The organism is Endozoicomonas sp. ALB091, from assembly GCF_049310265.1.
GTDB lineage: Bacteria > Pseudomonadota > Gammaproteobacteria > Pseudomonadales > Endozoicomonadaceae > Endozoicomonas.
Genome location: NZ_JBLYNQ010000007.1, coordinates 461,369 through 519,039 on the forward strand (window position 1 = coordinate 461,369; position 57,671 = coordinate 519,039).

Annotated in this window: 25 protein-coding genes and 2 pseudogenes (1 of these 27 cut by a window edge); 18 read left to right on the forward strand and 9 right to left on the reverse strand. The window is 52.1% G+C overall.

The window, feature by feature from the left end:
* The 5 genes from ACO6UX_RS14150 to ACO6UX_RS14170 form a co-directional block, all read left to right on the forward strand.
* On the forward strand, positions 1–1,755 hold the 3' portion of the coding sequence (locus ACO6UX_RS14150; protein WP_422448594.1) for a MutS-related protein. The gene continues 195 nt to the left of window position 1, outside the view; the window shows 1,755 of its 1,950 coding nt (coding positions 196–1,950); its start codon lies off the left edge, out of view; the stop codon is at positions 1,753–1,755.
* 363 nt (positions 1,756–2,118) lie between these two features.
* Positions 2,119–3,333: a tryptophan--tRNA ligase gene (locus ACO6UX_RS14155; protein ID WP_422448596.1), complete on the forward strand. Its 1,215-nt coding sequence runs from the start codon at positions 2,119–2,121 to the stop codon at positions 3,331–3,333.
* A gap of 286 nt (positions 3,334–3,619) precedes the next feature.
* Positions 3,620–4,513 (forward strand): segregation and condensation protein A, encoded by an 894-nt coding sequence (locus ACO6UX_RS14160; protein ID WP_422448598.1) that lies wholly within the window; start codon positions 3,620–3,622, stop codon positions 4,511–4,513.
* On the forward strand, positions 4,497–5,381 hold the full coding sequence (gene scpB, locus ACO6UX_RS14165; protein ID WP_422448600.1) for an SMC-Scp complex subunit ScpB: 885 nt from the start codon (positions 4,497–4,499) through the stop codon (positions 5,379–5,381). The genes ACO6UX_RS14160 and scpB overlap by 17 nt, the downstream gene beginning before the upstream one ends.
* Before the next feature lie 319 nt (positions 5,382–5,700).
* On the forward strand, positions 5,701–8,007 hold the full coding sequence (locus ACO6UX_RS14170) for a hypothetical protein (protein WP_422448602.1): 2,307 nt from the start codon (positions 5,701–5,703) through the stop codon (positions 8,005–8,007).
* A gap of 157 nt (positions 8,008–8,164) precedes the next feature.
* On the opposite strand, the gene ACO6UX_RS14175 is transcribed toward ACO6UX_RS14170, so the two are convergent.
* Together ACO6UX_RS14175 and ACO6UX_RS14180 are read right to left on the reverse strand one after the other, a co-directional pair.
* Entirely contained in the window at positions 8,165–9,289 is a 1,125-nt protein-coding gene (locus tag ACO6UX_RS14175) for a hypothetical protein (RefSeq protein WP_422448604.1), read from the reverse strand.
* 106 nt (positions 9,290–9,395) lie between these two features.
* Positions 9,396–9,908, reverse strand: coding sequence for a hypothetical protein (locus ACO6UX_RS14180; protein ID WP_422448605.1), 513 nt, complete (start codon positions 9,906–9,908; stop codon positions 9,396–9,398).
* A gap of 36 nt (positions 9,909–9,944) precedes the next feature.
* Here ACO6UX_RS14180 and ACO6UX_RS14185 point away from each other — a divergent pair, with 36 nt between their 5' ends.
* The 5 genes and pseudogenes from ACO6UX_RS14185 (at position 9,945) to ACO6UX_RS14205 (ending at position 15,142) form a co-directional block, all read left to right on the forward strand.
* Positions 9,945–10,073 carry a hypothetical protein gene (locus ACO6UX_RS14185; protein ID WP_422448607.1) on the forward strand — a complete coding sequence of 43 codons (129 nt, stop codon included), beginning with the start codon at positions 9,945–9,947 and terminating at the stop codon, positions 10,071–10,073.
* 634 nt (positions 10,074–10,707) lie between these two features.
* Positions 10,708–12,924 carry a M16 family metallopeptidase gene (locus ACO6UX_RS14190; RefSeq protein WP_422448609.1) on the forward strand — a complete coding sequence of 739 codons (2,217 nt, stop codon included), beginning with the start codon at positions 10,708–10,710 and terminating at the stop codon, positions 12,922–12,924.
* Positions 12,925–12,960: 36 nt separating this feature from the next.
* On the forward strand, positions 12,961–13,326 hold the full coding sequence (locus ACO6UX_RS14195; protein ID WP_422448611.1) for a hypothetical protein: 366 nt from the start codon (positions 12,961–12,963) through the stop codon (positions 13,324–13,326).
* A 142-nt stretch (positions 13,327–13,468) separates the two neighbouring features.
* Positions 13,469–14,345, forward strand: a pseudogene (locus ACO6UX_RS14200) (SbmA/BacA-like family transporter).
* Positions 14,346–14,404: 59 nt separating this feature from the next.
* Positions 14,405–15,142, forward strand: a complete 738-nt coding sequence (locus ACO6UX_RS14205) for a TonB family protein (protein ID WP_422448613.1) — start codon at positions 14,405–14,407, stop codon at positions 15,140–15,142.
* A 62-nt stretch (positions 15,143–15,204) separates the two neighbouring features.
* Here ACO6UX_RS14205 and ACO6UX_RS14210 read toward each other — a convergent pair whose 3' ends face one another.
* On the reverse strand, positions 15,205–18,519 hold the full coding sequence (locus ACO6UX_RS14210; protein WP_422448615.1) for a hypothetical protein: 3,315 nt from the start codon (positions 18,517–18,519) through the stop codon (positions 15,205–15,207).
* Positions 18,520–18,850: 331 nt separating this feature from the next.
* On the opposite strand from ACO6UX_RS14210, the gene rluB reads away from it, so the two are divergent.
* The 3 genes from rluB to ACO6UX_RS14225 all read left to right on the forward strand — a co-directional run bounded on the left by rluB (position 18,851) and on the right by ACO6UX_RS14225 (position 23,379).
* The gene (gene rluB, locus ACO6UX_RS14215) at positions 18,851–19,732 is read left to right on the forward strand and encodes a 23S rRNA pseudouridine(2605) synthase RluB (protein WP_422448617.1); all 882 of its coding nucleotides are present in this window, start codon (positions 18,851–18,853) and stop codon (positions 19,730–19,732) included.
* A 590-nt stretch (positions 19,733–20,322) separates the two neighbouring features.
* Positions 20,323–22,344, forward strand: coding sequence for an NEL-type E3 ubiquitin ligase domain-containing protein (locus tag ACO6UX_RS14220; protein WP_422448619.1), 2,022 nt, complete (start codon positions 20,323–20,325; stop codon positions 22,342–22,344).
* Between the two features lie 138 nt (positions 22,345–22,482).
* Positions 22,483–23,379: a hypothetical protein gene (locus tag ACO6UX_RS14225; protein WP_422448621.1), complete on the forward strand. Its 897-nt coding sequence runs from the start codon at positions 22,483–22,485 to the stop codon at positions 23,377–23,379.
* 66 nt (positions 23,380–23,445) lie between these two features.
* Here ACO6UX_RS14225 and ACO6UX_RS14230 read toward each other — a convergent pair whose 3' ends face one another.
* The 5 genes and pseudogenes from ACO6UX_RS14230 to ACO6UX_RS14250 form a co-directional block, all read right to left on the reverse strand.
* Positions 23,446–25,407, reverse strand: a complete 1,962-nt coding sequence (locus ACO6UX_RS14230; RefSeq protein WP_422448623.1) for a bifunctional 2',3'-cyclic-nucleotide 2'-phosphodiesterase/3'-nucleotidase — start codon at positions 25,405–25,407, stop codon at positions 23,446–23,448.
* 335 nt (positions 25,408–25,742) lie between these two features.
* Entirely contained in the window at positions 25,743–29,582 is a 3,840-nt protein-coding gene (locus ACO6UX_RS14235) for a hypothetical protein (RefSeq protein WP_422448625.1), read from the reverse strand.
* Between the two features lie 578 nt (positions 29,583–30,160).
* Positions 30,161–30,403, reverse strand: a pseudogene (locus ACO6UX_RS14240) (IS1 family transposase); the annotation flags it as partial.
* A gap of 73 nt (positions 30,404–30,476) precedes the next feature.
* A complete protein-coding gene (locus ACO6UX_RS14245; protein ID WP_422448627.1) occupies positions 30,477–30,710 on the reverse strand; it encodes an IS1-like element transposase in 234 nt (77 codons plus the stop codon).
* Complete coding sequence (locus ACO6UX_RS14250; protein ID WP_422448629.1) at positions 30,691–41,160, reverse strand: hypothetical protein; 10,470 nt, start codon at positions 41,158–41,160, stop codon at positions 30,691–30,693. The genes ACO6UX_RS14245 and ACO6UX_RS14250 overlap by 20 nt, the downstream gene beginning before the upstream one ends.
* On the opposite strand from ACO6UX_RS14250, the gene ACO6UX_RS14255 reads away from it, so the two are divergent.
* On the forward strand, positions 41,144–41,653 hold the full coding sequence (locus tag ACO6UX_RS14255) for a hypothetical protein (RefSeq protein WP_422448631.1): 510 nt from the start codon (positions 41,144–41,146) through the stop codon (positions 41,651–41,653). The two genes, ACO6UX_RS14250 and ACO6UX_RS14255, sit on opposite strands and share 17 nt — an antisense overlap.
* Positions 41,654–42,234: 581 nt before the next feature.
* Positions 42,235–42,444, forward strand: a complete 210-nt coding sequence (locus ACO6UX_RS14260) for a hypothetical protein (RefSeq protein WP_422448633.1) — start codon at positions 42,235–42,237, stop codon at positions 42,442–42,444.
* A gap of 59 nt (positions 42,445–42,503) precedes the next feature.
* On the opposite strand, the gene ACO6UX_RS14265 is transcribed toward ACO6UX_RS14260, so the two are convergent.
* A complete protein-coding gene (locus tag ACO6UX_RS14265) occupies positions 42,504–52,904 on the reverse strand; it encodes a hypothetical protein (protein WP_422448635.1) in 10,401 nt (3,466 codons plus the stop codon).
* 52 nt (positions 52,905–52,956) lie between these two features.
* Here ACO6UX_RS14265 and ACO6UX_RS14270 point away from each other — a divergent pair, with 52 nt between their 5' ends.
* The 3 genes from ACO6UX_RS14270 to ACO6UX_RS14280 all read left to right on the forward strand — a co-directional run bounded on the left by ACO6UX_RS14270 (position 52,957) and on the right by ACO6UX_RS14280 (position 57,537).
* Complete coding sequence (locus ACO6UX_RS14270; RefSeq protein ID WP_422448637.1) at positions 52,957–53,193, forward strand: hypothetical protein; 237 nt, start codon at positions 52,957–52,959, stop codon at positions 53,191–53,193.
* A gap of 9 nt (positions 53,194–53,202) precedes the next feature.
* Positions 53,203–53,505, forward strand: a complete 303-nt coding sequence (locus ACO6UX_RS14275) for a hypothetical protein (protein ID WP_422448639.1) — start codon at positions 53,203–53,205, stop codon at positions 53,503–53,505.
* 921 nt (positions 53,506–54,426) lie between these two features.
* A complete protein-coding gene (locus ACO6UX_RS14280; RefSeq protein WP_422448641.1) occupies positions 54,427–57,537 on the forward strand; it encodes a hypothetical protein in 3,111 nt (1,036 codons plus the stop codon).
* The last annotated feature ends 134 nt before the right edge of the window (positions 57,538–57,671 follow it).

Genomic DNA, 57,671 nt, shown 5'->3' on the forward strand with positions numbered 1-57,671 from the left:
AAAGGTGAACTTCCTGATATTATTCTTACACCCGGAGAAAAAAGAAAAATCGTATTAAAATCACTCACCCAACAAACCATCGACCAGGCCAGTTCCACGAACAAAATTCTGACACATTACGCCGTTAAAGACCTGGATTTATTAAATGGACCAACGCAGTCACCCGACCACAGCATTCTGAAAAGCCTTGGAACCACGATTACCATATCCGGAGAAATCATGTTAGCCAATATGCTGATTACTCCGACAACCGATATCAACGTACTGAAAAAAAGACAATCCACCATTCAATACCTGATCGATAATCCAATAATCATGGCCAGGCTGGAGAATCATTTACAACGGTTCTCCGCCAATGAGGATGGCATCATATCTCTGCTTGACCCCTCCGATACTGTCTATAAAGGACTTTTCCAGAGCCTGGATGCTACCACTCAGTTTGGTATGAACCCGAAAACCAGCAATGAAAAAGAAGCCTCCCGTCGTTTTATTGAAAGCCTGAATTTGCTGAGCCTCGGGTTTATGCCAACCTACCTTTATTACAATTCTTCACATCCATTGCATCTGGTCAGCGGCTTGACACTTTATGGCCTGACACTTTATCTGACACAACGAAGTGCCAAAAGAGAGAGGAAATATTACACCTACGTAATGGAACGCAGCAGACGCCCGGGCCTTGCCTTATTTGAAGCCAGAAAACTCTGGATGACCCTTGAGAACCATCCACCGTTTCATGAAGTGCTGTTATCCTACCCGGAGCTTGCAAGGCTGGATTACTCGAAAGAGTTCCGGGAAATGCTCGCGCTATTGAAAGAGCCCCCTGAAAGCCCTGTCCGTTCTAACTGGCACTACTACACCTCTCACATGGGGTGCTACCACATGGCATTAGAACTGATGCAGAAGCACAAAAGTTCTCTGTTATACATCCTCAAGGCCGTGGGTGAAGTGGATGCCTGGCTGACCATTGCCAGACTGGTAAGCCAGGGTCAGCAAAGAGAAAGCAACCCAATTGCCTTTGCAAAATACATTCCGGAACACGCTTCACCCTACCTGAGACTTGACCGATTCTGGAATCCACATTTATCACCAGCAGTCGCCGTGCCAAACAGTATTGAAATAGGCGCGCAATTACCGTTGAACACCATCATTACAGGCCCTAATGCCGCCGGAAAATCGACCAATATGGAAGGCATTGCCATTGCCGTCCTGCTGGCACAGACCTTTGGAATTGCACCAGCGCACGATATTGAAATAACCCCGTTTTCCCTGATCCATACTCACATGGATATCAGCTCAGAGGTGGCAGCAGGGCTGTCAACCTTCAAGGCAGAATCGGTAAGAGCTATTGAACTGATGGACCATATTGAAAACATGGTAGAGTACCAGTTCAGCCTGACACTGATGGATGAGATTTTCAGCAGCACCAATCCGATAGAAGGTGAGGCTGGCACTTATGGCTACCTGAAAATCATTTCCAACAACCGGAACTGCATTAATATCTGCACAACCCACTACCCCAGACCCACACTGCTGGCTGATGAATACCCCGGAATATTCCAGAACATGCATGTTCACGCCGACATCACCAGTGACGGCAGACTGGTCTATGACTACCTTTTAAAATCCGGTTTTTCTGAACAGCATATTGCCATCAAGATTCTTGAAGATGAGGGCATTCAATCAGAATTTCTTGATATCGCCACGGACATCATCAAATATCCGGAACGATACCCTCTTCAAAACCGCAGACACTAGGAGCCTGGTTTCAAAGAGTTTGACGTGTACAATCTCCGTTCACCCTGAGCGGAGTCGAAGGGTGCTTGGCACGATCTATCAGAGTCCGGAGTTTCCGACCTTCGACAGGCTCAGGACGAACGGAGTGCGGAGGCTCAACAACCCGTCAAACTCACTGAAACCATGTACTATGAGACCGGGAAAAACGCTTTATCAATGCCTTGTTCAGGGGAACATCCAGTCTTTTGATACTGACCACAAGACCCATCCTATTATCGGCCACTAAAGCCGGTAATGCGCGGCAGGGAATACTGTCTCGCCCCTCTTTCCCCTGGATTAAAACTGTCGTACCCTGTCCTCTCAGGACTAATTTGGGAGAGCCCTTTGAGCGCTGTAGACCCTCAGTCGCGTGTTTTATCTGGCATGCGACCCACTGGCCGATTGCATCTTGGCCATTATCACGGTGTTTTAAAAAACTGGCTGGCACTGCAACACGAATACGACTGTTTTTTCTTTGTGGCAGACTGGCATGCATTGACCACTCACTATGAAGATACCCAGCACCTTCAGCAACACATGCTGGATATGGTCACTGACTGGCTCGCCGTTGGTGTGAACCCTGGCTCTTCCACCATTTTTATTCAGTCCCGGGTACCGGAGCATGCCGAACTTCACCTGCTGCTTTCCATGATGACACCGCTGTCATGGCTGGAACGGGTTCCAACGTACAAAGACCAGCAGGAAAAACTCAGAGAGAAAGACCTTTCTACCTATGGCTTTCTGGGGTATCCCCTCCTGCAAAGTGCTGACATTCTGGCCTATCGGGCAGGCAGCGTGCCTGTGGGTGCGGATCAGGAAGCCCATGTGGAGATTACCCGGGAAATTGCCCGCCGTTTTAACCATCTCTATGGCCGTGAACCCGGTTTTGAACAAAATGCCGAAATGGCCATCCGGAAAATGGGCAGAAAGCAGGGTGAAATATACCGGAAGCTTCGCAAAACCTATCTGGAAAAAGGCGATGAACAAGCCCTGGAAACAGCCAGGGCCCTGCTGAAAGAACAGAACAATATTACCCTGGGTGACCAGGAACGCCTCTTCGGTTATCTGGAAGGCACCGGCAAGGTTATTCTGCCAGAGCCTCAGGCATTGCTGACACCGCAAGCCAGAACGCCGGGGCTGGATGGACAGAAAATGTCCAAGTCCTACAACAACACCATCAGTCTCAGAGAAAGTGCGGACGAGGTGGACACCAAGATCCGGAAAATGCCCACGGACCCGGCCCGTATTCGCCGGAATGATCCGGGTGATCCCATAAAATGCCCAGTATGGCAATTTCACCGGCTCTATTCTGACCAGCAACGTCAGGACTGGGTACACAGTGGCTGTACCAGTGCCAGCATCGGTTGCCTCGACTGCAAAAAGCCGGTCATAGAAGCGATCCAGGCCGAGCTGGAACCGATACGGATTGAAGCCCTGGAACTGGAAAATAACCAGGATGTGGTCAAGAGCATTATTACCGAAGGGTGCGAGAAAGCCCGCGATGAAGCCCAGGACACCCTGAAGGAAGTCCGGGATGCCATGGGACTGCACTATCGCTAAGAGCCTGACCGAGAATTGGTATAGTTCCTCTCTGGACAGACACCACCTCTGGCAGGCATGATGGAACTGATCAGCAAATAAGCCATCTAACCTCCCAGGAGCCTGTCGGACTTAAGCGTCCGTAGCGAGGATTGCGAGAAATTGAGGATAAAAATTTCTGCTTCTGAGGAGAATAGCGGGGCTATTTGACGAAGAAGCAGGAATTTTTAGACCAATTTATCGCAACCGCAGTAGGACAGTCTTAAGTCCGACAGGCTCCCCCGGCCCAGCAAGAGGTGAACTGCCCATGACCACGACGGAAGCCGTGGCCGAACAACCAGCACAGACGTCAGCCCCATCGGAAGCAGAATCCGTTGCACCCGAAGCTCCTCATATAAGAGCGGAAAAATCGCTGGCGCTGGTTAAGGGTCAACCATTCACCAAGCTGCCTGACGATCTCTACATTCCACCGGATGCCCTGGAAGTCTTTCTGGAAGCCTTTGAAGGCCCGCTGGATCTTCTGCTCTACCTGATCAAACGGAACAACATGGATATCCTCGATATCCAGGTGGCCCAGATCACCCATCAGTACATGGAATACGTCAAGCTGATGGAAAGTTCCCAGTTTGAGCTGGCGGCAGAATATCTGGTGATGGCCGCAACACTGGCGGAAATCAAATCCCGAATGCTGTTGCCACGAACCGCAGAGGCTGAAGAGGAAGAAGACGACCCCCGTGCTGAGCTGGTCAGGCGACTGCAGGAGTATGAGCGCTTTAAGAAAGCGGCCGAAGACCTGGATGACCTGCCCAGAATGGGCCGGAATAACTGGCCAGCCAAAGTTCAGCCTCCTGAGTTTGAGCGGGTTCAGATACATCCGGATGTTGATCTTCAGGATATTCTGGTCGCCCTGAGCGAAGTCATGCGTCGGGCTGATATGTTTGAGCACCACCATGTAGCGGAAGAAGCACTGTCCGTTCGAGAGCGGATGAGCGAGGTGCTTGCCATGCTCTCCCCTGAACGCTTCACCCCCTTTGTGGCACTCTATCGGGTCAGCGAAGGCCGACTGGGCGTGGTGGTCACCTTTATGGCCATTATGGAACTGATCAAGGAATCCCTGATCGAGCTGGTACAAAGCGAACCCTTTGGACCAATTCATGTGAAGGCCCGTAACATGGAAAATATCAATGAGCGAAAAGCCTGATCTCTCACTGATTCTGGAAGCAGCGATCATGGCCAGCAGTCGTCCACTGACGATTGAACAACTGGCGGCCCTCTTTCCGGAAGACAATCGCCCTGATGGCAATGAAATCCGTGAAGCCCTGGTCAAAGTATCTGACGCCTGCGAGGGCCGGGCCTTTGAACTGAAGCAAGTAGCGTCCGGCTTCCGCTTCCAGGTTCGTCAGGGCATGGCTCCCTGGATTGGCGGCCTGTGGGACGAAAAACCTCAGCGCTATACCCGTGCCCTGCTGGAAACCCTGGCCCTGATCGCCTATCGCCAGCCCATTACCCGGGGAGAAATTGAAGATATTCGTGGCGTCAGTGTCAGCAGTAATATCATACGCACCCTGCAGGAGCGGGAGTGGGTTCGCGTTGTCGGCCACCGGGATGTGCCCGGCAGACCCGCCATGTTTGCCACCACCCGGCAATTCCTGGATTACTTCAACCTGCAGAACCTGAATGAACTGCCGCCGCTGTCGGAAATCCGGGACCTGGAAGAAATCGCCAAGGCTCTGGAAATCCCGGAAGAGATTGCCGAGGCACTGGCGGCTGCAGGCGGTACGTTAGAACAGCCGGAGCTGGCAGACCAGGAAGTCATCAAAGAGCGTTCGGCCCAGGAGCTGTTCGATGAACTGGACGCCATGGAAGCCGAATTACCCACTGGCTTTAATGACTTGATCAAAAAGCAGAAAATACCGGCCCTGCAACTGGAAGAGGAAAAAGAGCAACACAGTGCTGAACCAACTGAAGATGAATTAGCCACCTCTTCAGAAAGCCAGACTGCTAATGAGCAGTCATCTGAAGAATCACTTTCTTCCCAGTCTGAAGAGCCAGATGAAACCTTTTATTAATCAAATATTAATCAAAGGCACTCTGAAAGTATTCTTACAGGGTGTCTTCTGGAACAGAGCCCCCTGCCCAGCCCCAAATACCAGTAAAAATAAGCATCCAAGCATAAAAAAAAGCGTATGTGATTCAAACTATTCTTACTAATGCCATACAACTGGCTACCATTAGCCCTCACCATTAACGCGTTTACAAATATAGGAAAAAATAGAAATTGCGTTTCAGAATAGTTAAATACCACATAACCATTTTCCCTTTTAATATTGGCCATATAAGACAATGGATTGATATCAACATAATCAACTTTGTTATGAGGTATTGATTTTGATACGGCAACCAGACTCAAACCCGGCAGGCATTTTCATCGACCCACAACCTGTAACAACCCAGCCTACAGAACCGCAGGGGCAATGGAGAGGGTTGGAGGTAATTCGATTGCAAGCCCGTGAGTTAATTCGGTCATTTAATCCCTTCTATGATCCACCCAATTCCCAACCGCCACCGGATGTTGCAGACTCTGCTGCTGCTATTGACTTTCAGGGCCGTGATGGCAAGACCAGTCACTGCCTGCAGTTCACCGCACTGGCAGGACGGGCGATAGCGGCCTATGCCAACATGCCCCCGGAAATCAATAATGCGCTGAGCTATCTTGCCACCCTCGCGGTTGCAGGACGGCTTGCCAATGATCAGCTTAACGCGTTCACTGCCCACGCCGATTTGGTACCCGAGCCTGGCACACACAGGGAAACACCGGACGAGACTCCGGCAAATGCTAAAAATAAAACCGGAAAAACTTCACTGAACCCACAACAACAGCCTGATAACTCCGCCACCTCAACGCTGCGTGCCAGCCAGTTGCCAAACACCTCCGTGGCACTGGGAGCTCTGGTCGGCCTTTCCGCTGTCGGCGCGTCATCAGCATCCACCCCTGACAATACCCCCTGGGTTGAAGTGGCGGACGCCGAGACACTGGGCAAGATTTGCCAGGATGCAGAATCATGCAGCAATAAATATCGGCTGACAAAGGATATCGACGGTAGCCAATTGCCTAGGCCCATTGGCAATGAAACCCTTCCATTTACTGGCAAGGTGGTCGGTGACTGTCGTACCATCTTCAAACTTCCGCACTGCCTGATAGGACACTTGTCCGGTGACGGCCTTATTGATGACCTGCGCTTTCGTAATGCCAATATTACATCAACAACTACGGCCGGGGTTGCGGCTTGTAAAATGTCAGGCGGTGCCACAATCAGTAATATCCGGGCTGAGCATGCTTACCTTGCTACCCTTGCTACCAATGAAGTTGTAGGCGCAGCTATTGGCGTGGGTAAGGTTAATGGAGGCAATGTTATCAACACAACAGCAATAAACTGCACGGTGGAAGCCTCCATTGGTGATGATATATCAGCAGCATTTGCCGGTATTGCCGTGGGCTGGTTAGACTCGGGAATTGTTACCAACACAAATGTGATGAACTGCACAGTGAAAACTTCCGATTATTCATTCGCCGGTATCGGTGCGGGATATCTGGAACAAGGCGCTGTTACCAACACGACAGCGGTGAACTGCAATTTGGCAACCTCTGGTAGTGAAGCTAACTCCGGTATTGGGGCGGGAGAGAATAAAGGAAGTGTTACCAACACGAAAGCGGTGAACTGTCATATTGAAACAAAGAATCGTTTTGCATATGCCGGAATCGGGGCGGGACTTAGTTATGGATCTGTTACCGACACGACTGCAGTAAACTGCACGGTGACAACCTCGGGCGGACAGGCAGATGCCGGTATTGGGGCGGGAAATAATGTAGGAGCTGTTACCGGCACGACAGCGCTGAACTGCAAAGTGACAACCTCGGGCGGACAGGCAGATGCCGGTATTGGGGCGGGAATTAGTTATGGAGCTGTTACCGACACGGCTGCAGTAAACTGCAATGTGACAACCTCTGGCGCACAGGCAGATGCCGGTATTGGGGCGGGAATTATTAACAAAGGAACTGTTACCGACACCAAGGCGTTTGACAGCATCATTAATAGTGATGGTAAAGCAAATATCACGGGAGGGGATAACCCGGTTATTTGTAATGTCAGAATTAATGGTAATAAACAAACAGACAGTTCCCGAGACTGTCGTTATGGTTTGGATAATGATTTCTGTGCAAATACAGACCCCAGCCTGGTAACACCGGATTGCCAGCCCGTTAAGTATGTTATTGATACATCATACTGTGCTAATGCCACACTGACGCCCCTAATCACAGAGACGCCGGTAACGGTACCGAGTACCAACATTTCCCTTCCCGGCCCGGCTTCTGCCACACTTACCACTTTAACTCCGACAGTGGCATCACTGGGTACAGGCGCTATCACCGGTATCGCCCTGGGTGCCGCGGTGTTTTTTGTGGCGGCCGGTGCTGTTGGTTTCTGCGCCTACCGTTACCGCCAAAGATCATCATCAGCTGATATTGGCCGTAACGAACCCATGCCAATGCACTCCAACAGCCAGCCACGGACTGGTAGACCGTTGGCTGCTCCTCCTCAGCTCAATTACGAGAACGATTTCGAACGGTTGTTGCCTGCCTGCCAGACAGGAGAACACAGCGATGAGGAGCAGCTACTCGAAGATAAACTGTAGAAAAGAACCTGAATGAACTGCCGCCGCTGTCGGAAATCCGGGACCTGGAAGAAGAGGAAGAACCGGGTACTGAACCTTCAGCAAGCCAGACTACTGATGAGCAATCCTCTGAAGAAGTACTTTCTTCCCAGTCTGAAGAGCCCGATAAAACCTTCCATTAATCAACGACACTCTGGAAGTATTCTTCCAGAGTGCCTGCTGGCCCCCCCCCCCCAACCTCACCCAGCTCCTGAAATACCGGTTGAAAATAAGCATCCAACTCATGGGCAAGGTGGTTCCAGTCTTTATTTTTATCGCCATCAAGAAGGTAAGTGAAATCTGGTAATTCTTCGCCATCAAAAAACTCATCTGGAAATTGTGAGTCTAATATATTTTCCTGGTAAAATGAGAAGGAAAGTATTGGCTGATGGACGTCTTTGCTCATATCTGTGCAAAGACGATGACTGTGGCGTAGCATCGTTACATCACACCCTCTCAGATAACTGTCAATTTTATCAAGCCCTTTGCCAAGATCAGACATAACACCTGTATTAATAATACCGTTGATTAGATCATCGAACTTTATTGGAACCATTCCCCGGGTAGTGAGATCGGGTATGTAAGTGTCGAAGGAGTTAACTTTACATTTTTCAAGTAATCTGCAATTCGTTTTCTGCCACGACTCGAGTCTACAGGCAATGGTATGCAATTCTTCCAGTCTGGCTGTTGTGAAATAGTCAGCGATCGTTTCACCAAGTTCTTTCCTGACACTTTCAACGGCCTTATCGCTAGCGCCCTTCCCCGCAGAAGATATTGACGCCAGTTCATTCAAGCTGGATGTCAGAGACTCCTCCAGAATCAGCTCACCGCCACGATAAGCGCAGCCCCCTGCAGCACCTTCAGTGGAATCCGCGTCCTTTACCAGAAGAAGGCTCTTTAACATTTGCTCCAACTCCATGAAGCAATCGGGTTCTGAACCAGGACCTGAACTGAGGGAGGATAAGGGTGAAGCATCATCATCAGAACTCTCATCATCTGAGCCAACCGTAAATTTCACAACCGATGGATTATCAGTTCCACCCAATGCTGGATTCATATAATTATGGGCAGGCAAAACAGCACTTGCAGCCCGAGCACCAACGGCCGTACTGTGCTGAAGATCTTCAGTGGCACGACTCCGAAAAATACCGCCCGCATGTTGAGCATTCGCTGGCAAGGCAGAATCATTCTGGTCATAGCTGTTGCTTTGTGATCCGTTTACAAAGTTTGCCAATCCGGCATTTAGACTTGGCGGAATCATCATTAAACCTTCTAACGATAGATATTTATTCCCCATAGACAACTTGCGTTCTCAATAGGTTCAGTCATTGGAATAATATTTTGATGAGTCAAATCAGGACCTGTGACCATTACAGTGTGTAACTCAGCCCAACCCAATAAGCGCGTCCCATCTGATAACGCTTGCCTGCTGTGGTGTCCGTGTGCGGCAGTTTATTAAACAGGTTAGTAACACGCAGATCCAGCGTCGCCTTGGAATCAGGCGCGTCCCAGAACAAATATTTGGTATTCAGGTCAATTTCATAGTGAACGCTTTTGCCATCATCACCAATGATTTTATCGCTGCGGGAGAATTGATCCCGATTTTTTCTCAGTACGGTTTTCAATCGAACATTACCATCCATGGGAGTTGGAATAGTCAATGCGGCAGTCAACTCATCACTGAACGGTGTATCCAGATCAGACTCCCGATAATCTGTCGGCGAAGTAATGCGATAAACCTCCCAGTCCCCCAGCTCGCCAGTAGCCGTATTGTAGTTACGGCGATAAATCGTGCGATCAGGCTCTTGTGACTTGATAGCGTAACCCACCATGCTTTTAGCGTAATATCGGTTAGCACCTAACGTCAGGAATGTGTCGTCCATAAACTCCCACGCAGCCGTGAGTCTTGGGGCGAGATTATGATTATCAAGAAAATCATCGTGGGAGTAGCGAAGGCCAGCCCTGATATTCCAGGCACCAAGCGCCTGAGAGTACTCACTCCACAGCGCCTGACTATTGATCCGCCCCGGGCATCATGGGCGGCATAGTTTATGTATTGTCTCGCAGCGTTGTCGGCTTTACAGGATGGGTCACCAGCGGGGCAATTCCAGTCCACGCCATTGACAGGACTTTTTTGCAAACCGAAGGAGTTGTAATCGGCAGAGCGGTTTTTTTGAGCCTCGATTGTTTTTAATTCAGCTCCATAATTAACATCGCCAGAAAATAACGGAGAGCTTGCCTTAAAATTCCAGGTGTAATCCGTTTGTGTCTGTTCAAGGTCACCAACGCCGCCTTCATAACAGTTCGTTGCATCACACCAGTCAACCGTAGAACCGGACCAGCGATACTGATAATTGGGCGAGTTTCTGCTGGCATCACTATGCTGCACCGAAATCTTTGACTCCCAACGGGTTTCACCACTGAACCCGTTTACGGACAGGTAACTCTGCAAGCCGGAAGAATCATTATCATTTGCAACTAACCCGGAACCATAATCCTTCTAACACTGGTGCAGTTGCTAACATGCGGAATTTTTGGTGTTTTATTCGAAGAAAAATACATACAACAATAATTGTTTGTGTTGCTTCAGCCTTCATAACTTCATTCGCCCAGGCGACTGAAACACCAAAGTGGGATGACCAGCTAATCGTACAAACGCTGAACAACGGCTTTCGATATGTTGTGCACGACAGTAATCAGGAAAGCGCCCCCTTCAACCTCCGCCTGATTGTCAATGTGGGCTCGGTTGACGATGAACTAAAAGGTATGGCCCACATTATTGAGCATATGGTTTTTCGCACAAATTCCGGCCTTGGGAGTTCCGTTCATCAATACCTTGATAAAACAGGCTGGTTTACCGGCCGCCAGATTAATGCCGTAACCCGTCAAACTGAAACGCAGTATATGTTGCGTACGCGCCCGAATGACGCGCTTAACCTGACTGAGTCTGTAGCGCTCCTTCATCATATTGCCTTTAATGCCGCCATGCAGGAACAGGATTGGGCTGTTGAAAAAAAAGTCATTATCGAGGAGATGAGGCTGGGTACCGGTGTGGCTGAGCGCATTAATAACGAAAAAAAAGCCATCGTTCGCAATAACTCCCGATACGTACAACGACCCACCATTGGTTTGGCAGAAGATGTGCAAAAAGTAGCGGTGCAGGATATCAAAGATTTTTACACCAGGTTTTACGTTCCTGCCAACATGACCCTGGTCGTCTCTGGCAATATTGATGAAAAAACACTCCAAAAAGCCATAGCCGATACCTTTGGGAAACAACCGTTCAAAGCCAAGCCTGAGAGGGATTATCTGGAACTGCCCCTGCAAAAGCAGCGCTTTATCGGCAAAGTTCAGGATCCTCAGGGTGTGACCTCAATGGTGTCCATGGGTTTTCGTAGCCCGCTGCAACCCTATGACAGAATGGCCGGGCTATACCAGCGCTTACAAAATTACTTTCTCAGAAAGCTGGCGGTCAGTCAGGTGCGTTCGCAATTGGATGCCCACGCTGATCAGGGTATCGAGTCGCTTTCAATGACGTTCAAAGAGTCGACCAATGAACGGCTGGTAGTTGCCCTGGCAGCTCGTACCGCTAACCACGATCAAGGGATGGTTGCGGTGCTGACTGAAATTGAACGACTGAAGCAGAACGGACTACGCCGGACTGAACTGGAGAAACTGAAAGAGAAAGCGAAAAAGACGATTGCAAACAATGTTGAGGCTGCTTCCCTACGCAACTTTCAGCAATGGGAAGACAAAATAACAACGGCCATTATGCAAGACGGTATGTTGGAAGATTATAACGTCCGGGCTAAACGTAACCTGCAGTGGATTGACGCCATGACGCTGGATGAATTAAACGCACGCTTGCGCACTCTGCTCAGTGCTGATGACCAGTTTGTCTATTATCAAGTTCCGGGAGCCATGGCGCGCAACCTGCCATCTCAACAACACATTGATCAATTACAAAGTAGCATTGCCAGTAAGCCATTGTCTTATGAAGTTTACAGTTCAAGTCGAATTGTCAGTGCGCCAGCCATAAAAGAAAAGACAACAATACACTGGCCAGAAGATAAACAGCACCACGGGACAGCAATCAAGCCTGAGGCCTGGGATAAAACGTCAGTTAAACGATGGACGCTGGACAATGGTGACTCGGTTGTCTGGCTGAACCGACCAACCGCTGATGGGAACCTGTATATAAAAATGCTTTCCAGTGCGGGCTATGAAAACCAGCAGTCGCCTGCCTGGTTAAGTCGGGTTGCGGCCCAGGTCTGGGAACAGGCTGATTTTTCTTTTGCTACCGCAACCCAGGTTTCTGCCTGGAAAGCCGAACAGGGAGTACAGTGGCAATGGTCACAAAAACAACAGCAGCTTGATCTGAGTGCACTCATTCAGCCGGAAAAACTGCCATCATTGATGGCGCTGTATGCGGCGCATCATAAACACTGGCGCATAACTGAGCGTGAGTTTAAGCAGTTGAACCGCCAAATTCTGGCAGAATCGGGCTCAATGGCAACGACAGCAGGTGCATCACTTGTGAATGTTGACGCATCAGGTTCCCTGCAACCCCATTCACTGACACAACCAATGCTGGAACAAAAGATTCAGGCATTGAGTGAGCAGCCTGTTACGTTATTTATTGTCGGTGAACTTGCCCAAGGTTCCATTACCGAATCCGTGATCCCCTATTTGGCAGGGCTGCCCCGGCAGAAGGCAACGGCTATAAGCAACGAGCGCCAGCCCGGTGGCCACCAAAAAATAGATCGCAAGATCCACAATGACAACAAGGCGACAGTGACAGTAAAAGGCATCAGCACAATGCCATGGAGTCCGGAAGCCAGTTTTCTGGTGTCAACGCTTAACCCGATTATCCAGAAGGCTCTGAAAAATGAATTATGACATAAGCTCGGTGGTGTCTACCGGCTGCAGTTTGAGATGCTGCTGGACCAGGGGGGCCTGGTAACCACTCGCCTGCACTTTGTCACTGCACCGGAAAGGGTTGATGAGCTGCTTAACGCCGCTAACCGGGTTCTGGCTAATCTGAACACACCATTAGACAACGAGAACTTTGCCCGAATTCGTGAGGACATCGCCTTTGCCGAAAGTCTTCGACTAAAAGACAACAACACCTGGCTAAGGAGGCTGGCACTCAGTTTTGCCCGGTACGATTCACCAGAGTATCTCGAAAGCATGTCTGAGCTGCACCAGCAGGTGAACCATACGGCCATGAAGTCTCTGACAAAACAGATTTTTCCACAAAGCAACCAGATCGTGACAGTGGATTTACCCAGGCAATCCTGATTCAACAATGCAGCCGGTTTTTTAGCAGTTGTTATAAATATTTCACAGAAGTAGATGGACTATGTTTAAAAGTTTTTTTCTTGATGCCCGTTGGCGCCTCTGGTCCTGGGCGGGCACCCTGTTGATCTTCGCCGCCTCCTGGATGAAGGCAGAGATTGATGTGGATATCAACAGCTGGTTCGGTGACTTTTATAACGCGATTCAGAGTGCTCTCTCCAATCCGGGATCAGTTACTGAAAAGGAGTTGCTCAGCCATCTCTTGACCTTTGGCAAGATATCCGTGGTTTTTATCGCTATTGCTGTCTTTCTTGAGTTTTTCTTAAGGCATTATGTTTTTCGCTGGCGCATCGCAGCGAGTACAGGAAGACACCATGCGCTTTGCAAAAATTGTTGAAGGGCTTGGTGTTTCTCTGCTGCGTTCAATTTTTACCCTTGCCATGTTCCAACCGCTGTTGTGGGAGTTGAGCAAGAAGGTTAATCAGGTGCCGTTTATTGGCCAGGTAGACCATGTTCTCATTTACGTAGCTATTTTGACGTCCATCGTTGGCACCGTGCTTCTGGCTGTCGTTGGGGTTAAGCTGCCAGGTCTTGAGTTTAACAACCAGAAAGCCGAAGCCGCTCTGCGCAAAGAGCTGGTTTTGGGTGAAGATGACGAAACCCGGGCTCAGCCCAAGTCCGTCAAAGAGTTATTTCTCCACGTCCGGGCAAACTATGTTGCGATCTATCAGCACTACCTGTACTTCGACCTGACCAAGTGGTCGTATTTACAATTGTCGTCCATTGTCCCCTATGTGGTCATGGTGCCAACCATTGTTGGCGGGGTCATCACTCTCGGCGTGATGCAACAGATTCTGCGGGCATTTAACCGCGTTGAAGGCTCTTTGCACTTTTTGATTAACAGCTGGTCCACCATCGTTGAGCTGATGTCGGTGTATAAACGACTAAAGTCGTTTGAAGATCAGATTAACGAAGCTTGCGCAACCAGCAATGTCGGTAAGCTCTCGACTAACACTATTTAATGGGAGCTTTGCGGCAGATGGGTGCAGATTGGTCATCAAGGTTTCCGATATATCTTGGGATGTCTTTATTCATTCATTTTGGCATGGCTTTGGCGATGCCAGAAGATAGTGCCGAGATCCCGGTGGCCAGGCCATCGAACAGCAACGTTATCAGCATTGGCATTCAGACAGCAATGGCAGGCACGTTTAATTCACAGCCAGTGAGTGAGTCGTTACCCAAGTTGAACTCCGAAACGGTAAAGGTCGAAGAGGTTGCACCGGAGCAGGTAAAACAACAGCCGCCCCAAACCACTGGAAAACCAATATTACAGCCACAGAAGAAGCCTGACATAAAGCAACAGCCTGAAAAAAAACCTGAGGCTTTGCCAAAGCCTCCTGAACTCGAACAACAGCCGACGCCTCAACAAGCCCGGCCTGCAATGAAGGCGGGTCATCAAGGTGTCAGTGGTTCCAGTGAAGCGCCATTAAAGCAGACAGAAACCAGGCAGAAAACCACAGAAGGCGGTGCTCGTGAAGCTGCGTTCGATAGCTATGTACTGGAACACTTGCTCGCCAGAAAGAAAAATCCCAGGCTGTTAAAGCGTCGACGCCTCAAGGCAGACGTGATGGTGGAGTTTGTAATCGATCGCCACGGGGCGCTGTTGCAGAGCAGCATTACCAAACCGTCGCGCATAAGAGAGTTTGATCGCGCCGCTATAAAATTGATAAAAACTGCCAGTCCTTTTCCACGGGCTCCTGAATATGTCGGGTGGGACCAACGCCGCTATGAAATCGTGCTCAACTATGAGGTTCGTTAGGGTCACAGGTTGCTGTCGCTCAATACACCGATGCAACCAGAGTTCATCGAGTTGGGTTTTCCTTATTCAGGGTGCATCAGCGCAAGCAGTGTTTTGACAAATTCCTTTTTCTTGCATTGGTAATCATTAACTGGCTGAAAGGCCGATAGCCAGCCATTCACTCTGTGCTCAAAACCCTTACGCCACAGATGGCTGAGCAATTTCATGTGAAGATTCTGAGTCAATGCATAAAGGCGTCGGCGCTCTTGCCCCTGGTTTGTCCGGTCGTCCGGGTTTCCGGGGTCTCCTTGAGCGTGCAGTGCAATAAACTGCCGGGCTTTATTCAGGGTAAGCAAAGAGCGTATCAGCAAACCATAAATACGGTCACTGGTGTTTTGGGGGGTGTTAAAAAGAATGGTTCGGGGCAAGGCAAATGCCGCTCCTTTTTGCAACTGCTCAGTGAGCGGATCGAGGTTATCGGTGAGAAATTTCAGCGTATCGTTCAACAACCTGGTTTCTTCAGCAAACGACAAACACCACACCAACTTCTCTACGCCGGGAACTTGAACGGCCAGTCGTGCCGCGTTTTGATGACCTACTCTGTCGTCCACGCTGACCTGCAGCCCCATTGCCCTGGCACCCAGATCACCGTCTGTCAGATTGATATTGAAAGCTTTTGGCAGTTTAATCGCCGGACATCCCGGGACTGGCCCGATGATGACACTTTGGGGGATTTCTGAATCCCTGTCGACATTCAATGTCCGCAGCTCTCCAAACAGGACTCTGGCAGGCTCTTCTGCCGTGCAAATAAGGTCTATGTCGTTGTATGATGAGCAGCGGTTTTGTAAGTAACGGGCATAGGAACCGGTAATCAGGATGGGGGGACAGGGATAAGCGTCATTGATTACCTGAATAATCTCCAGTGTTCTGAGCGTTAGCGAATTTAACTGCGGAACCTGATGATCCAAAAAAACCGCTCTGCCTGTAGTGAACGTATTTTCTTCTGTTTCACACCAGTACTCACGGGGCGGGTAAGGGAATGGATGTTCCCTGCCGAAATTGGCCACGGATGCTTCAACCGCTCTTTCTCTTCGACCAGGGTATTCTAAAACCGGGATCGCGACAGGCAGTTGGCCTCTATAGCCATATCCGGCGTTATTGACACCGTTGGCGGAATATCTGTTTTCATGACCAAAGCCAGACCGGAAGTTATCTGTGGTCTGTCTATACGATTCAGGTCTGTACGATACCGGGCACTCTCTACGAACGGCAACAGCAGCGACATGCTGACTGGCAGAGGCTGCGTATCTGTACCGACTATCACTGGCGACAGCATTTTCCGGATTAAACAGAAACTTATCCCCTGTGCCTGTTTCGTAGAGGCACTGTTCAAGGTCGCGCCCTAAAGCATGGCGCAGTTTACTTCCTTCAGGAAAACCCTTAAGGCATTCCAACACCTGATGCCTTTGGATTCTTCGTCCATAAACAGGCTGTCCAGTGATATAACAGTGTTTCAGGAAAAAGAAATAGATGCGCGAATTCTGAAATGAGGGCCTCAGTGTCTGGATGGAATGCAATACCTGTTCTGCGGACAATCTCTGGTGATCAATGGTCAATCCATTCTGCATAGCCATGAAGATCAATCTACATCGCAATCGTTGTTGCTTATCTTTGATCAATATGCTGTCCAGAAGTTGCCAGGCCTTTTGGATGGCATCCTGAGCATCATTGCTTTCATCGTATCGCTGAGGTTGTTGCAACCTGTGCATCAGGTATTCAATCTGCCTTGCGGCATGATTTCCGGGGGCTTCATTATACGCTTCCAGTACTTTCAGGTTATCCAGATAGCTGCCATTCAATTCTCTGGCATTCAATGCCAACCGGGAATAAAAAATCGCTCTTTCGAGCAACCACCCCCCCCGTTCATAATCCTTAACCACGGCATCCGGTGTGACCTGTCGGCCATTCAAATGCAGCCCCCTCAGGCAACATTCTGCTTTGAAGCGCCCTAGCTCCAGAGTTGCCCTGGCTGCCTTATAATCCCTGACCACGGTATCCGGTGTGACCTGCTGGCCCTTAACCATCAGGTTCCTCAGGCAACATTCCGCTTTGAAACGTGCCAGCTCAAGCATTGCATTGGCTGACTGATAACCCTCAATCACCTCATCAGGGGTCACCTGTCGGCCATTCAACACCGTGCCCTTCAGGCAACACAGTTCCTTAAAGCGCGCTCTTCCCAGCTTGCCACCGGTATCATTATCCGGGAAACTCTTTAACACAGCATCCGGTCTGACCGGCTGGCCATTTAACGCCAGCCCCTTCAGCCAACACTCTTCCATAAAGTGTGCCAGCCCCAGTACTGATTTATTGGCCCGGTAACCGTTAACCACCGTATCCGGTGAAACCTGCTGGCCATTCAACGGCAGCCCTCTCAGGCAACATTCCTCTTTGAAGTGCGCCACTCCCCGTTTGCCTTCCGGACTACCCGGGTAATCCTCCACCACCTCTTCCGGCGTGACCCGTCGGCCATGCAACAGCAGGTCCCTGAGGCAACATTCGGCTTTGAAGCGCGCCAGTTCCAATCTTGCCCCGACTGCCTGATAGCCCATAACCACTTCCTCCGATGTGATCTGTCGGCCATTCAATGGCAGGCGTTTCAGGCAACATTCCGCTTTGAAGCGCGCGATCCCCAGCCGACCTTTCGGATTATCCGGGAAATCCTTCACCACCGCATCCGGTGAGACCGGCTCGCCATTCAACGCCATCCCTCTCATGCAACACTCCTCTTTGAAGCGCGCTATACCCAGTTTGCCTTCCGGGCTATCCGGGAACTCCTTCACTACCGCATCCGGTCTGACCGGGCGACCATTTAACATCAGGCCCTTCAGGCAGCATTCCGACTTAAAGCGCGCTATCCCCAGTTTGCCTTGCGGACTATCCGGAAAATCGTTAACCACCTCAGCCGTTGTGACCGGCTGGCCAGCCAACAGCAGTCCCTTCAGGCAGCATTCCGACTTAAAGCGTGCCAGCTCCAGTGTTGCTTTAAGGTCCTGATAACCCTTAACTACCTCATCTGGTGTGACCGGCTGGCCATTTAACGCCAGGCCATTCAGGCAGCATTCCGACTTAAAGCGCGCTATCGCTAATAGGTACTTATTGTTTTGATCTGGTTTCCGGTTGAATTCCTGAATCACCTGTTCCGGAGTCACTCTTTTATTGTCATAAAGAATGTTCTGCAGGCAAAGTTTGAGCAGGAAGAAGCCACTTCTAAGAGACGATCTATCAGTTCCGTAGGCTGCAAGCACACTGGCCGGGGTGATTCGATGTCCATATAATGTTTTTCTCCCCCAGAAGTCATCCTCAGTAAACTTGCCGTAATCCGGGGGGGCAGCGGCCATTCTATAAGGCTGATAGTTTGCGACCCTTTTACCGTTAAATGTATGTCCGGGGTGTTCTGGCATCCCGCTGAAACCGGCTCTCTGGTCAACCCAGAGAGCAGACTGTGCATGGTAGTAGGCTGGTAAAATTGTTTTCAGAATAAAACCCTGCTAGCTGAGGCTATAAACACCGCCGTTTGACCACAAAATGATTATCAGGTTCCATTCCTCTTCTTTATTTCACCTGTTTACTCTATTTCACTGCGGCTCAACCGGATTGTTTGTACCCGAACCTCCCGTTATACTGCGTTCCCTCTTGTTAAATTCCGGGCGGAGACCCCGCCGATATCCCATGACCACAGAAACTACACTCCCTCCGCAGGGCGAAAAACTGCAAAAGATCCTGGCGGGCGCTGGCCTTGGCTCACGCCGTGAGATGGAGCGCTGGATCACTGAAGGACGCATCAGCGTCAACGGTGTCAAAGCCAGCCTTGGCGACCGTGCAGCCCTGGCCGACGTTATTGCCGTGGACGGCCGGGTTATTAAGCTGGACGCTTACGCCTCTGGTATTCGCCGTGTCATCGCTTATAACAAACCGGAAGGCGAAATCTGCAGCCGTTCTGACAAAGAAGGCCGTCCAACGGTCTTTGATAAACTCCCTAAACTGAAGGGCGAGCGCTGGATCTCCATCGGCCGTCTGGACCTCAATACCTCCGGTCTGCTGCTGTTTACCAACGATGGCGAACTGGCCAGCCGCCTGATGCACCCCTCTCATTCCATTGAGCGGGAGTACGCCGTGCGGGTCATGGGTGATATTACCCAGCAGAAAGTGAAAAACCTGTTTGAAGGTGTCGAGCTGGAAGACGGCATGGCTCGTTTTACCGATATTGTGGACTCCGGCGGTACTGGCATTAACCACTGGTTTCACGTCTGTATTCTTGAAGGGCGTAACCGTGAAGTCCGCCGTCTCTGGGAATCCCAGGATCTGAAAGTCAGCCGTTTGAAGCGGGTCCGTTTTGGCAGCATGATCATTCCTGATCACCTGCGTCAGGGGCAGTTCCAGGAGTTGGAAAAACAGGATATCGACGCGCTTGCCGCACTGGTGGACCTGTCACCCGCACCCGCCTTCCATAAAAAGCCGCAGGATCGGCTGAAAAAGAACGAAGTGCAGGCCAGGAAAGTCAAAGGCAGTACCAAACGTTTCAGTCCTCATCCGAAAAAGCGCTCCCGCTAGGAGGCTGTCCGAGAATAGCGCCCGTAGCGAGGATGGCAGAAAATTGAGGATAAAAAGTCGGAAATTTTTAGTGAATAGTGGTTCTATTTGCTAAAAATTTCCGACTTTTTAGACCAATTTGCTGCCACCGCAGTAGGGTAGTCTATTCTCGGACAGGCTCCTAGGGAAATCTTCATAATGGCAACATCCACCCGGCCCTCTCCCTGCGCTTGATGAGGGGGCTGGCGGTTGGCTTCTCATACCCACCTGGCACCGCCTGTCCGTATCATTTTTGCAGTAAGGGTGAATCCTACTGGTATGCCCGTGCTTCAACCAGCAAATGCCCCTGAAAGCCATACAAGTGCTTTTTCCTGGCAGCGCAGTAACCATAGTCTGCTTCTCCATTGAAGACTCTACTCTTGGGAGCCCTTGTACGAACAACTACGTCGATGGTGATAACTTCACTATCTGAGAGCCTGGCATAATATTTTGCTAAAAGGACAACGGCCGGTAGACAAAAGTTTTCAAGTCCTTGGGCAGCGGCAAGAAAAAGTGAACTTCATCAATCAGTTGTGATCCTTATACATTACTCACAGCCATAAAATGATGATATGAACGTAACATCACCGGGCAATCTCCCTGCACACAATATTGGTACGAGTGTAAATGAAACGACGCAATGTCCGGGTACTGACGCTAACGGCCCAGTGCCAGAAAATCTTATACGCCGCGATTCATTGTCCATTGATGCACTGTTCCCACATAACGTTAAACTTTTATCGAAATTCTCAGTCATTAAAGTCCGGGAGACCGACCCGGCCGAAATGATCCGGTTGATGAAGAAGGGTAATGTTTCCGATAACCTCTGCTATAAAATTAATGGCGACCTGTTTCCCACTCTCAGCCGGTCCCAGCGCAGCAGGATTCAGGCTGTTCCGAAACACCTGTACGTGCTCTTCAGTGTTGATTTTGAGGATTTCAGCCAACTGCCTGAGTTACCGCAAAACTTCTTCGTGGGGCGGACCCTCTTCCTTAAGGCTTGCTCCAGCCTCAGGGCTCTGCCTGAAAACCTTACCGTAGGACTGAGTGCTGAGCTTAACGAATGCCATAGCCTGGAAACTTTACCGACAAATTTCTTTGTGGGGGAGAACCTTCTGCTCAACGGTTGCACCGGACTTAAATATTTGCCCGATGACCTGATTGTCAGGCGCAGCCTGTTTCTTAACGATTGTTACAATCTGCAAAAACTGCCGGAAAATCTCTCGGTACTGGCGACCCTTAGCCTTATTAACTGCACCAGTCTCCGGGAACTGCCCAATGGTATGAACATACCGGAAAATCTATACCTTAAGGGTTGTACCAATCTGGAGTGGCTGCCACAAACCCTCAAGGTAGGCCGAAACCTTATCCTTGAAGGTTGCACTGAACTGAGAATAGCGTCAGATACTCGACTGGAAATAGGTGGCGACCTCATCCTGAAAGATTGCACCAACCTGAGTGAACTGCCTGCCAGGATCAAGCTCGGTGGCGATCTTGATCTCTCTGGCTGCGTTAGCCTGACCGCCCTGCCTCACTGGATTACAGAACTGGGCTGGAGGACGGACGGTCAGGAATTGCGTCTACGCAAGGTTTATCTGGAAAATACCGGGTTGTCGGCAGCGCAAATCGCCCGCCTTCAACATGAACAACCAGAAGGCATGCAATTTTATGTATCTGACCCGGAGGGGGTGCCAGAGCACACATTTGATACGTTTGAAGAGGCTTTTATATTTTGGGAGAATCTTGCACAGTCTGGCACATCCCCCCCAACACTGGATTTGCGGCCTGATCAGATGCAAAGCCTGATTTATTATCTGCAACGCCTGACCGGTACTGCGGATTACCAGAACCTCATAACACGACCAATTCTGGCCCAGCGGGTGTTAGGGGTCATATCGCTGCTCAGCAGTAATCAAGAGATTCAGGAAAACGCCCTGATGCGCATACACCATGCCACCAGCACTTGTGACGACCGGGTTATTCTGGCTCTGGATGACCTGGAAACACTGGAGCTGACCAGATCAGCAGAAACCATGGCTATGCAGCAGCACAGCGACCCCGAAGAATTGCGCGCCCTGGGTCGGCAAATGATGATTCTGGATGCGGTGAAAGAGATTGCCAGACGTCATATAAACACCATGAATTTCGTCAGTCCGATTGAAGTAGAGCTGGCTTATCAGATTGGTTTGCGCAAGCGCTTTAACCTGCCAGGCGCAACTCAGGACATGCTGTTCAGAGCCTGTAGCCGGGTTTCCCAGTGGCATATTAACCAGGCCGCCATGGAAATCGAACAGCACTGTTCTGAAGATGCCCTGGAGGACTTCCTGAGAACATGGGGACCCTGGCAAAAATACCTGCGCAGCCTGTCCGTTCCAGCCTTCGAGCAGCTCCAGCCCAGAGTTGTTGCGCGGATCAGGGAATGTCCGTTCTGCCTGGACAAAACAGACCAAATGGTTGTCTTTGATGACGATCACTATGATTACCACAGCCTGCGCCGGGCGTTTCTGGAAAACAGCAAGGATCCATTTTTCAAAAAGCCGCTGGACTGGTCAATTGTCTACCGGCTGACGGAAAAATCACGGGATGCCAGTTAGAACCACGTTCCTGAATATCTGATCAGCCTTTGATAACAGGTTTCACTGAAATATTGAATGTTTTGTGTTAGGAAGGAACTTTTATAAGAAAGAGTAGTCTTAAGCTGTAATTCAACAATTCAACAATCCAGTAATTCAATGGATTTCTTTAGTAGCTTACCTTTATCCGATCTTGCTTTTGACGAACTTTGTTCCGACTCATTAGATTTAATAGAACAAACATATCGATTTGATGCCAGCGAACAATCCCCGACATATCAAGGAATGTCTGTACAGACGCTGGATACTTCTTTTCCTGTTTACCATAACCATTCAGATATAGCCAAAAATAACGCTGATCCTGTTAATTCATTGATTAAACATAACATTAAACCTCTAACACTTTTAGAGACAGCAGACTGTTTTTGCACTGGTATTCCTGAAATACCACAATCAGTTCTTGATGAATATGTACCCTGGAAACCTGATAAACCCGATGAACCATCATCAAGACCAAAAATTCCTCTTATTCAGCAGATATGCTTATCAGGGAGTGATCCTGAAATTAGGGAGCCAACACCAGCGAGCCATTCGAATCCAGATTATCCATTAACTAATCTTCCTGACTTACTCTCTAAACCACAATATTTACGATCATATACTGTAGTTAGCCCGCTAAACCTGAACCAAACTACAAGTGATAACCAAACGACCCAGGCAACAGAAATTGTTGATGATCACTCTTCAATGATTGAGCGCCAAAGGCAGAGCAAAAGGGAGCGCCATAGGGAGAGCATGAGAAAGCTTCGCAAAGATCCCGCTTACGCCGAGCGCGAAAGGGAGCGCAACAGGGAGCACCAAAGGAAGCGCTACCAGAATGATCCTGATTTCGCCGAGCGCAAAAGGACAAGCCAAAGGGCGCGCCAAAAAGAGCGCTACCAGAATGATCCCGATTTCGCCAGGCCCGTCAGGAAACGCAGCGCTGAGTACAATGAGTACAAAAGGAAGCTTGGCAAAGATACAGCTGTTCAAAATGGCTGCGAAGTTCATGTTTAGAAGGTGGAATTGCTATTACGTTATTGAGCGAAAACACGCCCGGCAGGGCCGGGAGTGCGGGGAGTGTCAGTTGCTCAGATCAATCTGGTACACCGCAAAACCTGTTTCATCCTGCCCCTGCTTTTGCAAGGGATAAGCTGCCCGTTTTGCAATGAAACTTTCTGCGCTTTTGGAGTTACCGGTTTCAAAGGTAATGTTCAGTTTTTTGTCTGACCTGATGGGTGCCAGACGCCAGTTGTTGTCAGCACCTGGTATCACCTGACCGTTCTTTTTGGTCTGAGCCGTAATATACGCAGAAAGAACCGTACGGTTTTCATCAGGAGAAGCAAACGCGACAAACTTATCCCCCGTTCCGGCAAAGTTACCACCGCCATAAGCGCGATAGTTATTGGTAGCAATAATAAATGCCTGGTCCGCTTTCACCGGCTTACCCTGGTAAGTCAGGTTGATGATACGGTGAGAGTCGTTTACCTGAATACCGTTTGCATCAAAACGGGCGGGCTGGGTCACATCAATCTGATAATCAACCCCATCCATCACGTCAAAGTTGTAGGTCTGGAAACCATCCCAGTTCAGCAGCGGTTGTGGCTCGGTACTTTCAGGATTGATCTGATTGAACTGACCTGCGGAGCGCTCCAGCCAGTTTTTCACCTCTTTTCCGGTGACTTTCAGAGCAACCAGTGTATTGGGATAGAGGTACAGGTCGGCAGCATTACGGAAGGTCAGGGTGCCTGCTTCCACCTCGGTGTAGCCAGCCGGATCATTTTTACGACCACCGGCTTTGAAAGGGGCAGCAGCGGAGATAACAGGAATACCTTCCAGATCAGGATCGCCCTGGATAAAGCGCTCAACGTAATCTATCTGCGCATTGTTCACGATCTGCACGGTGGGGTCGTCCTGCACCAGTGCCAGATAGCTGTACATCTGATCAGAAGCCTTGCCAATAGGCTGGTTAACAAATTCCAGGGTGCCCAGGTGCTCTTTTTTGATGATGTTAACTATGTCCCTGTAAGACTTAGCCTTGGAGGTATTGGTCCTGGTATTAAAAATAGCGCGTGTGGTTGCCCTGGCATCAACCACTTCCCATTTGCCACTGCGGTTGTCCAGTTTCAAATCAACCAGCCCCAGATGGCTGCCCCAGCGACCTGGCATAACCGCGGGTACGCCGTTGATCGTCCCTTTTTCCACATCTACGCCGGGGATCTCAGCATAAGCCTCTGCCGGAAAAACGGCGTGGGAGTGGCCAAACATGAGGGCATCAATGCCTTCTACCTGAGAAAGGTAGTAGGTGGAGTTTTCCGCCATGGCTTTGTAGGGCTCGCTGCTCATGCCGGAGTGTGGAATGGCAATGATAATATCAGCACCTTCGGCTTTCATTTGTGGAACGAACTTTTTTGCAGACTCAACAATGTCGAAAGCGACCACTTTTCCTTCGAGATGTTTACGGTCCCACTGCATGATCTGTGGTGGTACAAAACCGATGTAGCCAACCTTAACGGTCTGCAGCTTGCCATCGGAATCCTTAAACTGCTGGCTCTTGATGAGATAAGGCTGGTAGAGGTTTTTGCCGGTTTTGGCATCCACCACGTTAGCGCTTATATAGGGGAAGCGGGCATCATTAATGGCTTCATTCAGAAAGTCCAGACCGTAATTGAACTCGTGGTTACCAATATTGCCTACGTCATAGTCGAGCAGGTTCATGGCTTTGTAGACCGGGTGCATATCCCCTTGCTCAAGGCCTTTGTCGGCCATGTAATCGCCCATTGGCGAGCCCTGCAACAGATCGCCATTGTCTACCAGAACACTGTTTTCAACTTCGGCACGGGCCTGTTTGACCAGTGTTGCGACACGGGCAAGTCCAAACTGTTCGGTGGGCTTGCCCTTGTAATAATCAAAATCCATGACATTGGCGTGAAGGTCGGTTGTTTCAACAACCCGGAGGTCAATCGTAGCAGCGGAGGTCAGACCACTGACAGAAACCAGGGCAGCAAAGACAGTCATGGAAACAGGGGAACGTCGAAAGTACATGCAAAACCTTTCATTCAATGATTGCTGAGTAAGACGGTGAACTGTCGTATCACCAAATTACAAAAAACGTATAGTACAGCAGCTTTACTTTGAGTATCTATCAGGATTTGCAGGTTTTTCCCGATCAGAGGATGTTGCAGAAAGAGCCCTGGAATCAAACATTTCATCCAGCTTAAACCAGTTAGTAATTTGTACTTAGGAACTGTCATTTAATAACTTCGACATTTCAGTAAGCGCTGCCCGCTTCCCGCTGCCCGAAAAAGGCAGGCCCCTTGTACTTTTGCAGCCAGCAGCCAGCAGCCAACGAGCTTAACAACCCTTCATTAAACCGCAGTCTAAACAAACTCCTCCACTTCGGTTTGCAGCCGCGCCGCTATTTCCGCCTGTCGTTGCCAGTCAGGTACTGCCTTGCCATTCAGTGACCCCAAACTGCCCAGCGCCACCTGGGTAATGATCTCTTCTTGCAGGTCACTATCCAGATTCTGGTTGATAAAATACTGTGGCAACTGCTCGGCGACTTCCGCCTTAATGGTTTTATAAGCACTGAGCATATCGGTTATTGTGCCCTGGTCGTACTGGTGCTGCTGGAACACTGGCGGCTGTGCGCACTCTGCTGCCTCCTGGCAGGATCGCTGACTGGCATTGTCCCGGGTTGGCAGCAGATCAACAATTTGTGCCACCAGTTGTTGCGCCTCGTCGTATTGCCTGGTCACCTCGCCAGCACTGACCATCGACATCAGCTTCAAGCGGTTCATGGCCTCTTCCTGAACCCCCATCTTGCTGTCGTACAGGATGGTGAAGCGCTGCCAGGCACTCTGACTGTCTCTGGGAGCCGGATCATCCCACCGGGGTTCCAGTCCAAAACAGTCCGGCATCCTTGTCAGTGACTGGATGGCCTGTTGCTGCTGCTGGTCCGACAGCGCGAAGAAGGATGCCCGGGCCGAGCCATAATCACCCGCTTCCAGCTGGCTGAGGCAGGTATTACTCGCCTGAACAGCCCCCGGGCTTGTAACCGGGGTCAGCCGTTGTTCCAGTCGCTGGAACAGCTGATCGCGGCGGCTGCTGTAGTTGCCACTGCTGGTGCCCAGCCAGTCTGGCAGCTGGCTGAACAATCCCCTCGAATGCTGGGCAAACACAGCCCCTCTTTGCAGTTCCTGAAACTGGCTGGCCCGGTCAACAATGGCATCGCGCAGTGCGCCACTGAGTAACGGGCCGGAGTCAGCCGACGCAGGTGCCGTGGTCATTTGTTCCAGTTGACGGTCTGCCATGGCGTTCAGCATGCACTGGCCAAGATCTCTGGCCGGGCCTGACTGGCACGGCCGGGTTTGCTCCCCGCCAAAGAAGATGGCACCGCCACCGGTGCCCCGAACCCGTCCGCCGCTGTCGAAAATATTGGCGGCGCGCTCATGTTCAACCCCCAGTCTGGGCGAGAACAACACTTCGAGCAGAAACTCCTCGGTGCAGCTGGTCGGTTGCGCCTCATTGCTTACCAAAGCGATGGCCATATTCAGCAGATCATCGGCCTGCCAGCCAACATCCGGTTGTATTTTCTGCTGGTTGAGCTGCTGCAGAAAAGCCGACACTTCGCTACGCAGTTGCCGGGCAACCCGCATGCTGCCTATGAGCAGCTGCATGCCCGGTAAGCAGTCAAAGGGCTGTGCCTCCGTATCAGTCAGGGGCATCTCACCATGAGCCAGTGTCGTATGGACAGGTCCGATGGGACGATCCGCTGCCCGGGATACCAACAGCCCGGCCAGAGCCAAGCTGTCGTCAACGCTGTGCGCCACCGGCCTGACTCTGCTGGCCACCTTGCCATCGGCACCATTGGCCGACTCCTGCCGATGATGGCTTAGCCCGGTAGTGACCTCCGGTGCTCCCTGCGGTTGGTTAGCCGTGGCTCTGGTGCTACCGGTCAGCCAGGACAGGCCACCACGCAGCGCCGACAACAGCCCCCCGTGGCGGGCGGCTCCGGCAGTGGCCGGGGCACGGTGGTCATTGTCAATAGCTGGCTCATCCCGGGGAGGTGCCGACTTGCCGACAGGCTTGCCGGAGAGATGGCTGTCCAGCTGGCGACGTTTGCGCGAGTCACCATGGCACTGCGGGATCTCCCCTTCCAGGAAAACCTCCGCATAGGCATCGGGCTCTTCGAATATATCGACAAAATCAGTGGGGAAACGCTCCCGGTTTTCCAGTCCCCCCAGATTGGCCAGGTAGTCGGCTTTCTCAATCTGGACGAGCTGGTTGACAGCGTTCATATCGCCATTAGCCACCACTGCGGGCGGCAAGGTGAACTCATCATCGGCGACGGTGGTATTGCCGATGATCTGCAACAGGTGACGATCAACCTGTGGCGGGCGCAGATCATTATCGTCGTCATGGTTATCCAGATAGTTCGCCAGCCCCTGGAGAACGTCCCGGAACGTTGTGGACAACCCGAACGTGGCACTGAACAAACCATTGACCGTGGCAACCATGCCCTGGGCGTTAAATCCCTGGAAAACCGGCGACTCTGCCGCCTCCTCCAGGGGGAACCCGGTGGCTTTGATCATATTGAAACGGGCTGCACCGTACTGTGAATACATGTTCAGGAACTGGTTGACCAGATCATCGATCATGGCCTCCCGGGTGGGATTCTCGCCGCTCGTATTTGGCCCCATGGTCAGGCTATGAGAGGCATCATACCGAATACACCGATCGACCCGGATGAGGAGCCTCTCGAACGTGCTCATGAGTGCCCGTTCTATAGTCTGCAGGCCCTGAGCACAGCACACCAGTCGTTCCAGCGACCATTGCTGGTATATCCAGCCATTGTGGATGAGGGTGTTATCACTCTCCTCGATGTCCTGCACTGCCCGGGTATTGGCCCTCTCGATATTGCTGATGCGCTGGCTAAAGGCATGGTAGGCCTGCGTGGCACGGTCGGCATACAGTTTCAGCAGTTTTTTCCCTGCTACAGTGATTCGGGGGGCCTGGTTTGCAGCCCGCTCCAGCAGTTCGCTCAGCGCCGAAGTGTCGGCCAGCCCCTGCTCGCTGGTCGGGCAGGGAAGCTGCTCGCCATACAATTGATTTTGCACATCAGTCGTATTGTCAAACACGTCTCTGAACATCGCGAAACGCTCATCCCTGAGTGGTCGCGTGTTACAGAAGTAGGCATCGCGCTCGGCCAGGATGATTTTATCGATCACCGCCACATCCCTGGGGTTCAGCATGGGTAGCGACAAGTTAAACTGATCGTTCCCTACCCGAACATTTCCCACTATCCTCTGCAATGCCGTATCAGGCTGCGGGGGGCGCATATCGTTGGCACCATCCCGGTGCCAGTGACCATCATGAGTCAGAGTGCTCTCAAGCGTCAGCAGCACCTTCCGGATGGGGTTTGACATCATCCTTCCCGATCTCCACGCCGATCTCACCAGCAACCCGGCAAGGGCCTCGACAATGGCCCCGGCATTGTACCCCCGGAAGCGATCATCCGCTGCCGCCTCGCCCCCGAATCCGGTGGCATTGACCATGTCATAACGGGCAGCGCTGTAGAGCCCATACAGGTTCCGGAACTGGTTGGCCAGATTATTGATGATTGGCGCTTCGGGCAAGAGCCTGATCGGTCCCGTATGGTTGGGTGACTCCTTCTTGTAGCTGAGGTACTGCTCCGCAGTACTGCTCATGTTAAGGAAGCTGTCCCGGAACTGCCTTTCCAGTGTCTCCAGCAAGTTGACGCAGCACACTTGTCGTTTTTGCGGCCAGGTAATTGAGTCTGAATCCACCGCTGGTATGGCTGCCATAATCTGCCGATTCTGCTGCTTTATGTCACCGGCCTGACGGTCATAACTGTCATAGATTGCCTTGGTCTGGTCGGAATACCCCTTCAGCAGTTTCCGCTGGGTCGGGGTGAAGTGCGGCGTATGAGAACCGGAAGGCAGCGGCGGCTGTCCAAGGTCCGCATACCGTTTCAACCGCTTTCTGTCCTGTGGACCAACCTGTTCCTGGAGGCTTTCAGTGCCTGGGGAGGAGGAGGTCGCAACCGGCTCGGCAGGCGTACTGGATACGGCCATATGCCGGGAGGTGTCGGTTTCAGCACCGTCGGTGGCAGACGGTGATGGGAGTGTTGCGGTGGAAGTGGTTTGTGCGGTAGACGACGAAGCTATTTTTAGCGATGTTGACGGTTCTTTCGTCATCTCTGATAAGCCTGCTGATGCCTCGGTGGTCTTAATCGACGAACTAATTTCCAGTGAGATCCGAGCCAAAGTGCTGGATGACGATGCCTGAGTGTCTGCCATTATTGCAGCTGTGCTTGAATGAATTGACTTTGTCCGACTAAACAAGTCTGAAGATCTGGCAGGCTGAATCAAATGGCTGGTTTGATCCTGGCTACTCAGTTTATTAAGGGTCGTCGTCCCTGTCTTTTTATTATTAGTCACCTGCCGTGAGTGAAACGCACTGGTTTTATCAGCACGATCAGGAACATCTATATCAGGAAAACCTGAATGGTGATTGGTTAGCTCAGTTGGTTTAATCGAAACTTGAACATGCATGGCTTAATTAACCCGTCAGTTGACTTATATTCTTTCAGATTTAGTGGAAAAATATCTAACTTTATGTAGTTTGCAAATATTTGAGAGAAAAAAAGTATACAGTCCAAGGGTGACAAATAAGGATTGTTGATTATTGTCGTTTTTAGTATTTGAGCGGCTGATTAATATTCAACCCCATCTTGAGACACAACGAGATACATCTTTTCTGTTATTTCTGTTATTTAATTTGAACGGGTGGTTTGACAATTTCGATGCCACTGATCACGCCTTGCTCCATGTCGATGCAATATCAGGAAAACCTTAGTATCAAACAGTTTATCCAGCTTAAACTGGTTTAAAATTCGTACGACGATATCATGCATTCTCTCTAATTTTGAAAAACATATTGTCTTTCTGGCTAAACGCTTGATCCAGGTTATGAAATTCAAAATTTTACGCTCTATTTTTTGAGCATTTTTCTTTCCAACTAAATGCGATGCGTATTTTCATCGAGATGACGCTCACAGGCTTCCCAATCATCCGTATAAAATGCCAGGATTAACTTGGAATAAGCCTTTTTCTTTTTTTAAATGTATTTATTACTGTTTTTTTATTGATTCCCAAAACCCTGCTTGTATCTCTAATACCACTTCCATTAATTGCCATTTCGGCAACCTGTTTTTTAATACCAGGCTCGTAAGCTTTATAGCGATATTCAGGTATAAAGGCTTTGGTTCCACATTCATCATTACAACAACGTGGAATACCTTCGTTAAACCGCAGTCTGAACAAACTCCTCCACTTCGGTTTGCAGCCGCGCCGCTATTTCCGCCTCTCGTTGCCCGGCAGGTACTGCCTTGCCATTCAGTGACCCCAAACTGCCCAGCGCCACCTGGGTAATGATCTCTTCTTGCAGGTCACTATCCAGTGTGTGGTTGATAAAATACTGTGGCAACTGCTCGGCGACTTCCGCCTTTATGGTTTTATAAGCACTGAGCATATCGGTTATTGTGCCCTGGTCGTACTGGTGCTGCTGGAACACTGGCGGCTGTGCGCACTCTTCTGGCTGTGTGCACTCTGCTGCCTCCTGGCAGGATCGCTGGCTGGCATTGTCCCGGGTTGGCAGCAGGTCAACAATGTGTGCCACCAGTTGTTGTGCCTCGTCGTATTGCCTGGTCACCTTGCCAGCACTGACCATCGACATCAGCTTCAGGCGGTTCATGGCCTCTTCCTGGACCCCCATCTTGCTGTCGTACAGGGCGGTGAAGCGTTGCCAGGCACTCTGGCTGTCTCTGGGAGCCGGATCATCCCACCGGGGTTCCAGTCCAAAACAGTCGGGCATCGTCGTCAGTGACTGGATGGCCTGTTGCTGTTGCTGGTCCGACAGCGCGAAGAAGGATGCCCGGGCCGAACCATAATCACCGGCTTCCAGCTGGCTGAGGCAGGTATCACCCGCCCTGACTACCCCTGAGCTGGTGACCGGGGTCAGCCGTTGTTCCAGTCGTTGCAACAGCTGCTCGCGACGGCTACTGTCGTTGCCACTGCTGGCGCTCAGCCAGTTTGGCAGCTGGCTGAACACGCCCCTCGAATGCTGGGCAGACATACCCTTTCTTTGCAGTTCCTGAAACTGGCTGGCCCGGTCAACAATGGCATCGCGCAGTGCGGCACTGAGTAACGGGCCGGAGTTAGCCGACTGAGGTGCCGTGGTCAATTGTTCCAGTTGACGGTCTGCCATGGCGCTCAGCATGCACTGGCCAAGATCTCTGGCCGGGCCTGACTGGCTCGGTTTGGTTTGCTCGGTGCCAAAGAAGATGGCACCACCATCGGTGCCCCGGACCCGTCCGTCGCTGTCGAAAATATTGGCGGCGCGTTCATGTTCAATCCCCAGTCTGGGCGAGAACAACACTTCGTGCAGAAACTCTTCGGTACAGTTGGTCGGTTGCGATTCATTGCTTACCACAGCGATGGCCATATTCAGCAGGTCATCGGCCTGCCAGCCAGCATCCGGTTGTATTTTCTGCTGGTTGAGCTGCTGCAGAAAAGCCGACACTTCGCTGCGCAGTTGCCGGGCAACCCGCATGCTGCCTGTGAGCAACTGCATGCCCGGTAAGCAGTCAAAGGGCTGTGCCGCCGTATCAGTCCGGGGCATCTCACCATGAGCCAGTGTCGTCTGGTCAGGTCTGATGGGACGATCCGTTGCCCGGGACACCAGCAGCCCGGCCAGAGCCAGACTGTCGTTGACGCTGTGCGCCACCGGCCTGACTCTGCTGGCCACCCTGTCATCGGCACCATTGGCCGACTCCTGTCGGTGATGGCTTTGCCCGGCAGTGACCTCCGGTGCTGCTTCCTCCGGTTGGTTAGCCGTGGCTCTGCCGGTCAGCCAGGACAGGCCACCACGCAGCGCCGACAACAGCCCCCCGTGGCGGGCTGCTCCGGCAGTGGCCGGGTGGTCATTGGCAATAGCTGGCTCATCCCGGGGAGGCGCGACAGGCTTGCCAGAGCGATGGCTGTCCAGCTGGCGTCGTTTACGCGAGTCACCATGGCACTGCGGGACCTCCCCTTTCAGGAAAACCTCTGCATAGGCATCGGGCTGTTCGAATATATCGATAAAATCAGTGGGGAAATGCTCCCGGTCTTCCAGTTCCCCCAGTCTGGCCAGGTAGTCGACTTTCTCAGCCTGGACGAGCTGTTTGATAGCGTCTATATCGCCACGAACCATAATTACTGGCGGCAAGATGAACTCATCATCGACGACGGTGGTATCGTTGATGATCTGCAACAGGTGACGATCAGTCTGTGGCGGGCGCAGATCATTATTGCCGTCATGGTGATCCCCGGTGATCCGGTTATCCAGATAGTTCGCCACCCCCCGGAGAACGTCCCGGAGCGGTGCGGACAATCCGGACGTGGTACGCAACAGATCATTGATCGTGGTCGCCATGCCCCGGGCGCTAAATCCCCGGAAAACCGGTGATTCTGCCGCCTCCTCCAGGGAGAACCCGGTGGCTTTGATCATATTGAAACGGGCTTCACCGTACTGTGAATACATGTTCAGGAACTGGTTGACCAGATCATCAATCATGGCCTCCCGGGTGGGATTCTCGCCGCTCGCATCTGGCCCTATGGTCAGACCACGGGAGGCATCATAACGAATACACCGATCGGCCCGGATGAGGTCCCACTGGAACGTGTTCATGATTGCCCGGTCCATAGTCTGCAGGCCCTGGGCACAGCACACCAGTCGTGCCAGTGACCATTGCTGGTATTCCAGGCCATTGTGGCTGAGGGTGTTATCATTCTCCTTGATGTCCTGCACTGCCCGGGTATTGGCACTCTGGATATTGCTGATGCGCTGGCTATAGGCTCTGTAAGACTGCGTGGCACCGTCGGCATACAGTTTCAGCAGTTTTTTTCCTTCTGCAGTGATTCGGGGAGCCTGGTCTGCGGCCCGCTCCAGCAGTTCGCTCAGCGCCGAGGTGTCGGCCAGCCCCTGCTCGCTGGTCGGGCAGGGAAGCTGCTCGCCAGACAATTGATTTTGCAAATCAGCCGTATTGTCGAACACGTCGCCGAACATCACAAAACGCTCATCCCTGAGTGGTCGCGTGTTTAAGAAGTAGTCTTTGCGCTCGGCCCGGATTATCCGATTGATCACCTTCACATCCCTGGCGTCCAGCATGGGTGGCGATAAGTTAAACTCATCGTCCGCTACCCGGACATTTTCCACCGTCCGCTGCAGTGCTGTATCAGGCTGCGGGGGACGCCTATCGTTGGCACTATACCGGTGATCGTCATGGGCCAGAGCGTTCTCAAGCGTTCGCAGCACCTTCCGGATGGGGGCTGACATCCTTGCTGATCGCGCCAGCAACCCGGTAACGGCCCCGGCAACGGCCGCGGCATTGTAGCCCCGGAAGCGATCATCCGCTGCCGCCTCGCCCCCGAATCCGGTGGCCTTGACCATGTCATAGCGGGCAGCGCTGTAAAGCCCATACAGGTTCAGGAACTGGTTGGCCAGATTCTTGATAATCGACACTTCGGTCGAGCGATGGTCCGCTGTATCGTTGGGTGACTGCTCCTCGTAGCGGAGGTACTGCCCCGCGGTACTGGTCATGTTCAGGAAGCTGTCCCGGAACTGCCTCTCCAGGGTCTCCAGCAAGTTGACGCAGCACACCTGTCGTTTTTCCGGCCAGGTTATGGAGTCTGACTCCTCGGCGGGTATGGCTGCCATAATTTCCCGGTTCTGATGCTTTATGGCCTCGGCCTGGTGGGCATAGTCGGCATAGATTGCCGTGGCCTGGCCGACATACCCCTTCAGCAGTTTCCGCTCAGTCACGGTGAACTGTGACGTAGCCGGTGGGCGGGAAAGCAGCGGCGCCAGGGCCGACGTGTCGTCCAGTCCCGATTCGCTGTAATGGCAGGGAACGGTGTCGTCATTCGGGAACACGGCATCATAATCTGTGGGGTTCTGGAAGATCTTCCGGTAATCAACCGGGAAGCGATTCCAGTCTCTGTATACCCCCATGTTGGCAAGGAAACGGGCCTGCTCACCTCGGATGATCCGGTTGGTGGCAACCAGATCCCCGGGTTCCAGCCAGCCCGACGGCAAGGTGAACTCATGATCGGCGACGGTGGCATTGTGTATCACCGACATCAGTTGTTCATCCGGCCCGGGGGTGCGCAGAACGTTACCATCGTTGAGGCGCTCCTCCGTGATCTGCCTGTCCAGATAGTCCGCAACCCCCTCCAGAACCTCCCGGAACGGTGCGGACACCCCGGAGGCATCACGCAACAGGGCATTGACCATGTTATCCATGCCCTGGGCATTGAATCCCCGGAAAAGCCCGGCCTCGCCGGTCTCTGCCATGGCAAACCCGGTGGCCAGGATCATCTGGGAGCGCGCTTGTGCCAGCCGTGAGTACATAGTCAGGAAGCGGTTGGCCAGGTTATCAACGATGATCTCCCTGGCCGGGTTTTCCCCGGGAGCTTGCGGGTTCATGGTCAGGCCACGGCTGGCATCATAGCTGATGCATTGCTGGGCAAGGCTGCTGATGGACAGGAAGTTATCCCGGAGCAGTTTGTCCATGGCCCGCAGGCCGTGGGCGCAACACACCAGCCGTTCAAGGGGCCATTTCAGATAGATCCGGTCGTTGATGGTTATCTCTTCACCAAAGTCCCAGATGGCCTGCAGCGCCCGGACATTGTTATTTTGGAAGTCGTTGATCTGCCACATATAGCGGTCATGGATCGCCTGGCCCCGGTCCGCATAAAGTTTCAGCAGTTTTTTGCCCTGCGGGCCTACCTGCGGCGGGTGGCTGTCGGTGACGGAGGCGGTGGGGGTCGCAACCGGTTGAGTGGTTTTATCCGGTACGATCGTTGGCGACGATGACTCAGCGTCAGTACGATCGTTAATGGCCGACGGGGTCGCCTCAGACGGGGTCGCCTCAAGGTGAGCTGTTGGTGTTTGGGAAGTGGATGTGGGTAGTGGTGAAGTGGATGGCTGTGAAGTGGATGGCTGCGCAGTGGTTGGCTGTGAAGTCGTTGGCTGTGAAGTCGTTGGCTGTGAAGTCGTTGGCTGTGAAGTCGATGGCTGTGAACTGGATACCGCCCGGGCGGTGTCGGTTTCAGCATCATCTGCGGCAGAGGGCGATGGGCGTGTGGCGCCAGAGGTGTTTTGTGCGGCAGACAACGCTGTTTTTAGCGATGTTGACGGTTCTTTCGTAATCTCTGATAAGTCTTCTGATGCCCCGGTGGCATCAATCGACGAACTCAGCTCTGGTGAGAACGGAGCCGTAGTGTTGGATGACAAGGCCTGAGTGCTTGCCATCCCGGATGGGGTCATTGACACATCGGTGGTATTCACCGACGAACTCAATTCCGGTGAGAACGGAGCCGTAGTGTTGGATGACAGTGCCTGAGTGCTTGCCATCCCGGATGGGGTCATTGACACATCGGTGGTATTCATCGACGAACTCAGCTCGGGTGGGAACTGAGCCGTGGTGTTGGATGACAAGGCCTGTGTGCTTGCCATGCCTGACGGAGTCACCGACACATCGGTGGTATTCATCGACGAACTCAGTTCGGGTGAGAACGGAGCCGTGGTGTTGGATGACAAGGCCTGAGTGCTTGCCATCCCGGATGGGGTCATTGACACATCGGTGGTATTCATCGTTGAACTCAGCTCTGGAGAGAACGCAGCCGTGGTGTTGGATGACAAGGCCTGTGTGCTTGCCATCCCGGATGGCGTCATTGACACATCGGTGGTATTCATCGACGAACTCAATTCCGGTGAGAACGAAGCCGTAGTGTTGGATGACAAGGCCTGTGTGCTTGCCATCCCGGATGGGGTCATTGACACATCGGTGGTATTCATCGACGAACTCAGCTCTGGTGAGAACGGAGCCGTGGTGTTGGATGACAATGTTTGAGTGCTTGCCATCCCTGACGGAGTCATTGACACATCGGTGGTATTCATCGACGAACTCAGTTCCGGTGAGAACGGAGCCGTAGTGTTGGATGACAATGTCTGTGTGCTTGCCATGCCTGACGGAGTCACCGACACATCGGTAGTATTCATCGACGAACTCAACTCTGGAGAGAACGCAGCCGTGGCACTGGATGATAACCTCTGAGTGCCTGCCATGCCTGACGGAGTCACCGACACATCGGTAGTATTCATCGACGAACTCAACTCTGGAGAAAACGCAGCCGTGGTACTGGATGATAACGTCTGGGTGCCTGCCATCCCTGATGGAGTGAGTGACACATCGGTGGTATTCATCGACGAACCCAGCTCTGGAGAGAACAGCTCCGTGGTGCTGGATGATAACCTCTGGGTGCCTGCCATGCCTGATGGGTTCAGTGATGCCTCAGTAGTATTCATTGACGGACTCATTTCCGGCGAAATCCGGGCCATCGTGCTGGATGACAATGCCTGAGTGTTTACCGTTCCGGACGGGCTTAATGAACCCTCTGTAGCATTAGCGAACGAACCAGACTTGGATGAGGCTAAAGTGATGATACTGGACGACACTGCCTGTCTACTTGCCGTCTCTGACGAACTCAACGACGCCGTGATAGTATTAAACGACAAACTTGACTCTGCTCCAATTGGAGCTGTGGTATTGGCAGATAGTGCCTGAGCACGGGTGCTCTCTGACTGGCGTGGTGCAGCCTCAATAGTAGTGCTGGCCGACGAACTCAATCCGGGTGCCAGCACAGGTGCAGCGGTATGCGGCCATAAAGCCGTCGATAACAATGCTTTTGAGGCGTCCGGTGGTACATGGCTGGAACTGCCCTCAGATACCGCTAAGGACGTTAGCAGTCCGGCTTCACTGGTTGCACGATCCATGGCAGCAGATGCCATTGCAGGGGTAATGTCAGCCTGTTCTGTCACGGTTACAGCCGTGGTTGATACGCTGGTCGATGCCAGTGGCTGCGGGGTGCTGGTCTCCGGCACGATGGTGGCCAATGCATGCACGTCAGAAGACACCACCGCCTGTGTGCCGGTTGCCGATGCGATCGCAACAACAGGGCTACTGTTGTCAGCAACCACTCCGGGATTGCTGCCCGGCCTGTCCGTGGCAGGTTGCAGGCCTGTGACGGGCGGCTGGCCGGTCGTTAACAATCCACTGGTGGGCGTGGTTCCTCTGTTACCACTGCCTCCGGATGAGTGATGATGACCGGAGTTGTCATTGTCAGATGAATCATCATCACTATCACCCCCGCCTCCCTTCTTCTTCCCATCTTCTACAAGTTCGTAGATTTCATAACCTACCCAGCCGGCAACGCCGGCTGCCACGGCCGCAGCAATGATCATAAGTAATTCCGGGGTCAGGAGTCCAACAGCCAGTGTTTCAGCAAAACCGGCCATCAGGGCGGGTGCAGAGAATCCAACAACGCCTTCTGCAACTATCCTTTTTACTGCCTTTTCATACAACTCATCGGCGGCACAACCGCCCATGCCAGCCCCGGCCAGGGCTCTTTTACGTCGACACGCGGGTTCTTTTATTTTGCCTTTGCTGCCTTTGCCACGAGTGCGGATATGGGCCCAGTCTTCGCCGCCGGGTTCATGATGTGGCGGGGCGGGTGCCTTGGCCATCAAATCCTCAACAGAAGTTTTGAGCCCATCACCCAGGGATTTCAAAACCTCGGTCTCTGGCACAAACTCCTCTGCTGCACTTTCCCCAATGCGGACCCCGACATCTTCCGCCGCCGCATCGCCCCCGTTCGAGGCCAGTCTTTTTATAAATGCGCCGCTAGCCACCGAACCTAATGTTCCGCCGACGCTACCAATCGCGATTCCGGCCTTGGTTCCCACACTTAAACCTTGATCGGTGCCACCGGAAGGCTGGCCACCCGACGATTGGGGAACCGCACCAGCGGCTGGGTGAGCCAACAGCGCCGCTCCGGGAACCTCCGGGGCAATAGCATTGATGGCATCCTGCAACACCATCATCTGCATCGAATATTGAAAGTCGTCCAGGCTGGACACGCCCTGAGCCACCCCGGAAGGACCAGGTACAGGGTCCGGCTGTTCTCCAGCGGTCGCTTTGGCCCGGGCAAGCAGGCTTTGACTGGTTTTGGCCATAATGTGAGCATTCAGCTTTTTGATGGCTTCCGGTACCGGGGTATTATTGGCCAGAGCGTCGTCAAGCACACTGATCACTTCCCGCATTTGCATAATCAGTGAATCGGCTGTGGTTACCTGAAGGCTTGAGGGTGAAGGGAGCAGGTCCTGTTCAGTCAGTTTCTGGCTTAATTTCAGTTTGTCAAGCCCCGCTGCACTGGTCACCTTGTTAATGTATTCTTTGGCCAGTGCCTTCGTGGCCGCTTTGTCGAGGGCTTCAAGTTCCGTTACCGGCTTGGTCAGGATCTGTTTTAACGTTAAGGACGAGGTAGGAATGGGAGCCAGGTCAGCCAACTCGGTTATTTCTGCGTCGGTGGGTTGATAAAGATGCCCGATACCTCTTCCGTTGGCAATCTGCCCTGACTGAGTCAATCCAAGGCCGTATCGCTGAGCCAGCGGTCTCAGTACGTTCATGGCCCTTGCGACCAACTGATCCATTGAATCGGCGCTGGCTATAAGCAAATAGCCGTCGGAATCAGCAGTGGTCAGAGATAGTTGATTATTCACTCTTTGTATTTTTGCAAATATGACATGTGAGGTACGGGGGGAGATGGTAAACAGAACATTAGCATCTGCCCCTGCCGGTAACTGAGTTGCCTTCGCATTGAACGCTGCAACCATCTTTGACAGCATTGACCGGATTGTAAGAAATGGTTCTCCACCATAGACTCTAAACCCAAATTGCTCAACTTTCTGGCCAATTTTATCAAGGTAATGACTGTCTCTTTTCAGGCCCAGGCTACGCCATAAACTTACGGGGGAAGATATACTATTTTTACTCGCAATTTCCTGTAGGATCGTCCTGACAAGAGCGGGTAATCGAGCATATCCGGTACCCAGGAAAATAGCATTGACCAGAGTATTTAATGAGCTGCTAACAGAAATTCCCAACTGGCTGGCAACGGTCAATGAAACTACATCCGACTGACAAATGCCTTCAGCTAACTGCTGATCACGCATCATTAATCGCAAAGGGTTCCAGATTACACAGAAAAGTGTGAGATAAGCCATATGCGTCATAGTTGACGGATTGGTGGTCCCCAGAGATATCTGTTCGAGACGGTGAATCATGGTACGAACAAGGAGCCTGAGCGATTGCATCATGTCTCTCTGTCGTGGCGGAGCAAAAACGTTAAAATATGAGAGGGTGTTAACTTTAAACGCTAATCTGCCAAGTGCCTGAAAGTCTTGATTCCCTATTAAATCAAAGACCTCGTTCTCATATTGCCGCAAATAATTGGCCATCTCCGGCGGCTGCCGGAGTTGATTGGTAAGAGCTATTGCATCTGGGCCTGCCGCAACGCCACGCTGCATCGTAAGGGTAAATTCATTGCGCATTGCTGAAAAACCCCGTAAAAACTCCAACAGTTGCGGGACCTTGTTGTCTCTGGCAAGTACACCTTCAGCCCCTATCAGCAGCCTGATTTTGCTTAAGAAATCCTGCTCCGAAAGGATCATTCTTTTTGAACGATGGTGATGGGCTACTGTCGTTGAGCTAGTATTCTGGGCAGGCGCGATTGTGGTGTTGAACTCATGGATAATGTCATCCACCCCGGCTGCTACGATATCCAAATAGTGACGAGTGGCATCAGGGAAAGTGCCATTGATCGTTTTGGCGAAGGCTTCAATGCCTTTGAGCAGCATATATCCGGCAAAATCCCTGGCACTGTCCTTAACAAAGGTGACTAATTCCGTGAAGTTAAGGGCCGGAAACAGTTGTTGAAAATAAACCAGGTCATTTTCGTACATGCCAAGATTGGTTGATTTGCCCATGTCGTCCACTATGGTGGTCAGTTGCTGCTCCAGTGTTAAATTGGTAGTGGCCAGCGAACTGGACGGGGCTACGGTGGTCCTGGTGGGCGCGATGTCGGTGATGCCGCCAAATGAATGTGCCGGGATAATACTGTCAGTCCAGGGTGGCAGGGTGTTAACCAGTGAGGGAGTGCTGGCCGGTAGTAGTATCGGGGCGGTGGCAATGCTTGCAGAAGCAGAATCCTGAACAGTCGGGCTTGCATAATTAAACGACGTTGTCTTCATACCAATCGTGCTGGCACAAACCGAAACAGAACCGGGATTGGCTGTTGTTGACGTTGCTGATGCATTGGCAGCAACAGCGCCCTTGCCGAAACCGGTCAGGCTGGACCGGGCTGGGAAAACCGTGGTGGCATTCATGGCAGTTGCCGAACTGTGCAGCGAAGGCAATGAATGCATACCCGTTGCATGGGTAGAGGCGGCACTCTTCACCGAGCCGGATAACCCCATGGACGTTGCCGAATGTTCACCGATTTCACTCACATCATTGATACTCACACTTGTGGCGGAAGGCCCTGCTGAGCCAGAAGCATGGGGGCGGGTGGAGACGCTGGCTGCCAGGGGATTGCTGACTGAGCCGGACTGGCTGGCTGGCCGATGAGCTCCGGTTGTCGTAAAAACGGAGTCCGTCGTTTTGACTGAGCCTGCTACATCGTGGGCAGTAGCGGTATGTTTAATGGACTCTGATGAACTGTCTGATGAACTCACAGCAGTCTTGTAATCACTGCTGGATCTACCCTGAGTAGTGACTGGGGATCTGGTCAGACTGGATGTTGCCAGGTATGCACTGGTGATTGCTGTTAACACCGACGCCGACGCCTGTACCGAGCCTGATTCGCTGTTCACAGATGGACTGTTAGCGGACGTTGCCGAAGCAGCATTATCAGAGACACTACCCTTCATTGCCTCCGACTTAGTGGCCGTTGCCGTGTGTATGCTGCCTGCGCTGGCAGATGTTGAATCGTTTGCCGAATTTGAATGGCTGGCCGAAGTGGTTGTTGAGGTTGCGCTATTTATTGAACCCGCTGTGCTTTCAAATGATGTTGAAGCTTTTACTGACTTTGAACTGCTGGCCGAAGTGGTTGTTGAGGTTTCGCTATTTATTGAACCAGCTGCGCTTTCAAATGATGTTGAAGCGTTTGCCGAATTTGAAATGCTGACCGAAGCAGTGATTGAGGTGGCGCTATTTATTGAACCCGCTGTACTTGCAGATGATGTTGAAGCGTTTGCCGAATTTGAAATGCTGACCGAAGCAGTGATTGAGGTGGCGCTATCTATTGAAACAGCTGCGCTTGAATGAATTGACTTTGTCTGCCTGAGTGAGACTGAAGAACTGGCAGACTGAACCAAATGGCTGGTTTGATTCTGGCTACCCGATACAATCGTCGTCTTCCCTGTCTTTTTATTATTAGCCACTTGACGTGAGTGAAACACGCTGGTTGTTTTAGCACGATCATGAGGAAATTTTTTATCATCATCATGAGGAAATTTTTTATCATCATCATGAGGAAATTTTTTATCATCATCATGAGGAAATTTTTTATCAGGCAGAAAACCTGGATTAGTTGGTTTAACCGGGAGTCCAAGATGCATCGCTTAATTAACCCGTCAGTTGACTTATATTCATTTCAGATTGAGTGAAAAATATCCAACTTTAAAAAAGTTGCAAATATTCGAGTTAGAAAAGTTTACAGTACGGGGGGTGACAAATAAGGGGTCATTGCCTGTTACAAGCCTGAAGGCGAGGTCTGCAGCCATTCAGATAAGGAAGGCCGTCCAACGGTATTCGATAATCTCCCCAAACTGAAGGGCGAGCACTGGCTCTCCATCGGTCGTCTGGATCTGAAAGTCAGCCGTTTGAAGCGGGTCCGGTTTGGCAGCATGATCATTCCTGACCAGCTGCGTCAGGGGCAATTTCAGGAGCTGGAAAAACCAGATATCGACGCCCTTGCCGCATTGGTTGACCTGTCACCAGCGCCCTCCTTCCACAAAAAGCCCCGGGACCGGCTGAAAAAGAACGAAGTGCAGGCCAGAAAGGTGAAAGGCAGTGCCAAACGTTTTAACCCGCATCCGAAGAAGGGTTCCCGCTAACCTGAACTCAACCGATCATGACTCCTGGACCGACAGTTTGTTGTTCATGGGTTCCATCATTAAACCGGAGTCTGGGCAAACTCCTCCGCTTCGGTTTGCAACCGCGCTGCTATTTCCGCCTGCCATAACTCGGCAGGCTTGCCATTCAGTGATCCCAAACTGCCCAGCGCCACCTGGTTAATGATCTCTTCTTGCAGGTCACTGTCCAGATTGTGGTTGATAAAGTACTGCGGCAACTGGTCGGCGACTTCTGCCTTGATGGTTTTATAAGCACTGAGCATGTCGTTTATGGTGCCCCGGTCGTAATGGTGCTGCTGGAACACTGGCGGCTGGGCGCACTCTGCCGTCTCCTGGCAGGATCGCTGGCTGGCATTGTCCCGGGTTGGCAGCAGGTCAATAATGTGTGCCACCAGTTGTTGCGCCTCGTCGTATTGCCCGGTCACCTTGCCAGCAGTGACCATCGACATCAGCTTCAGGCGGTTCATCGCCTCTTCCTGGACCCCCATCTTGCTGTCGTACAGGGCGGTGAAGCGTTGCCAGGCACTCTGGCTGTCTCTCGGAGCCGGATCATCCCACTGGGGCTCCAGTCCAAAACAGTCCGGCATCCTTGTCAGTGACTGGATGGCCTGTTGCTGCTGCTGGTCCGACAGCGCGAAGAAGGATGCCCGGGCCGAGCCATAATCACCCGCTTCCAGCTGGCTGAGGCAGGTATCACCCGCCCTGACTACCCCTGAGCTGGTGACCGGGGTCAGCCGTTGTTCCAGTCGTTGCAACAGCTGCTCGCGACGGCTACTGTCGTTGCCACTGCTGGCGCTCAGCCAGTTTGGCAGCTGGCTGAACACGCCCCTCGAATGCTGGGCAGACATACCCTTTCTTTGCAGTTCCTGAAACTGGCTGGCCCGGTCAACAATGGCATCGCGCAGTGCGGCACTGAGTAACGGGCCGGAGTTAGCCGACTGAGGTGCCGTGGTCAATTGTTCCAGTTGACGGTCTGCCATGGCGCTCAGCATGCACTGGCCAAGATCTCTGGCCGGGCCTGACTGGCACGGCCGGGTTTGCTCCCCGCCAAAGAAGATGGCACCGCCACCGGTGCCCCGAACCCGTCCGCCGCTGTCGAAAATATTGGCGGCGCGCTCATGTTCAACCCCCAGTCTGGGCGAGAACAACACTTCGAGCAGAAACTCCTCGGTGCAGCTGGTCGGTTGCTCCTCATTGGTGACCATGGCGATGGCCATATTCAGCAGGTCATCGGTTTGCCAGGCAGCATCCGGCTGTATCCGCTGCAGCCTGAGCTGCTGCAGGAAAGCCGACACTTCGTTGTGCAGTTGCCGGGCCACCCGCATGCTGCCGGTGAGCAGCCGCATGCCCGGCAGGCAGTCAAAGGGCTGTGCCGCCGTATCAGTCCGGTGCCTCTCACCATGAGCCAGTGTGTCAGGTCGGATGGGGCGTTCCGTGGCCCGAGACACCAGCAGCCCGGCCAGAGCCAGGCTGTCGTTGACGCTGTGCGTCGCCGACCTGACTCTGCTGGCCGGCTGGTTGTCGGCACCATTATTAGTATTAGTAGACTCCTGTCGTTGATGGCTTTGCCCGGCAGTGATCTGCGCTGCTCCCTGCGCCTGGTCAGCGGTGACCCGGGTGCCGCCGGTCAGCCAGGACAGGCCATGACGCAGCACCGACAACAGCCCCCCGTGGCGGGCTGCTCCGGCAGTGGCCGGGGCCAGGTGGTCATTGGCAATAGCTGGCTCATCCCGGGGAGGCGCGACAGGCTTGCCAGAGCGATGGCTGTCCAGCTGGCGTCGTTTACGCGAGTCACCATGGCACTGCGGGACCTCCCCTTTCAGGAAAACCTCTGCATAGGCATCGGGCTGTTCGAATATATCGATAAAATCAGTGGGGAAATGCTCCCGGTCTTCCAGTTCCCCCAGTCTGGCCAGGTAGTCGACTTTCTCAGCCTGGACGAGCTGTTTGATAGCGTCTATATCGCCACGAACCATAATTACTGGCGGCAAGATGAACTCATCATCGACGACGGTGGTATCGTTGATGATCTGCAACAGGTGACGATCAGTCTGTGGCGGGCGCAGATCATTATTGCCGTCATGGTGATCCCCGGTGACCTGGTTATCCAGATAGTTCGCCACCCCCTGGAGAACGTCCCGGAGCGGTGCGGACAATCCGGACGTGGTACGCAACAGATCATTGATCGTGGTCGCCATGCCCCGGGCGCTAAATCCCCGGAAAACCGGTGATTCTGCCGCCTCCTCCAGGGAGAACCCGGTGGCTTTGATCATATTGAAACGGGCTTCACCGTACTGTGAATACATGTTCAGGAACTGGTTGACCAGATCATCAATCATGGCCTCCCGGGTGGGATTCTCGCCGCTCGCATCTGGCCCTATGGTCAGACCACGGGAGGCATCATAACGAATACACCGATCGGCCCGGATGAGGTCCCACTGGAACGTGTTCATGATTGCCCGGTCCATAGTCTGCAGGCCCTGGGCACAGCACACCAGTCGTGCCAGTGACCATTGCTGGTATTCCAGGCCATTGTGGCTGAGGGTGTTATCATTCTCCTTGATGTCCTGCACTGCCCGGGTATTGGCACTCTGGATATTGCTGATGCGCTGGCTATAGGCTCTGTAAGACTGCGTGGCACCGTCGGCATACAGTTTCAGCAGTTTTTTTCCTTCTGCAGTGATTCGGGGAGCCTGGTCTGCGGCCCGCTCCAGCAGTTCGCTCAGCGCCGAGGTGTCGGCCAGCCCCTGCTCGCTGGTCGGGCAGGGAAGCTGCTCGCCAGACAATTGATTTTGCAAATCAGCCGTATTGTCGAACACGTCGCCGAACATCACAAAACGCTCATCCCTGAGTGGTCGCGTGTTTAAGAAGTAGTCTTTGCGCTCGGCCCGGATTATCCGATTGATCACCTTCACATCCCTGGCGTCCAGCATGGGTGGCGATAAGTTAAACTCATCGTCCGCTACCCGGACATTTTCCACCGTCCGCTGCAGTGCTGTATCAGGCTGCGGGGGACGCCTATCGTTGGCACTATACCGGTGATCGTCATGGGCCAGAGCGTTCTCAAGCGTTCGCAGCACCTTCCGGATGGGGGCTGACATCCTTGCTGATCGCGCCAGCAACCCGGTAACGGCCCCGGCAACGGCCGCGGCATTGTAGCCCCGGAAGCGATCATCCGCTGCCGCCTCGCCCCCGAATCCGGTGGCCTTGACCATGTCATAGCGGGCAGCGCTGTAAAGCCCATACAGGTTCAGGAACTGGTTGGCCAGATTCTTGATAATCGACACTTCGGTCGAGCGATGGTCCGCTGTATCGTTGGGTGACTGCTCCTCGTAGCGGAGGTACTGCCCCGCGGTACTGGTCATGTTCAGGAAGCTGTCCCGGAACTGCCTCTCCAGGGTCTCCAGCAAGTTGACGCAGCACACCTGTCGTTTTTCCGGCCAGGTTATGGAGTCTGACTCCTCGGCGGGTATGGCTGCCATAATTTCCCGGTTCTGATGCTTTATGGCCTCGGCCTGGTGGGCATAGTCGGCATAGATTGCCGTGGCCTGGCCGACATACCCCTTCAGCAGTTTCCGCTCAGTCACGGTGAACTGTGACGTAGCCGGTGGGCGGGAAAGCAGCGGCGCCAGGGCCGACGTGTCGTCCAGTCCCGATTCGCTGTAATGGCAGGGAACGGTGTCGTCATTCGGGAACACGGCATCATAATCTGTGGGGTTCTGGAAGATCTTCCGGTAATCAACCGGGAAGCGATTCCAGTCTCTGTATACCCCCATGTTGGCAAGGAAACGGGCCTGCTCACCTCGGATGATCCGGTTGGTGGCAACCAGATCCCCGGGTTCCAGCCAGCCCGACGGCAAGGTGAACTCATGATCGGCGACGGTGGCATTGTGTATCACCGACGACAGTTGTTCATCCGGCCCGGGGGTGCGCAGAACGTTGCCATCGTTGAGGCGCTCCTCCGTGATCTGCCTGTCCAGATAGTCCGCAACCCCCTCCAGAACCTCCCGGAACGGTGCGGACACCCCGGAGGCATCACGCAACAGGGCATTGACCATGTTATCCATGCCCTGGGCATTGAATCCCCGGAAAAGCCCGGCCTCGCCGGTCTCTGCCATGGCAAACCCGGTGGCCAGGATCATCTGGGAGCGCGCTTGTGCCAGCCGTGAGTACATAGTCAGGAAGCGGTTGGCCAGGTTATCAACGATGATCTCCCTGGCCGGGTTTTCCCCGGGAGCTTGCGGGTTCATGGTCAGGCCACGGCTGGCATCATAGCTGATGCATTGCTGGGCAAGGCTGCTGATGGACAGGAAGTTATCCCGGAGCAGTTTGTCCATGGCCCGCAGGCCGTGGGCGCAACACACCAGCCGTTCAAGGGGCCATTTCAGATAGATCCGGTCGTTGATGGTTATCTCTTCACCAAAGTCCCAGATGGCCTGCAGCGCCCGGACATTGTTATTTTGGAAGTCGTTGATCTGCCACATATAGCGGTCATGGATCGCCTGGCCCCGGTCCGCATAAAGTTTCAGCAGTTTTTTGCCCTGCGGGCCTACCTGCGGCGGGTGGCTGTCGGTGACGGAGGCGGTGGGGGTCGCAACCGGTTGAGTGGTTTTATCCGGTACGATCGTTGGCGACGATGACTCAGCGTCAGTACGATCGTTAATGGCCGACGGGGTCGCCTCAGACGGGGTCGCCTCAAGGTGAGCTGTTGGTGTTTGGGTAGTGGATGTGGGTAGTGGTGAAGTGGATGGCTGTGAAGTGGATGGCTGCGCAGTGGTTGGCTGTGAAGTCGTTGGCTGTGAAGTCGTTGGCTGTGAAGTCGTTGGCTGTGAAGTCGATGGCTGTGAAGTGGTTGGCTGTGAAGTCGTTGGCTGTGAAGTCGTTGGCTGTGAAGTCGTTGGCTGTGAAGTCGATGGCTGTGAACTGGATACCGCCCGGGCGGTGTCGGTTTCAGCATCATCTGCGGCAGAGGGCGATGGGCGTGTGGCGCCAGAGGTGTTTTGTGCGGCAGACAACGCTGTTTTTAGCGATGTTGACGGTTCTTTCGTAATCTCTGATAAGTCTTCTGATGCCCCGGTGGCATCAATCGACGAACTCAGCTCTGGTGAGAACGGAGCCGTAGTGTTGGATGACAAGGCCTGAGTGCTTGCCATCCCGGATGGGGTCATTGACACATCGGTGGTATTCACCGACGAACTCAATTCCGGTGAGAACGGAGCCGTAGTGTTGGATGACAGTGCCTGAGTGCTTGCCATCCCGGATGGGGTCATTGACACATCGGTGGTATTCATCGACGAACTCAGCTCGGGTGGGAACTGAGCCGTGGTGTTGGATGACAAGGCCTGTGTGCTTGCCATGCCTGACGGAGTCACCGACACATCGGTGGTATTCATCGACGAACTCAGTTCGGGTGAGAACGGAGCCGTGGTGTTGGATGACAAGGCCTGAGTGCTTGCCATCCCGGATGGGGTCATTGACACATCGGTGGTATTCATCGTTGAACTCAGCTCTGGAGAGAACGCAGCCGTGGTGTTGGATGACAGTGCCTGGGTGCTTGCCATCCCTGATGGCGTCACCGACACATCGGTGGTATTCATCGACGAACTCAGCTCTGGTGAGAACGGAGCCGTAGTGTTGGATGACAATGTTTGAGTGCTTGCCATCCCTGACGGAGTCATTGACACATCGGTGGTATTCATCGACGAACTCAGTTCCGGTGAGAACGGAGCCGTAGTGTTGGATGACAATGTCTGAGTGCTTGCCATGCCTGACGGAGTCACCGACACATCGGTGGTATTCATCGACGAACTCAACTCTGGAGAGAACGCAGCCGTGGCACTGGATGATAACCTCTGAGTGCCTGCCATGCCTGACGGAGTCACCGACACATCGGTAGTATTCATCGACGAACTCAACTCTGGAGAAAACGCAGCCGTGGTACTGGATGATAACGTCTGGGTGCCTGCCATCCCTGATGGAGTGAGTGACACATCGGTGGTATTCATCGACGAACCCAGCTCTGGAGAGAACAGCTCCGTGGTGCTGGATGATAACCTCTGGGTGCCTGCCATGCCTGATGGGTTCAGTGATGCCTCAGTAGTATTCATTGACGGACTCATTTCCGGCGAAATCCGGGCCATCGTGCTGGATGACAATGCCTGAGTGTTTACCGTTCCGGACGGGCTTAATGAACCCTCTGTAGCATTAGCGAACGAACCAGACTTGGATGAGGCTAAAGTGATGATACTGGACGACACTGCCTGTCTACTTGCCGTCTCTGACGAACTCAACGACGCCGTGATAGTATTAAACGACAAACTTGACTCTGCTCCAATTGGAGCTGTGGTATTGGCAGATAGTGCCTGAGCACGGGTGCTCTCTGACTGGCGTGGTGCAGCCTCAATAGTAGTGCTGGCCGACGAACTCAATCCGGGTGCCAGCACAGGTGCAGCGGTATGCGGCCATAAAGCCGTCGATAACAATGCTTTTGAGGCGTCCGGTGGTACATGGCTGGAACTGCCCTCAGATACCGCTAAGGACGTTAGCAGTCCGGCTTCACTGGTTGCACGATCCATGGCAGCAGATGCCATTGCAGGGGTAATGTCAGCCTGTTCTGTCACGGTTACAGCCGTGGTTGATACGCTGGTCGATGCCAGTGGCTGCGGGGTGCTGGTCTCCGGCACGATGGTGGCCAATGCATGCACGTCAGAAGACACCACCGCCTGTGTGCCGGTTGCCGATGCGATCGCAACAACAGGGCTACTGTTGTCAGCAACCACTCCGGGATTGCTGCCCGGCCTGTCCGTGGCAGGTTGCAGGCCTGTGACGGGCGGCTGGCCGGTCGTTAACAATCCACTGGTGGGCGTGGTTCCTCTGTTACCACTGCCTCCGGATGAGTGATGATGACCGGAGTTGTCATTGTCAGATGAATCATCATCACTATCACCCCCGCCTCCCTTCTTCTTCCCATCTTCTACAAGTTCGTAGATTTCATAACCTACCCAGCCGGCAACGCCGGCTGCCACGGCCGCAGCAATGATCATAAGTAATTCCGGGGTCAGGAGTCCAACAGCCAGTGTTTCAGCAAAACCGGCCATCAGGGCGGGTGCAGAGAATCCAACAACGCCTTCTGCAACTATCCTTTTTACTGCCTTTTCATACAACTCATCGGCGGCACAACCGCCCATGCCAGCCCCGGCCAGGGCTCTTTTACGTCGACACGCGGGTTCTTTTATTTTGCCTTTGCTGCCTTTGCCACGAGTGCGGATATGGGCCCAGTCTTCGCCGCCGGGTTCATGATGTGGCGGGGCGGGTGCCTTGGCCATCAAATCCTCAACAGAAGTTTTGAGCCCATCACCCAGGGATTTCAAAACCTCGGTCTCTGGCACAAACTCCTCTGCTGCACTTTCCCCAATGCGGACCCCGACATCTTCCGCCGCCGCATCGCCCCCGTTCGAGGCCAGTCTTTTTATAAATGCGCCGCTAGCCACCGAACCTAATGTTCCGCCGACGCTACCAATCGCGATTCCGGCCTTGGTTCCCACACTTAAACCTTGATCGGTGCCACCGGAAGGCTGGCCACCCGACGATTGGGGAACCGCACCAGCGGCTGGGTGAGCCAACAGCGCCGCTCCGGGAACCTCCGGGGCAATAGCATTGATGGCATCCTGCAACACCATCATCTGCATCGAATATTGAAAGTCGTCCAGGCTGGACACGCCCTGAGCCACCCCGGAAGGACCAGGTACAGGGTCCGGCTGTTCTCCAGCGGTCGCTTTGGCCCGGGCAAGCAGGCTTTGACTGGTTTTGGCCATAAGGTTGGCATTCAATATTTTGATGGCATCCGGTACCGGGGTATTATTGGCCAGAGCATCGTCAAGCACACTGATCACTTCCCGCATTTGCAGGATTAGTGGATCGACTGTGGTTACCTGAGTGCTTGAGGGTGGAGGGAGCAGGTCCTGTTCAGTCAGCTTCTGACTTAATTTCAGTTTTTCAAGCCCCGCTGCACTGGTCACCTTGTTAATGTATTCTTTTGCCAGGGCCTTCGTGGCCGCTTTGTCGAGGGCTTCAAGTTCCGTTACCGGCTTGGTCAGGATCTGTTTTAACGTTAAGGCCGAGGTAGGAATGGGAGCCATGTCAGCCCACTCGGTTATTTCTGCCTCGGTGGGTTGATAAAGATGCCCGATACCTCTTGAGTTGGCAATCTGCGCTGGCTGAGTCAATCCAAGGTTGTATACCTCAGCCAGTCGTCTCAGTGCGTCCATGGCCCTTGCGACCAACTGATCCATTGAATCGGCTCTGGCCACGTACAAAGAGCTTGAGATATCAGAAATGATCAGAGCCAGTTGATTATTCATCCTTTGTATTTTTGCAAATAGGATATGTCCGACACGCGGGGCGATGGTAAACAGAACAGTAGCATCTGCCCCTGTCGGTAACTGAGTTGCCTTCGCATTGAGCGCTGCAACCATCTTTGACAGCATTGACCGAATTGTAAGAAATGGTTCTCCAGCGTAGACTCCATACGAAAATTGCTCAAGTTCCTGGCTAATTTTACTAAGGTAATGACTGTCTTTTTTCAGGCCCAGGCTACGCCATAAAGGTGCGCGGGAAGCAATTAGTCTTTTAGTCGACAATTCCTGTAGCAAGGTCCTGACAAGAGCGGGTAATCGAGCATATCCGGCACCCAGAAAAACAGCATTGACCAGAGCATTTAAAGAGTTGCTAACAGAAATTCCAAAGTGGCTGGCAAGGGTCACTGACACTACATCGCCCAGACATATGCCTTCCCGTATTTGCAGATCATTCATCATTAGTCGAAAAGGGTTCCATGCCATAGAGAAAGCTGTGACAAAATTTAAATTCGTCACAGCTGGCGGATTGGGGGCCAGAGATATCCGTTGGAGACGCTGCAGCAGGTTACGAACCAAGACCTGGAGCCCTTGCATCATGTCTCTAGGTTGTGCCGGAGTACTTTCGTTAATAATTGAGAGGGTGTTAACTTTATACGCTAATCTGCCAAGTGCCTGATAGTCTTCACGCCACATTAAATCAAAGACCTCGTCCTTATATTGCGCCAAATAATTGGCCATCCCCAGTGGCTGACGGAGTTGATTGGCAAGAGCTATTGCATCCGGGTCTCCCGCAACGCCACGCTGCACCGCAAGGGTAAATTCATTGCGCATTGCAGAAAAACCCCGTAAAAAATCCAACAGTTGCGGGACCATGTTGTCTTGGGCAATGGCATCTTCAAGCCCTATCAGCCACCTGATGCTGTTTAAGAAATCCGGCTTCGAAATGATCATTCTTTTTGAGCGATGGTGATGGGCTACTGTCGTTGAGCCAGTATTCTGGGCAGGAGTTGTCGGGTCAGGCGCAATTGTGGTGTTGAACTCATGGATAATGTCATCCACCCCGGCTGCTACGATATCGAAATAGTGACGAGCGACATCAGGGAAAGTGGCATTAGTGAACGTGCCATTAGTGAACGTGCCATTGATCGTTTCGGCAAAGGCTTTAATACCCTCGAGCAGCATATATCCGGCAAAATCCCTGGCACTGCCCTTAACAAAGGTGGCTAATTCCGTGAGGTTAAGGGCCGGAAGCAGTTGTTGAAAATAAACCAGGTCATTTTCGTACATGCCAAGATTGGTTGAATTGCCCATATCGTCCACTATGGCGGTCAGTTGCTGCTCCAGTGTTAAATTGGTAGCGGCCAGCGAACTGGACAGGGCCAGAGTGGTCCTGGCGGGCGCGATGTCGGTGATGCCGCCCAATGAATGTGTCGGGATAATACTGTCAGTCCAGGGTGGCAGGGTGTTAACCAGTGAGGGAGTGCTGGCCGGTAGTAGTATCGGGCTGTTGGCAATGCTTGCAGAGGCAGAATCCTGAACAGTCGGGCCTGCATAATTAAACGGTGTTGTTTGTGTCGGGCTTGCATAATTAAACGACGACGTATCCATACCAATCGGGCTGGCAACAACCGAAACAGAACCGGGATCGGCTATTGCTGACGTTACCGATGCATTGGCGGCAACAGTGCCCTTGCCGGAACCGGTCAGGCTGGACCGGGCTGGGAAAGCCGTGGTGGCATTCATGGCAGTTGCCGAACTGTGCAGCGAAGGCAATGAATGCATACCCGTTGCATGGGTAGAGACGGTACTCTTCACCGAGCCGGATAACCCCATGGACGTTGCCGAATAGTCACCGGTTTCACCCATATCATTGATACTTACACTTGTGGCGGAAGGCCCTGCTGAGCCAGAAGCATGGGAGTGGCTGGAGACGCTGGCTGCCAGGGGATTGCTGACTGAGCCGGACTGGCTGGCTGGCCGATGAGCGCCGGTTACCGTAAAACCAGGGCCCGCCGTTTTTACTGAGCCTGCTGCATCGTGGGCAGTAGCGGTAATGGACTCTGATGAACTGTCTGATGAACTCACAGCAGTCTTGTAATCACTGCTGCTGTCACTGCTGCTGGATGTACCCTGAGTAGTGGCTGGGGATCTGGCCAGGCTGGATGTTGCCAGGTATGCACTGGTGATTGCTGTTAACACCGACGCCGACGCCTGTACCGAGCCTGATTCGCTGTTCACAGATGGACTGTTAGCGGACGTTGCCGAAGCAGCGTTATCTGAGGCACTAACCTTCATGGCCTCCGACATAGCGGCGGTTGCCGTATGTATGCTGCCTGCGCTGGCAGATGTTGAAGCATTTGCCGGATTTGAATGACTGGACGAAGTGGTTGTTGAGGTTTCGCTATTTATTGAACCAGCTGCGCTTTCAAATGATGTTGAAGCTTTTACTGAATTTGAACTGCTGGCCGAAGCTGTTTTTGAGCTTGCGCTATTTATTGAACCTGCTGTGCTTTCAGATGTTGAAGCTTTTGCTGTGTTTGAATTACTGGCCGAAGCGGTGATTGAAGTGGCGCTATTTATTGAACCCGCTGTGCTTTCTGATGTTGAAGCTTTTGCCGGATTTGAACTGCTGGCCGAGGCGTTGATTGAGGTGGTGCTATCTATTGAAACAGCTGCACTTGAATGAATTGAGATTGTCTGCCTGAGCGAGACTGAAGAACTGGCAGACTGAACCAAATGGCTGGTTTGATCCTGGCTACCCGGTGCAATCGTCGTCTTCCCTGTCTTTTTATTATTAGCCACTTGACGTGAGTGAAACACGCTGGTTGTTTTAGCACGATCACGAGGAAATTTTTTATCATGATCATGTGGAAATTTTTTATCATCATGAGGAATTTTTTTATCAGGATCATGAGGGAATTTTTTATCAGGATCATGAGGATATTTTTGATCAGGCAGAAAATCTGGATTAGTTGGTTTAACTGGAAGTCCAAGATGCATCGCTTGATTAACCCGTCAGTTGACTTCTATTAATTTCAGATTGATGGAAAAATATCCAACTTTACAAAATTTGCAAATATTCGAGAGAGAAAAGTATACAGTCTAGGGGTGGCAAATAAGGGTTGTTGATTATTGTCGTTTACTATTTCATAGCTTTAGTTCAAGCTGTTTGTATTTACTGTTAATCCTGAATTCGTATCATTATCAATGCAAAATAAATGCGAAAGTTGAAACCAGGCCACCTTTTTTACAAGCAGTTTCAAATGGCTGAAGTTGAGGCTCTGATTAAAAAGCCGAAACCAGTGACAGTGAAGAGGACGATGCTGATCAGCAGGAGACTGGCCACAGCATTCATGAAGACTTGCAATTTAAGCAGGAATTTTTAGACCAATTTATTGCAGCCACCGTAGGGCAGACTATTCTCGGACAGCCTCCTGGGAGGCTGGGCATGTAAAATACTGTGATCTCGCTACGAAAATGCAGCTACGGACAGTGGAGCCATACTGGAACTTTTACCAGCCAGTTACTCTCTAATGATGATAGAATCCACTCTTATGATAGAGGTGGGTAGCTAAAGTAACTAAATAAGTCTTGCTTGAGAACTACCATGAATGTTGTCAGCGGCATGGATACCTCCGCCAACCTGTACCCTCATCCCCAACCAAAGCCTGACACCCAGCCGGTAACGGTCTCTGGCCAATGGGCAACCTGCGCACCGACCAGCAAGCTGATACCCCGGCATCCCAGGGAAGATGAGCGACAAGTGCTACTTTGGGCAGCAGAGAGTGGGTACCTGGCGTTTCGGCGAATTAAATTGACTAAAGAAAATGATTACTTTTCGGGTAAGGGTGCACCAAGGCCATTCACCCTCGCCCTGCCGGGGAAGATGATGCCCGTAGCACGCGTACCAGATGGGTTTGGTAAATGGATGGTAGGCATTGTTAATCCACAATGCCTTTATGTTTATAAACATAATGCATATACGGAGCCCGACATGGATCCGGATAAACTGTCAATAAAATTACTGCCTGATCTGCAATCATTACACGAGAAATGTCTTGAAAATGCCAATCAAGCCATTTGGAGAGTTTATCCTCGTTTCACCTCGGGACATCTGCGAGCAGATGGGACTTTCAGTTTACCTGGATTGGTAATCCGCAATAATTCCCACGCCTATAATTATCTTGATTATCCGGAACTGGTGCTTACCAACTACAGCAAGGAAGACATCAGATGCTTTTTTGTTTACCTCGATACTCAGATGAATATTGCCGATATCCTGCAGGATAAACGTCATTGTGAAGAGGTGTTGGAGCTTAAACAACCGTTGCCTATGGTTATTTATTGTCACCGCACAGGTTCTGTACAGGTTTGTTTTGATGATGAGCTGGACAGTAAACACTTGGCCCTGAATGAGCATTCTCTGGATGATTTTGCATTCTCACAGGGCATAGACCAGGAAAATTTCAGAGCCATGTTGAATCTGCTGCCAATGCCTTTGCGTACAGAGGCACTGAGTTGGGAATTAACCGCCTCACCGGATGTTTTTCACAAATTGCAACAGGCCATCAAGCTGGTGAGTGATCCCTGTTGTTACAGTTCCGGGAGGCTTCTGGAATTAAAACAGAGTGGCTTGCCAATTCACCACCGTTTTTTTCATAATAAACAAGGATATGTTACATCGTTGCTGGAAAAGTTGCTGATTACTGAAATGCTCAGAAATGATCAGCCTGGACAGGAACAAATCCGGGAACAAGAGGAAGAAGCTTGCCGTTTACTTCAGTTGCTTCTGCAGAGCGGGTCAAGGATGGATCAGAAGGTTACTTCGGTTTTTTACTGTACGCTAAGCAAGCGAGAATCGGCGGTAATGCGAGCGGGCACAATGAATTATATGGTGGCCGCCTTTGCTCCATTTGAGTTCCTGAGCCTGGAAGATCTCAAGTGGTTGCCGCTGATCGGTTATTCGGGAAGCGTCGTTGAATTTGACCGAATCTGCCGGGGGCTCAGTCAGCAGCAACGGCAGAGCCGTCTTGAAGAGCTACTATGTGATTACCTTGGTTACCCTTTAAACCTTGATATCTTTGAGTCCCACCTACTCGCCCTGTTTCATTATGGAGCTTCCCTGAACAAAGATATTCTGGCCAGGGTTAAACATAATCTGGACTATTGGTGCCATGACGGTAGAAAGGTTATTGGTAACTTATCCGTGGCTGGGTTCATCCAATGGTTTGAAGGACTATGGAAGCAACGAAACAAGCATCCTTTCTACCTGAATTGGTCAGAACATGTCCGACAGGCCAATCTGGAAATCGCGGATCTGAAACAATCGCTCGGTCTGTCGGACGATGCTTGCCCATTGGCGGCACCTGTGGAAACCAAGGTGCCAGCGGCATTACAGTTTATGGTGGACGCGTTCAGCAAACCGCCCATCCTGCCTGATAATGTCGGCGATAATGAAAGCACCATCCTGAAGGTATTGCAGCATTATTACCGCCGTCCGGGACCGGAACGCGTGATCCAGAGCCTTGGCAGACATACCTTGCCAACCGTGTGGAAACCGCTGCACAGCTGCAGTCATGTCCTGCGGGCCAGGAATAATGGGCTCTGGTATATGGAATTGCTGGAAAAATTTCAGCTGCATTACCTGCGCCCGGAAAAAAAAGAACTCCTGGCGCTGGCGATTATCTACCATGCTGCTGCTGCCGAAGATGTCGCCAAATCAGTGGAAGAAACAAGGTCAGCTGACTATTTCAAAAGGGACCTGATCGGGCACTATCCTGAACCGCTGCTGAAGGATATGGCAAAGGCGATGGTCAGCAAGGAAAATGATGTCAATGGCGCAGATGAGCAGAACCTGTCTGACTCCGTGCGCTGGTATCTGCGCATATTACGCTTTGCAGATCGTATGGACATTATCCGTTGTTGCGGGGTTGGGGCTGATTTTCCCGGATCAACGGTCGGGGGGTTTGACGCTACACGTCTTGACCTGCCGCCGCAGTTGCCCTGGGATTTTACCTCCGGGCCTGGCAACGGGACTGAATTTCAACGGCATCTGGTAGCCGCCATGCATGGTGCGGCTGATCTGGCGCAAGTAACCGGGCAACCCAACGATCACCGCGAAAAAAAATATACCGAGGCCTACGGTCTGATTGACAATGGCTCAGAGATTTCTGAGCACTTTGAATGGACAACTGAGCCAGTGGAAAGAATGAACCGGTTTATTGATGACAATGTTCGGCGCACAATTGCTCAGGCCGCTGGAATTATTGTCTGTTCAGACCCCTACCACCAGGCTTGCAGGGCTGATCAGAGCAAAGGCATCACTTATGGTATTCATAACAGCTGGTATGATCTCCACCAGATAGAGATTCCGGCCGGAATGACGCTGCTGGAAAAGATGCAGTACAGGCATAACCCATCGCTGCTAAGCCCGGCAACACAACAGGCATTGGAGCAAGAGGTGCAACGGCTGAAGAGCCAGGGAATACGAATGAACCCAGGGACCTTGACGCAGGAAACACTGACTTCGTCGAAAGCGCAGCAAGTGCTGAAAGAGCGGGGTATTACCGTGGTTTGTGAGAAGCGTCCCTACTGTACCGACGATGACCGGCAGCTAGAGAAAGTAATGTTCGTACCGAAGCAGATACCTGAACCCGCGCGTTCACAACCAGAAAATCAGCCTGACACAGACCAAGGCTTTTCGTGTCAAATCCTCTGAACCCAAGGTCGCAGTGTACCTGGCAGGGCTGGCTACCAGAATTTTAGACCTGACTTGAGCTGGAAATTGACTAGCTGATTCCCAGACAGCCTTCTGGACAAAACAACTGTATTTATATACAGTTTAAAGAACCC

What these genes read in the sequence shown, in the direction of transcription:
- ACO6UX_RS14160 (WP_422448598.1), top strand. Translation starts at nt 3,620, where the DNA reads ATGACCACGACGGAAGCCGTGGCCGAACAACCAGCACAGACGTCAGCC.
- scpB (WP_422448600.1), top strand. Translation starts at nt 4,497, where the DNA reads ATGAGCGAAAAGCCTGATCTCTCACTGATTCTGGAAGCAGCGATCATG.
- ACO6UX_RS14175 (WP_422448604.1), bottom strand. Translation starts at nt 9,289, where the DNA reads ATGATGATTCCGCCAAGTCTAAATGCCGGATTGGCAAACTTTGTAAAC.
- ACO6UX_RS14180 (WP_422448605.1), bottom strand. Translation starts at nt 9,908, where the DNA reads ATGGACGACACATTCCTGACGTTAGGTGCTAACCGATATTACGCTAAA.
- ACO6UX_RS14185 (WP_422448607.1), top strand. Translation starts at nt 9,945, where the DNA reads ATGATTATCAAGAAAATCATCGTGGGAGTAGCGAAGGCCAGCCCTGAT.
- ACO6UX_RS14195 (WP_422448611.1), top strand. Translation starts at nt 12,961, where the DNA reads ATGCTGCTGGACCAGGGGGGCCTGGTAACCACTCGCCTGCACTTTGTC.
- ACO6UX_RS14205 (WP_422448613.1), top strand. Translation starts at nt 14,405, where the DNA reads ATGTCTTTATTCATTCATTTTGGCATGGCTTTGGCGATGCCAGAAGAT.
- ACO6UX_RS14210 (WP_422448615.1), bottom strand. Translation starts at nt 18,519, where the DNA reads ATGGCCGCTGCCCCCCCGGATTACGGCAAGTTTACTGAGGATGACTTC.
- rluB (WP_422448617.1), top strand. Translation starts at nt 18,851, where the DNA reads ATGACCACAGAAACTACACTCCCTCCGCAGGGCGAAAAACTGCAAAAG.
- ACO6UX_RS14220 (WP_422448619.1), top strand. Translation starts at nt 20,323, where the DNA reads ATGAACGTAACATCACCGGGCAATCTCCCTGCACACAATATTGGTACG.
- ACO6UX_RS14225 (WP_422448621.1), top strand. Translation starts at nt 22,483, where the DNA reads ATGGATTTCTTTAGTAGCTTACCTTTATCCGATCTTGCTTTTGACGAA.
- ACO6UX_RS14230 (WP_422448623.1), bottom strand. Translation starts at nt 25,407, where the DNA reads ATGTACTTTCGACGTTCCCCTGTTTCCATGACTGTCTTTGCTGCCCTG.
- ACO6UX_RS14235 (WP_422448625.1), bottom strand. Translation starts at nt 29,582, where the DNA reads ATGACGAAAGAACCGTCAACATCGCTAAAAATAGCTTCGTCGTCTACC.
- ACO6UX_RS14260 (WP_422448633.1), top strand. Translation starts at nt 42,235, where the DNA reads ATGATCATTCCTGACCAGCTGCGTCAGGGGCAATTTCAGGAGCTGGAA.
- ACO6UX_RS14280 (WP_422448641.1), top strand. Translation starts at nt 54,427, where the DNA reads ATGAATGTTGTCAGCGGCATGGATACCTCCGCCAACCTGTACCCTCAT.